66 protein-coding genes (1 of these 66 running past the window's edge) are annotated in these 55,016 nt (G+C 63.3%); 14 read left to right on the top strand and 52 right to left on the bottom strand.

The window, feature by feature from the left end:
* From FHP89_RS04065 to FHP89_RS04055, 3 genes are all read left to right on the top strand, one after another.
* Positions 1-50 carry the 3' portion of a NarK family nitrate/nitrite MFS transporter gene (locus FHP89_RS04065; RefSeq protein ID WP_144179172.1) on the top strand. The gene continues 1,420 nt to the left of window position 1, outside the view, so only the last 50 of its 1,470 coding nucleotides appear in the window; its start codon lies off the left edge, out of view; its stop codon occupies positions 48-50.
* 185 nt (positions 51-235) lie between these two features.
* A complete protein-coding gene (locus tag FHP89_RS04060; RefSeq protein WP_144179171.1) occupies positions 236-1,948 on the top strand; it encodes a bifunctional protein-serine/threonine kinase/phosphatase in 1,713 nt (570 codons plus the stop codon).
* A gap of 82 nt (positions 1,949-2,030) precedes the next feature.
* A complete protein-coding gene (locus FHP89_RS04055) occupies positions 2,031-2,315 on the top strand; it encodes a hypothetical protein (RefSeq protein WP_144179170.1) in 285 nt (94 codons plus the stop codon).
* Here FHP89_RS04055 and FHP89_RS04050 read toward each other — a convergent pair whose 3' ends face one another.
* The 11 genes from FHP89_RS04050 to FHP89_RS04000 all read right to left on the bottom strand — a co-directional run bounded on the left by FHP89_RS04050 (position 2,316) and on the right by FHP89_RS04000 (position 19,202).
* On the bottom strand, positions 2,316-2,618 hold the full coding sequence (locus tag FHP89_RS04050; protein WP_144179169.1) for a PilZ domain-containing protein: 303 nt from the start codon (positions 2,616-2,618) through the stop codon (positions 2,316-2,318).
* A gap of 180 nt (positions 2,619-2,798) precedes the next feature.
* Entirely contained in the window at positions 2,799-4,346 is a 1,548-nt protein-coding gene (locus FHP89_RS04045) for a SpoIIE family protein phosphatase (protein ID WP_186300366.1), read from the bottom strand.
* 151 nt (positions 4,347-4,497) lie between these two features.
* Positions 4,498-5,397 carry an ATP-binding response regulator gene (locus FHP89_RS04040; protein ID WP_144179167.1) on the bottom strand — a complete coding sequence of 300 codons (900 nt, stop codon included), beginning with the start codon at positions 5,395-5,397 and terminating at the stop codon, positions 4,498-4,500.
* On the bottom strand, positions 5,394-9,188 hold the full coding sequence (locus FHP89_RS04035; RefSeq protein ID WP_144179166.1) for a PAS domain S-box protein: 3,795 nt from the start codon (positions 9,186-9,188) through the stop codon (positions 5,394-5,396). Before FHP89_RS04035 ends, FHP89_RS04040 begins: the two co-directional genes overlap by 4 nt.
* A gap of 58 nt (positions 9,189-9,246) precedes the next feature.
* Complete coding sequence (locus tag FHP89_RS04030) at positions 9,247-9,471, bottom strand: YgaP family membrane protein (protein ID WP_186300365.1); 225 nt, start codon at positions 9,469-9,471, stop codon at positions 9,247-9,249.
* Positions 9,468-12,734: an efflux RND transporter permease subunit gene (locus tag FHP89_RS04025; protein ID WP_260851471.1), complete on the bottom strand. Its 3,267-nt coding sequence runs from the start codon at positions 12,732-12,734 to the stop codon at positions 9,468-9,470. Before FHP89_RS04025 ends, FHP89_RS04030 begins: the two co-directional genes overlap by 4 nt.
* A gap of 10 nt (positions 12,735-12,744) precedes the next feature.
* The gene (locus FHP89_RS04020; protein WP_144179165.1) at positions 12,745-14,019 is read right to left on the bottom strand and encodes an NAD(P)/FAD-dependent oxidoreductase; all 1,275 of its coding nucleotides are present in this window, start codon (positions 14,017-14,019) and stop codon (positions 12,745-12,747) included.
* A gap of 90 nt (positions 14,020-14,109) precedes the next feature.
* Positions 14,110-15,162: an efflux RND transporter periplasmic adaptor subunit gene (locus FHP89_RS04015; protein WP_144179164.1), complete on the bottom strand. Its 1,053-nt coding sequence runs from the start codon at positions 15,160-15,162 to the stop codon at positions 14,110-14,112.
* Positions 15,163-15,230: 68 nt separating this feature from the next.
* Positions 15,231-16,148 carry an ATP-binding response regulator gene (locus FHP89_RS04010; protein WP_144179163.1) on the bottom strand — a complete coding sequence of 306 codons (918 nt, stop codon included), beginning with the start codon at positions 16,146-16,148 and terminating at the stop codon, positions 15,231-15,233.
* Positions 16,145-18,787, bottom strand: coding sequence for a CHASE domain-containing protein (locus FHP89_RS04005; protein WP_186300364.1), 2,643 nt, complete (start codon positions 18,785-18,787; stop codon positions 16,145-16,147). The genes FHP89_RS04010 and FHP89_RS04005 overlap by 4 nt, the downstream gene beginning before the upstream one ends.
* Before the next feature lie 46 nt (positions 18,788-18,833).
* Complete coding sequence (locus FHP89_RS04000) at positions 18,834-19,202, bottom strand: sirohydrochlorin chelatase (protein ID WP_144179161.1); 369 nt, start codon at positions 19,200-19,202, stop codon at positions 18,834-18,836.
* Between the two features lie 84 nt (positions 19,203-19,286).
* Between FHP89_RS04000 and FHP89_RS03995 the strand changes: the two genes are divergently transcribed.
* Positions 19,287-20,117, top strand: a complete 831-nt coding sequence (locus tag FHP89_RS03995) for a M23 family metallopeptidase (RefSeq protein WP_144179160.1) — start codon at positions 19,287-19,289, stop codon at positions 20,115-20,117.
* On the opposite strand, the gene FHP89_RS03990 is transcribed toward FHP89_RS03995, so the two are convergent.
* Positions 20,103-20,900 carry a tRNA threonylcarbamoyladenosine dehydratase gene (locus FHP89_RS03990; protein WP_144179159.1) on the bottom strand — a complete coding sequence of 266 codons (798 nt, stop codon included), beginning with the start codon at positions 20,898-20,900 and terminating at the stop codon, positions 20,103-20,105. The genes FHP89_RS03995 and FHP89_RS03990 overlap by 15 nt on opposite strands.
* Positions 20,901-20,956: 56 nt before the next feature.
* On the opposite strand from FHP89_RS03990, the gene FHP89_RS03985 reads away from it, so the two are divergent.
* Entirely contained in the window at positions 20,957-21,622 is a 666-nt protein-coding gene (locus tag FHP89_RS03985) for a tetratricopeptide repeat protein (protein WP_144179158.1), read from the top strand.
* A 7-nt stretch (positions 21,623-21,629) separates the two neighbouring features.
* On the opposite strand, the gene FHP89_RS03980 is transcribed toward FHP89_RS03985, so the two are convergent.
* Positions 21,630-22,574, bottom strand: coding sequence for an MBL fold metallo-hydrolase (locus FHP89_RS03980; protein ID WP_144179157.1), 945 nt, complete (start codon positions 22,572-22,574; stop codon positions 21,630-21,632).
* 190 nt (positions 22,575-22,764) lie between these two features.
* On the opposite strand from FHP89_RS03980, the gene FHP89_RS03975 reads away from it, so the two are divergent.
* Entirely contained in the window at positions 22,765-23,028 is a 264-nt protein-coding gene (locus FHP89_RS03975; protein WP_144179156.1) for a hypothetical protein, read from the top strand.
* Between the two features lie 352 nt (positions 23,029-23,380).
* Entirely contained in the window at positions 23,381-24,529 is a 1,149-nt protein-coding gene (locus FHP89_RS03970; protein ID WP_144179155.1) for a MalY/PatB family protein, read from the top strand.
* 146 nt (positions 24,530-24,675) lie between these two features.
* Here FHP89_RS03970 and FHP89_RS03965 read toward each other — a convergent pair whose 3' ends face one another.
* The 3 genes from FHP89_RS03965 to FHP89_RS03955 form a co-directional block, all read right to left on the bottom strand.
* Positions 24,676-25,515 (bottom strand): DUF4393 domain-containing protein, encoded by an 840-nt coding sequence (locus FHP89_RS03965; protein WP_144179154.1) that lies wholly within the window; start codon positions 25,513-25,515, stop codon positions 24,676-24,678.
* Positions 25,516-25,725: 210 nt separating this feature from the next.
* Positions 25,726-26,241, bottom strand: a complete 516-nt coding sequence (gene ssb, locus FHP89_RS03960) for a single-stranded DNA-binding protein (protein WP_144179153.1) — start codon at positions 26,239-26,241, stop codon at positions 25,726-25,728.
* On the bottom strand, positions 26,242-27,579 hold the full coding sequence (locus tag FHP89_RS03955) for an MFS transporter (protein ID WP_144179152.1): 1,338 nt from the start codon (positions 27,577-27,579) through the stop codon (positions 26,242-26,244).
* Between the two features lie 170 nt (positions 27,580-27,749).
* On the opposite strand from FHP89_RS03955, the gene uvrA reads away from it, so the two are divergent.
* Both uvrA and FHP89_RS03945 read left to right on the top strand, forming a co-directional pair.
* On the top strand, positions 27,750-30,578 hold the full coding sequence (uvrA, locus tag FHP89_RS03950; protein WP_144179151.1) for an excinuclease ABC subunit UvrA: 2,829 nt from the start codon (positions 27,750-27,752) through the stop codon (positions 30,576-30,578).
* Positions 30,579-30,696: 118 nt separating this feature from the next.
* Positions 30,697-33,237 carry a putative bifunctional diguanylate cyclase/phosphodiesterase gene (locus FHP89_RS03945; RefSeq protein ID WP_144179150.1) on the top strand — a complete coding sequence of 847 codons (2,541 nt, stop codon included), beginning with the start codon at positions 30,697-30,699 and terminating at the stop codon, positions 33,235-33,237.
* Between the two features lie 7 nt (positions 33,238-33,244).
* Here the strand turns inward: FHP89_RS03945 and FHP89_RS03940 are convergent, their stop codons facing one another.
* Entirely contained in the window at positions 33,245-33,544 is a 300-nt protein-coding gene (locus FHP89_RS03940) for a ribbon-helix-helix domain-containing protein (RefSeq protein ID WP_144179149.1), read from the bottom strand.
* Positions 33,545-33,660: 116 nt separating this feature from the next.
* On the opposite strand from FHP89_RS03940, the gene FHP89_RS03935 reads away from it, so the two are divergent.
* A complete protein-coding gene (locus FHP89_RS03935) occupies positions 33,661-34,242 on the top strand; it encodes a DJ-1/PfpI family protein (protein ID WP_186300363.1) in 582 nt (193 codons plus the stop codon).
* 133 nt (positions 34,243-34,375) lie between these two features.
* The gene (locus tag FHP89_RS03930) at positions 34,376-34,687 is read left to right on the top strand and encodes a hypothetical protein (RefSeq protein ID WP_144179148.1); all 312 of its coding nucleotides are present in this window, start codon (positions 34,376-34,378) and stop codon (positions 34,685-34,687) included.
* Between the two features lie 12 nt (positions 34,688-34,699).
* On the opposite strand, the gene FHP89_RS03925 is transcribed toward FHP89_RS03930, so the two are convergent.
* From FHP89_RS03925 to FHP89_RS03905, 5 genes are all read right to left on the bottom strand, one after another.
* Entirely contained in the window at positions 34,700-35,002 is a 303-nt protein-coding gene (locus FHP89_RS03925) for a lipopolysaccharide assembly protein LapA domain-containing protein (RefSeq protein WP_186300362.1), read from the bottom strand.
* Entirely contained in the window at positions 34,995-36,284 is a 1,290-nt protein-coding gene (locus FHP89_RS03920; protein WP_144179146.1) for a cation:proton antiporter, read from the bottom strand. Before FHP89_RS03920 ends, FHP89_RS03925 begins: the two co-directional genes overlap by 8 nt.
* 24 nt (positions 36,285-36,308) lie before the next feature.
* A complete protein-coding gene (locus FHP89_RS03915) occupies positions 36,309-36,785 on the bottom strand; it encodes a MarR family winged helix-turn-helix transcriptional regulator (protein ID WP_144179145.1) in 477 nt (158 codons plus the stop codon).
* 78 nt (positions 36,786-36,863) lie between these two features.
* Positions 36,864-37,883 (bottom strand): UDP-glucose 4-epimerase GalE, encoded by a 1,020-nt coding sequence (gene galE, locus FHP89_RS03910; protein WP_144179144.1) that lies wholly within the window; start codon positions 37,881-37,883, stop codon positions 36,864-36,866.
* Between the two features lie 114 nt (positions 37,884-37,997).
* Entirely contained in the window at positions 37,998-38,468 is a 471-nt protein-coding gene (locus FHP89_RS03905; protein ID WP_144179143.1) for a copper chaperone PCu(A)C, read from the bottom strand.
* Between the two features lie 115 nt (positions 38,469-38,583).
* Between FHP89_RS03905 and FHP89_RS03900 the strand changes: the two genes are divergently transcribed.
* The 3 genes from FHP89_RS03900 to FHP89_RS03890 are packed head-to-tail and all read left to right on the top strand — an operon-like array spanning position 38,584 to position 40,786.
* Positions 38,584-39,864 (top strand): ATP-binding protein, encoded by a 1,281-nt coding sequence (locus FHP89_RS03900; protein WP_144179142.1) that lies wholly within the window; start codon positions 38,584-38,586, stop codon positions 39,862-39,864.
* Positions 39,861-40,403: a response regulator transcription factor gene (locus FHP89_RS03895; RefSeq protein WP_144179141.1), complete on the top strand. Its 543-nt coding sequence runs from the start codon at positions 39,861-39,863 to the stop codon at positions 40,401-40,403. The genes FHP89_RS03900 and FHP89_RS03895 overlap by 4 nt, the downstream gene beginning before the upstream one ends.
* Entirely contained in the window at positions 40,400-40,786 is a 387-nt protein-coding gene (locus tag FHP89_RS03890; protein ID WP_144179140.1) for an RNA-binding S4 domain-containing protein, read from the top strand. Before FHP89_RS03895 ends, FHP89_RS03890 begins: the two co-directional genes overlap by 4 nt.
* A gap of 132 nt (positions 40,787-40,918) precedes the next feature.
* Here FHP89_RS03890 and rplQ read toward each other — a convergent pair whose 3' ends face one another.
* The 30 genes from rplQ to FHP89_RS03740 all read right to left on the bottom strand — a co-directional run.
* Entirely contained in the window at positions 40,919-41,326 is a 408-nt protein-coding gene (gene rplQ, locus FHP89_RS03885) for a 50S ribosomal protein L17 (protein ID WP_144179139.1), read from the bottom strand.
* Between the two features lie 26 nt (positions 41,327-41,352).
* Complete coding sequence (locus FHP89_RS03880) at positions 41,353-42,333, bottom strand: DNA-directed RNA polymerase subunit alpha (RefSeq protein ID WP_144179138.1); 981 nt, start codon at positions 42,331-42,333, stop codon at positions 41,353-41,355.
* Between the two features lie 39 nt (positions 42,334-42,372).
* Positions 42,373-43,002 carry a 30S ribosomal protein S4 gene (gene rpsD, locus FHP89_RS03875; RefSeq protein WP_144179137.1) on the bottom strand — a complete coding sequence of 210 codons (630 nt, stop codon included), beginning with the start codon at positions 43,000-43,002 and terminating at the stop codon, positions 42,373-42,375.
* A gap of 13 nt (positions 43,003-43,015) precedes the next feature.
* On the bottom strand, positions 43,016-43,405 hold the full coding sequence (gene rpsK / locus FHP89_RS03870) for a 30S ribosomal protein S11 (protein ID WP_144179136.1): 390 nt from the start codon (positions 43,403-43,405) through the stop codon (positions 43,016-43,018).
* A 12-nt stretch (positions 43,406-43,417) separates the two neighbouring features.
* Positions 43,418-43,780 (bottom strand): 30S ribosomal protein S13, encoded by a 363-nt coding sequence (rpsM, locus tag FHP89_RS03865; RefSeq protein WP_144179135.1) that lies wholly within the window; start codon positions 43,778-43,780, stop codon positions 43,418-43,420.
* A gap of 53 nt (positions 43,781-43,833) precedes the next feature.
* Complete coding sequence (rpmJ, locus tag FHP89_RS03860) at positions 43,834-43,947, bottom strand: 50S ribosomal protein L36 (protein ID WP_004258276.1); 114 nt, start codon at positions 43,945-43,947, stop codon at positions 43,834-43,836.
* Between the two features lie 21 nt (positions 43,948-43,968).
* Entirely contained in the window at positions 43,969-44,187 is a 219-nt protein-coding gene (gene infA / locus FHP89_RS03855) for a translation initiation factor IF-1 (protein ID WP_144179134.1), read from the bottom strand.
* Between the two features lie 13 nt (positions 44,188-44,200).
* Entirely contained in the window at positions 44,201-45,526 is a 1,326-nt protein-coding gene (gene secY, locus FHP89_RS03850) for a preprotein translocase subunit SecY (RefSeq protein WP_144179133.1), read from the bottom strand.
* Between the two features lie 11 nt (positions 45,527-45,537).
* Positions 45,538-45,972, bottom strand: coding sequence for a 50S ribosomal protein L15 (gene rplO, locus FHP89_RS03845; protein ID WP_144179132.1), 435 nt, complete (start codon positions 45,970-45,972; stop codon positions 45,538-45,540).
* Positions 45,973-46,155 (bottom strand): 50S ribosomal protein L30, encoded by a 183-nt coding sequence (gene rpmD / locus FHP89_RS03840; RefSeq protein ID WP_144179131.1) that lies wholly within the window; start codon positions 46,153-46,155, stop codon positions 45,973-45,975.
* Positions 46,156-46,159: 4 nt separating this feature from the next.
* The gene (gene rpsE, locus FHP89_RS03835) at positions 46,160-46,684 is read right to left on the bottom strand and encodes a 30S ribosomal protein S5 (RefSeq protein ID WP_144179130.1); all 525 of its coding nucleotides are present in this window, start codon (positions 46,682-46,684) and stop codon (positions 46,160-46,162) included.
* A 12-nt stretch (positions 46,685-46,696) separates the two neighbouring features.
* The gene (rplR, locus tag FHP89_RS03830) at positions 46,697-47,050 is read right to left on the bottom strand and encodes a 50S ribosomal protein L18 (RefSeq protein WP_144179302.1); all 354 of its coding nucleotides are present in this window, start codon (positions 47,048-47,050) and stop codon (positions 46,697-46,699) included.
* A gap of 15 nt (positions 47,051-47,065) precedes the next feature.
* Positions 47,066-47,599, bottom strand: coding sequence for a 50S ribosomal protein L6 (rplF, locus tag FHP89_RS03825; protein WP_144179129.1), 534 nt, complete (start codon positions 47,597-47,599; stop codon positions 47,066-47,068).
* Positions 47,600-47,609: 10 nt separating this feature from the next.
* Complete coding sequence (rpsH, locus tag FHP89_RS03820; protein ID WP_144179128.1) at positions 47,610-48,005, bottom strand: 30S ribosomal protein S8; 396 nt, start codon at positions 48,003-48,005, stop codon at positions 47,610-47,612.
* Positions 48,006-48,017: 12 nt separating this feature from the next.
* A complete protein-coding gene (gene rpsN, locus FHP89_RS03815) occupies positions 48,018-48,323 on the bottom strand; it encodes a 30S ribosomal protein S14 (protein WP_144179127.1) in 306 nt (101 codons plus the stop codon).
* Between the two features lie 7 nt (positions 48,324-48,330).
* A complete protein-coding gene (gene rplE / locus FHP89_RS03810) occupies positions 48,331-48,870 on the bottom strand; it encodes a 50S ribosomal protein L5 (protein ID WP_144179126.1) in 540 nt (179 codons plus the stop codon).
* 9 nt (positions 48,871-48,879) lie between these two features.
* Positions 48,880-49,197 (bottom strand): 50S ribosomal protein L24, encoded by a 318-nt coding sequence (gene rplX, locus FHP89_RS03805; protein WP_144179125.1) that lies wholly within the window; start codon positions 49,195-49,197, stop codon positions 48,880-48,882.
* 9 nt (positions 49,198-49,206) lie between these two features.
* Positions 49,207-49,575: a 50S ribosomal protein L14 gene (gene rplN, locus FHP89_RS03800; RefSeq protein WP_144179124.1), complete on the bottom strand. Its 369-nt coding sequence runs from the start codon at positions 49,573-49,575 to the stop codon at positions 49,207-49,209.
* A gap of 131 nt (positions 49,576-49,706) precedes the next feature.
* Entirely contained in the window at positions 49,707-49,976 is a 270-nt protein-coding gene (gene rpsQ / locus FHP89_RS03795; RefSeq protein ID WP_144179123.1) for a 30S ribosomal protein S17, read from the bottom strand.
* Positions 49,976-50,167, bottom strand: coding sequence for a 50S ribosomal protein L29 (rpmC, locus tag FHP89_RS03790; RefSeq protein ID WP_144179122.1), 192 nt, complete (start codon positions 50,165-50,167; stop codon positions 49,976-49,978). Before rpmC ends, rpsQ begins: the two co-directional genes overlap by 1 nt.
* A 2-nt stretch (positions 50,168-50,169) precedes the next feature.
* On the bottom strand, positions 50,170-50,583 hold the full coding sequence (rplP, locus tag FHP89_RS03785; RefSeq protein WP_144179121.1) for a 50S ribosomal protein L16: 414 nt from the start codon (positions 50,581-50,583) through the stop codon (positions 50,170-50,172).
* A complete protein-coding gene (gene rpsC, locus FHP89_RS03780; RefSeq protein WP_144179120.1) occupies positions 50,583-51,362 on the bottom strand; it encodes a 30S ribosomal protein S3 in 780 nt (259 codons plus the stop codon). The genes rplP and rpsC overlap by 1 nt, the downstream gene beginning before the upstream one ends.
* A gap of 9 nt (positions 51,363-51,371) precedes the next feature.
* The gene (gene rplV, locus FHP89_RS03775; protein ID WP_144179119.1) at positions 51,372-51,701 is read right to left on the bottom strand and encodes a 50S ribosomal protein L22; all 330 of its coding nucleotides are present in this window, start codon (positions 51,699-51,701) and stop codon (positions 51,372-51,374) included.
* A gap of 12 nt (positions 51,702-51,713) precedes the next feature.
* Positions 51,714-51,989: a 30S ribosomal protein S19 gene (gene rpsS / locus FHP89_RS03770; protein WP_144179118.1), complete on the bottom strand. Its 276-nt coding sequence runs from the start codon at positions 51,987-51,989 to the stop codon at positions 51,714-51,716.
* A gap of 10 nt (positions 51,990-51,999) precedes the next feature.
* Positions 52,000-52,827 carry a 50S ribosomal protein L2 gene (rplB, locus tag FHP89_RS03765; RefSeq protein ID WP_144179117.1) on the bottom strand — a complete coding sequence of 276 codons (828 nt, stop codon included), beginning with the start codon at positions 52,825-52,827 and terminating at the stop codon, positions 52,000-52,002.
* Between the two features lie 7 nt (positions 52,828-52,834).
* Positions 52,835-53,140: a 50S ribosomal protein L23 gene (rplW, locus tag FHP89_RS03760; RefSeq protein ID WP_144179116.1), complete on the bottom strand. Its 306-nt coding sequence runs from the start codon at positions 53,138-53,140 to the stop codon at positions 52,835-52,837.
* A complete protein-coding gene (gene rplD, locus FHP89_RS03755; protein ID WP_144179115.1) occupies positions 53,137-53,760 on the bottom strand; it encodes a 50S ribosomal protein L4 in 624 nt (207 codons plus the stop codon). Before rplD ends, rplW begins: the two co-directional genes overlap by 4 nt.
* Complete coding sequence (rplC, locus tag FHP89_RS03750) at positions 53,760-54,401, bottom strand: 50S ribosomal protein L3 (protein WP_144179114.1); 642 nt, start codon at positions 54,399-54,401, stop codon at positions 53,760-53,762. Before rplC ends, rplD begins: the two co-directional genes overlap by 1 nt.
* 109 nt (positions 54,402-54,510) lie before the next feature.
* Positions 54,511-54,822: a 30S ribosomal protein S10 gene (gene rpsJ, locus FHP89_RS03745; protein ID WP_144179113.1), complete on the bottom strand. Its 312-nt coding sequence runs from the start codon at positions 54,820-54,822 to the stop codon at positions 54,511-54,513.
* Positions 54,823-54,877: 55 nt separating this feature from the next.
* Positions 54,878-55,016 (bottom strand): EF-Tu C-terminal domain-related protein (locus FHP89_RS03740; protein ID WP_449240216.1); only part of this gene is annotated, 139 nt, incomplete at its 5' end.

Here is a 55,016-nt window from a genome sequence, read left to right as displayed (position 1 = left end):
TGACCGAAGTGCGCGAAGATGGGTCGGTGGAGCTGATCAGCGTGAGCTGAGGCTGGGTAGAATCGACGGAAAATGCGTAGGTTGGGTTGAGCGCAGCGAAGCCCAACAATCAACATTGGAGGCTGGTACGGCTTTGCACGTTGGGCTTCGCTTCGCTCAACCCAACCTACGCCCGTAACCCACACCATGACAAAGGCCGGCCCCCGCCGGCCTTTCCCACAGGAGCTGACAGCCCATGAGCACGCGCCTTGAAGTGCGCTTCGGCGGCCACTCGATCGAAGGGGTCAAACCCGTCAATCAGGACGCCTTCGCGGCCCACCTGCCCGACGGGTCGGAGCGCGACCTCAAAGGCGCGGCGGCGGTGATGTGCGACGGGGTCAGCAGCGCGGCGGATTCCGAGATTGCCAGCCAGATGGCGGTCACCGGCTTCATCAACGACTATTTCAGCACCCCACCGACCTGGAGCGTGCGCAAGGCCGCCAGCCAGGTGCTCAACGGCCTGAACCAATGGGTGTATCGCCAGAACGCCGCGCGCCACGGCACGCGCGACAGCCTGCTCACCACCTTCTCGGCGGCGGTCATCAAGTCCAACACCTTGCATGTGTTCCATGCCGGCGACAGCCGGGTATGGCATATGCGCGGCAAGACGCTGGAGCAGCTCACCCGCGACCATGTGATGACCGAAGGCGGGCGCGAATTCCTCGCCCGCGCGCTCGGCGCCGACACCCGGCTGGAGGTCGACTACCTCACCCGCGAACTGCTCGAAGGCGACCGGGTGCTGCTCACCACCGATGGCGTGCACGGCGTGCTGCCGAGCACCCGCATCCGCGACATCGTCACCGCCGCCGACGGCGATCTCGAAACCCTCGCCCGTCAGCTGGTCGATGAGGCCCTCGCCGCCGGCTCGGACGACAACCTCTCGGCCCTGCTGGTGGCGGTCGACACCCTGCCACTCGAAACGCTCGAAGAAACCCACCGCCGCCTCACCCAGCGGCCGATCCCGCCGGTGCTCACCCCCGGCAACAAGATCGACGGCTACGAGGTACTGGACGTGATCTTCTCCGGCACGCGCAGCCACATGTATCTGGTCAAGGACATCGACACCGGCCAGCGCTATGTGCTCAAGGCGCCCTCGCAGAACTTTGCCGAAGATGCGCTGTATCTGGATGGTTTCATCCGCGAAGAATGGGTGGGGCAGCGCATTGACCACCCCAACGTGATGAAGACCTACCCGGGGCGGCCGACCAAGCAGTTCATGACTTATCTGGGCGAACACATCGAGGGCATGAACCTGCGCGAGTGGATGCAGGACAACCCCGAACCGCCGCTGGACGCGGTGCGCGACATCATCCGCCAGACCATCGCCGGCCTGCGCGCCTTTCAGCGCGCCGACATGGTGCATCAGGATCTGAAGCCCGAAAACATCATGATCAACCGTGACGGCCGGGTGAAGATTCTCGACTTCGGCACGGTGATGATCGCCGGCACCGACGAGATCGCCTCGCCGCTGGACAAATCCGTGCCGCAAGGCAGCGTCAATTACGTCGCGCCCGAATACCTGATGGGCGAGCGTGGCAGCTTCCGCTCCGACCTGTTCTCGCTGGCGGTGATTGCCTACGAGATGATCACCGGCGCCCTGCCTTTCGACGAACCGGCGGTCAAGCGTGTCAGCCTCAAGTCTTACACCGAGTTGGACTACATCCCCGCCCGCCACCGCCGCCACGATCTGCCGCTGTGGATTGAGGGCTGTCTCAAGAAAGCGCTGCAGCCCAATCCGGTCGACCGCTACCACGCCTTCTCGGAGTTTCTGCAGGACTTCACCGTGCCCAACCCGGCGCTGGTCGAGAACATCCGCCGTCAGCCGCTGATCCAGAAAAACCCGGTCGCCGTGTGGCAGGTGCTGTGCGTGATCCTGTTTCTGCTCAATCTCTGGCAACTGGCGCGCTGACTCGCCCTTTCGGCACGCGCATCCATTGGCCATACTGGGAGCAGTAGCTGGCCGCTCGGCTGGCCTTGTCTGGAGAACCATCATGCCCCGAATGCCCCGCCTGCTTGCGGCACTCGCCCTCGGTCTGCTGTGCCAGGGCGCGCTGGCCGCCTCGCCCAAGCCGCCAAGTGCGAGCACGACACCCGCCGAGCCAGCCGCGACAGGCAGCAAATACGTCGAGCCCTGCGCCTGCTCGGGCGGTCAGCGCCTGGTGATGACGCAGGCGCTGGTCTTCAATTGTGAATGTGGCGCCATGAAATGCGTGGTGACCGCGGTGGCCGCCAACAACGCCAAGGACAGCCCGGCGCCGACACTGGTGTGCCGCTAACTATTTGAGCACTTGTACGATCTGCGCGCCGAGCACGTATTTGCCCGACTCGGACTTGTGGCAACGCTTGACCTCCACCCGCACATGCAAGGGTGGGCGCTCCAGCCCGCCTTCGGGCTGGCGCACCAGCACGTCGAGCATTTCCGACAGACTCGGCACATAGTCGCTCTCCAGCGTCATGCCGCCGGGGCTCAGCTCAATGCAGTGCGCCGGCACGGCAGGCGCTTGGCCGGCGGGCTTGATCATGGCATTGCAGCCCAGGGGAATTCGCCGGGAAGCGCGTCGGTCGTCATATGGATTCATGGCTGATCGCTGGTACCGAGAGGTCAAAAAGGTCGCGGCGCGCAGGCACCACATCGAAGCACGCGGACATCTGAACAGACGCCGCCCAATCCTGAGAGATAACGGCGCACGGCCGGCAAACCGTAGGTTTTTTTGCGCCGGGCGAGCCTGCCCCTGGCGCGCCATGTCGCTCGCAAGCCCTCAGTGCGGATGCGGTGCGCAGTCGAGCATGAGCGCCGACATGTCGTCGTGAGCCGACGCGCCCGCCAGATGCTCGGCCAGCGCAATGCGCAACGCGTCGATGCGCATGTCCTTGGCATGCGCGCGCAACACTTCCTCCAGGCGCAAGCGCCCGAAGCCCTCGGCCTTGTCATTGGTCGCCTCAATGACGCCGTCGGAATACATCACCAACTGATCGCCCGGGAGCGTCCGGGCATGCGCAACTTCACAGCCTTCCGTGCCCGTTTCGATCACGCCAAGCGGCAGGTGATTGGATTCGAAGCGCTGGCGCACTCGTCCATCGGCCCCGACCAGCACCATCTCCGGCACCCCGCCCACCCAGATCTCGACATCGTCACCCTGACGATTCAGGCAGGCCAGCGCGGCGCCGACGAAACGGCCAATCGGCAAGGAGCGGTGCAAGACCGCATTCAGTTCGCCCACCAGCTGTGCCAGTGGCACGTCGCGCGCCACCAGCGCATAAAACACCGGCAACACCGGTTGAACGCTGATCGCCGCCGACAGGCCGTGCCCGGTCGCATCCGCCAGCATGGCGTAGAGCCGGCCGCCGGGCGAGCTGGCAGCGACCACGAGGTCGCCCGAAAACCGTCGCGCCGGCATCACCGTAAAGTGCACCCGCGCATCGCGCAGCCCGGCGGCGTCGACCTGGCTGGCCATGATCTGGCGGGCCAGTTCCTGCTCGCGTTGCTGCTCGTCGTGATAGCGCTGCAGGCGGGCGGCGTTTTCGGCCAGGGCGGCATGCTGAATGAGGCGCTCGCTGATATCGCGCATCACGCCGATATACAGGCGGTGATCATCGATCTGCAGCTCGGTCACGCCGACCTCTAGCGGAAACACCTCGCCATCGGCGCGCTCGCCTTGGAGTTCGCGGACGGTGCCAATCATACCGGCCGTCCCACCGGCCAGGTAGTTCGCCAGCTGACGGTCGCTCTGCCGGCCATCCGGCGGCGCGGCCAGCACGCTGACGCTCTTGCCGGCCAGCGCGTCGTTCTCGTAGCCGAACATCTTGCATGCGGCCGGGTTGGCGGACTGGATCACACCGGTCTCGTCGATGGTGATGATGCCGTCGATGACCGCATTCGATATGGCGTGCATCCGGTCCAGCAACTCGCGCTGCCGGCGCTCCATCTCGAGCAGGCGCTGGATGGTGCGCATCTTGGCCGCGAATACCGCGAAAGACACAGGCTTGACCAGGTAGTCGTCCGCGCCGGCGTCCAGGCCAGCGACGATATCGGCGTCGGAGTTGAGCGCCGACATGATGACGATGGGCGTCCAGATGGCGCCTTGCCGCTCGCGCACCAGCCGGGTGGCCTCAAAGCCGTCCATGCGTGGCATCATCAGATCCATCAGGATCATGTCGGGGCGACGCTGACCAAAGCGCTCAAGCGCTTCGACGCCGTCAACGGCGAACACGGCCTCATGCCCCAGTTTGGCAAGAAAGGCCGCCATCAGGTTTCGGTTGGCGGAGGTGTCATCCACCACGAGAACGCTCAGCGCTGCACTCGACATCGTATCGCTCGTTATTCTGCCGACGCGCGTCATGCCGCGGATTTCTCCGCCACGGCCGCGTCACCGACTATGTCTTTTTGCCTAGTGTGCCCGAATTCTGCGCCGGGCGAGGCCACAAATACCACACCGCGGCGGCGATGCATTGACCGCGTTAATGCCGCCGCTTGCGCACCGTTGCCCGCACGCAATTCCCGTTGCCCTGGTATTCGAGCTCATCGAAGGCCAGTTGGCGGGCCAGCGCGATGCCGCGTCCATTGGGAGCAAAGGCGCGCTCCGGCGCCAGTTCGAGAAAGTCCTGCCACACAAAGCCGCCGCCTTCGTCTTCGATCGAAAACACCCAGGCCAGGGGGTCGGAGGCCACCGTGAGCCGCACATACTTGCTCTGATTCTCGGGCAGCGCCAGGCGGCGCTTGACTTCAGCTTCCCACTCGCCTGCCTCGCGCAAACGCGATTTTTCGTCGAAGCAGATCGCGAGATTGCCGTGTTCGACGCCATTGACCAACAATTCGGACAAACCCAGCACAACCACGTCGGGCTCATCGCAGATCGAGGCGGCGAGGGCGGCCAGGCCGTGCGCCTCTTCCATGGTGCGAAACGCAAAGACGCCGTGCTGCAAGGTCTGCAATGCGTGACGCTGCGCGGCCAGCCGTTCGGCCAGAGCGCGACGCTGATGCAGGTCGTCGAGCGCTGCCCGCACGATGCTCTGCAGGCTCTCGGGCTCGAAGGGCTTGGTGAGGTAGTAATACGCCCCCGCGGCCAGCCCTTCGCGCACCTGCTCGGGGCTGGCCGCGGCGGTCTGCATGATGACGGGAATGTCGGCCAGACGGCGGTCCGCCTTGAGCCAGCGCAGCAGTTCCAGCCCATCGATGCCGGGCATCATGCGGTCGAGCACCACCAGGTCGAAGCGCGAATCGCCGCGACGCAGGTAGGTCCAGGCCTCCTCACCACTCTCGGCCATCTGCAGCAAATAGCCGGCGCCCTCGAGATATTCGCTGATGATGTCCAGATTGAAGGGCTCATCATCAACAACAAGAATACGGATCTGACTCATGGTTCCAGCTGCTCCTCCGCCAAGCGTCCGTCGGCCGGCGAGAACGCCGGCAGTATGATTTCGAAGCAGCCCCCCCCGCCTGCCATGTTTCGGGCGTGAATCCGGCCGCCATGCGCGAGCAGGATTTCGCGGCAAATTGCCAGACCCAGACCCGTCCCGCCTGCACCGGTTCGGGTCACACTACTTTGCACGAATTTGTCGAATACCGCTTCGAGTTCCGCATCGGGTATGCCGATGCCTTGATCAATCACGCGCAAGGCGACGGCGTCGCGGTCGCCGGCATCGTCGGTGCGCCGACCGCAAGGCAATGTGTCATGCCCCACTTGTACAAGAATCTCCCCGCCCGCGGGCGAGAATTTGATCGCATTGGACAACAGATTGCGTACCACCTGACCAATGCGCGGAGCATCTCCCGCAACGGCGGGCACGTCTTGAATCTGTGTCGCCAGTTGAATCCCTCGGGCCACCCGAAGCCCTTCGACCTCATCGAGCACCTCATCGAGCACCGCACTGAGCGCCAGGGGCTGAATATCGAGCACCATGCGCCCGGCTTCGAGCTTGGACAGATCGAGCAGGTTGTCGACCAGTTTCAACAGACGGTCGCCACTACTGCGGATGCGTTGAAAATAGTCCTGCAGTTTGTCTGCCGGCGCACTGAGCGCCTTGTTCTCGCCCAGGCGGGCATAACTGAGCACCGCATGCATCGGCGAGCGCAGCTCGTGCGACATGTTGGCCAGAAAGCGCGACTTGGCTTCGTTGGCCCGCTCGGCCACCTCCTTCGCCTCGATCAGCCCGGCCGTCTTCTCTGACACCAGTTCGGCCAGGTGATCGCGATGCTGGCGCAAGGCCTCGTTCGCCTTCTTTTCATTCGAAATATCCACACCGACACCGATAAAGCCCACGAGGCGGCCCTGATCGTCGACCCGCGGCTCGCCCTTGGCCATCAGCCAGGCATAGCGCCCGCCGGGCCGGCGCACCCGGAACTCAAGCTGATAGGCCTTTTGGGTTTGACGCGCCTCCCGGCCGACCTCTTTCACCGCGGCCAGATCATCCGGATGCACATAACGCAACCAGTCCGTGCCCTGAACATCCACCCTGGTCATACCGGTCAGCGTTCGCCAGCTTCGATTGACATAGGTGATGTTGAGCGTCGGGTCGGCCAGCCAGATCACCACGGGCGCAGCGTCGGCCAGCAGCCGGAAACGGGCCTCGCTCTCGCGCAACGCGCGCTCCCGGGCCTTGAGTTCCGACACATTGCGCAGCACCACCAGCAATCCGCCGGTGCCCACCGGGGCGACCCGGGCTTCATAGTCCTGAATCATGCCGTCGGGGTCCGGCGCCTGGTATTCCACACACTGCAACTGGCCGGTCATGTGCGCCCGGCGCAGGGTCGGCACCACTTGTGCAAACCGCTTCTGAGAAATGATTTCTTCCAGCGGCCGCCCAAGCGCACCGTCCATCCCCACGGTCAGCGGCGCACCTTGCCGCGTACGCACCGCAACCAGGCGCAGATCGGCGTCGAACTGCACCAGAATGTCGGGCATCGCCTCAATGATGGACGCATTGGTGGCGTGCGCTGCCGCCAGTTCCGCCTCGGCCGCCTTGCGTTCGGAAATATCTTCGACCACCGTCCAGATCGCGGTACCGCCCTCCTCTTCACGCATCACCGCGCCGCTCAGCAACACCGGCACTTCGGTGCCGTCGGGGCGAACGAAGGCGCGCTCATATGGCGTCACCACACCCTCATGCAAGGCATCAATCGTCTTCTCTCGATCCAGCGCATGCAGGCGCGGCGGCGTCAGTTCGGCGTAGCGCATCCCGGGCAGGGCATCCGCCGCCACGCCGACAATCTGCGAAAACGCCTCATTGACCCGCACGATGCTGCCGTCGACCCGCACCATCGCCATGCCCAAGGGGGAGTTACGGAACAATGCGTCGAGCTCGGACAGGGACGATTTGAGCGCTTGCTCCACGCGGCGCAACGCACTCACATCGGTGATCGTCACCAGCACCACCGGCTCGCCATCGAGGCCGGCAACGCCCGCCTTGCTGATGATCGCGTCGTGCTCGCTGCCGCTATCGAGCGTCAGATGAAACTCCTGCGTGCTGACCGCGCCGGCAAGCGCCCGCGCATCTTCGGCCAGATGCTTGGCCGACTGGCCCGGCAACACATCCTCGGTCCGCAGCCCCACAATGCTTTCGGATTCGCGTCCGAGAAACACCCCGGCGGCCTGATTGGCGAGCACATACCGATGATCGGCCGACTTGACCAACACCGGATGCGGGAGGAAATCGAGCACCCGCGCGTAAAACTCTCGCGCCCGCTCCAGCGCCACTTCGCGCTCATGCAGCAACGAGACATCGGAAATGGCGCCGGCCACGCGTGCCGCCCGGCCAACGGCGTCCCATGCCGCCCGCCCACGAACCAACAACTGACGGTCCTCGCCATCGCCGCCCGGGACGCGAATGGCAACTTCCAGCGGCTGTCGATGGCGCAAATGCCCGCGCAAGGCGAGCAACAACACCCGCCGCTCGTCAGGGGCCAGACAATGCAGAACATCACGCCAGCCAATGGGGCCCGACCTCGGAGCGCCAAACAGCATGTACTGGGCCCGCGCCGACAAATACATCTCGGGCCGGTCGGAGGCCCACTCCCAGATGCCGTCGCTGGTGGCTGTCGCGGCCAGGGAAAAACGTCGCTCCGACTCCGCCAGCGCACCACCGATACGCTCTGCCGACGCCAGGGCACGATGTCGGCCCGAGGCCAGATAGAAGGTCAGCAAAGCAAAGGCCAGGGTCAGCAAGGCACCCGCCGCCCGCACCGTGAGCCCGGCAACATTGTCACCCAGTTGCGCGACCGGATAGAAAACCAGGCGTAACTGACGCCCGCCAACCACCAGCCGCCGCGACACGCCAGGCCTGGCCGGCGACATGCCCAGCGACACGAGAGGAACGGCAAGCGCATCGGTTTCATCCAGCAGTTCAACCTGAACCTTGTCGATCCAGTCATTCGACACCGAGGCGATCCAGTCGCCATAGCGGACGCCGAGCACTACGACGCCGCGCACCAGATCACGGTCGGGCACGTCGTGCCGCAGCTCTTTGGCCGGATGGAACACCGGCAAGGCGAGGATGCCGGCGGGTGAAGCATCTCCCGCGTCCTTGAGCGTAATGGCCGCACTGAGCACGATGTCACCGCGCGTGATCGACGCTTCGATCGCCGCACGACGGACAGGATTGGAGGCCAGATCGAAACCCAGAATCACCTCCAGCGTGCTGACCCGCGGCGCCGCGAACTGGGCAGGAAACGCCGCGCCTTCGGCCGAGCCGCGAATCGCGATGACCCGGTCGTAGGCGTAGAACATGAAGTCTTCCCAGTCGGCCCGCCGGTCAGCGGCGACCCGCGGGGCGTACACCAGCCCGGCCGCGCCCATCTCGTTGAGGGGGCGCAACTCAGTGGTGGCGATGTAACGCTCCCACTCAAACAGACTCACTCGTTCCGAGGCGACAAACAGCCCGGCCGCGGCGCGCATATGGCCGATGTAGTAGTTCAGCCGCTCCTGCAGGGCGGCGGTCACCCGATTGACGGCGTGCTCGGTATCTTGCTGCGTCCGTGCGGACTCCAGACGGTCGACATAGTGTGCGCCGGCCCAGGTCAGTACCACGCCAAGCAGCAACACCATCAGCGCGAGGGGAAACGCCCGGCGCAAGGACGCGGCGCGGGCGGCGTGAGCCTCAGCGCCGGAAGATGTCTCAGGCAAAGTCAGCGAAGCGGAGTCGGGGGACGACATTCCTGCTTATCGGCCCAAACCCGCGCTGACTTGAGGGCAGAACGCCCCTGATTGAGGCTCAGCTGCAGCCGATGCTGTCCTTGACGCCGAGCTTGCGCAGGACGGTCTCCAGCGGGCACAGCCCGGTGAAGCCGCTCTGGAAAAGATTGGCGCCGACAAAGGCGGTAAACCACAGAAAGTTAGCGTTCACGAACAGCGGCGAGGCTTCCACCCCCAGCGCCAGCGAGATGAGCACAAAGGCGCCGGCGAAGATGCGAACGAATTGATTGACGGTCAGCGTCATGACGGATGTCCTTCTGATTGCAGTTCAGCCACGCGATGGCGCATGGCCGCGAAATACAGCACCGGGATCACCACCAGCGTCAGCACCGTGGACACCAGGATGCCGAAGATGAGGCTGATCGCCAGGCCGTTGAAGATCGGGTCGTCGAGAATGAAGGCGGCGCCAATCATGGCGGCCAGCGCGGTCAGGCCGATCGGCTTGGCGCGCACCGCGGCCGAGGTGATCACCGCCTCGGCAAAGGGCACGCCGGCGCGCACCTGGTGGTTGATGAAGTCCACCAGCAAGATGGAGTTGCGCACGATGATGCCGGCCAGCGCGATCATGCCGATCATCGAGGTGGCGGTGAATTGCGCGCCAAGCAAGGCGTGGCCGGGCATCACGCCGATGATGGTCAGCGGGATCGGCGCCATGATGATCAGCGGCACCAGATAGCGGCGGAACTGCGCCACCACCAGCAGGTAAATCAGGATCAGGCCGACCGCGTAGGCGGCGCCCATGTCGCGGAAGGTCTCGTAGGTCACTTGCCACTCGCCGTCCCATTTCACGCTGTAGCCGGCGTAGGGGTCGTGCGGCTGCTGGATGAACCACTCGTCCAGCACGCCAGCCAGGCGCTCGCCCACCAGCGGCATGTCCTTGATCTGGCTGCGGATGTCGAACATGCCGTAGAGCGGCGAGTCGAGCGCGCCGGCCATATCGGCGGTCACATACACCACCGGCAGCAAGTCCTTGTGATAGATGACCTGGTCGCGCTCGGTGGGGTGTACGCTGACCAGCTCGGACACCGGTATCAGCGTGCCGTCCTGCGCGCGCAGCTTGAGTTGCAGCAGATGCGCCACCGTTGACTGCTGCGTGGGCGGCAACTGGATGCGCACCGGGATCTCGTACTTGTTGTCGCCGCCATGCAGCGGCGTCACGCTCTCACCGGCGAGACCGAGGCGCATCACTTCAACGATCTGCGCCTGCGCCACGCCCATCAGCGCCGCCTTGGCCTGATTGACCCGCAGCACCAGCTTGGGCGCGGTCTCGTCGATGCTGTCGTCGGCGCCGACGATGTCGGGCGTGGTGTCGAAGACCTCGCGCACCTGCTGCGCCACCGCCAGCTGGCCGGTGTAGTCCGGGCCATAGACTTCGGCGACGATGGGCGAGAGCACCGGCGGGCCGGGCGGCACTTCGACCACCTTGGCGTTGCCGCCGTGCGCTCGCGCGATGGCGGTGACCGCCGCACGCACCGCACCGGCCACCTCATGGCTGCTGCGATCACGGTGCGCCTTGTCGACCAGATTGATCTGCAAGTCGCCCTGCTCCGGCGCGCTGCGCAGGTAGTACTGGCGCACCAGGCCGTTGAAGTTGATCGGGCTGGCGGTGCCGGCGTAGGCTTGCCAGTCGGTCACTTCGGGCGTCTTGCCCACCGCCTCGCCGATCTCCAGCAGCACCTGCGCAGTGCGCTCCAGCGGCGTGCCCACCGGCATGTCGAGCACCACCTGGAATTCCGACTTGTTGTCCAGCGGCAGCATCTTGAGCACCACCAGCTTGACCGCCGCCAGCGCCACCGAGCCGGCGATCAGCGCGATCACCAGCAGCCACAGCAGGCTGCGGTTGCGCCGGCCGCGCTTGGCATCGATCAAGGGGCCGATGACTGCGCGGAAGAAGGCGGTGAGCCGCCGCGTCATGCGGTCTTCGCCGGCATGGGCGTGGCCACTGGTCGACTTGAGCATCTTCTGCGCCAGCCACGGGGTGACGATAAAGGCCACCAGCAGCGAGATGAACATGCCCATCGAGGCATTGATCGGGATCGGGCTCATGTAGGGGCCCATCAGGCCCGACACAAAGGCCATCGGCAGCAGCGCCGCGATCACCGTGAAGGTGGCGAGAATGGTCGGCCCGCCGACCTCGTCGACGGCCTTGGGAATCAGCTGCCACAGCGGTTTGTCCGGTTCGAGCAAATGCCAGCGATGGATGTTCTCGACCACCACGATGGCATCGTCCACCAGAATGCCGATCGAGAAAATGAGCGCGAACAGGCTCACCCGGTTGAGCGTGAAGCCCCAGGCCCAGGACGCGAACAGCGTCGCCGCCAGGGTCAGCGTGACCGCCAGACCGACGATGACCGCCTCGCGCCAGCCCAGCGTGAGCAGCACCAGCAAGACCACCGCGCTGGTGGCGAACACCAGCTTGCCGATCAGCTTGTTGGCCTTGTCGTTGGCGGTTTCGCCGTAGTTGCGGGTGACGGTGACGTTGACGCCCTCGGGGATCACCGTGCCCCGCAAGGTCTCGACGCGGGCGAGCAGCGCGTTGGCCACGTCCGAGGCATTGGCGCCGGGCTTTTTCGACACCGACAGCGTCACCGCGGGCGATACCCCAGCGGTGTCGATGCCGCGCTCGGCCGCCGCCGCACCCGCGCCGAACCACACATAGCGCGAGGGCTGGTCCGGCCCGTTGGCTACCTCGGCCACGTCCGACAGATACACCGGCTTGCCGTCGGCCACGCCCACCACCAACGCGCGCACATCCTGCGCCGAGCTGATGTAGGTGCCGGTCTGCACCAGCACCTCCTGATTGTCGGCCACCAGCCGGCCGGCGGATTGCGAGGCATTCGACACCTGCAGCGCGGCTTTGAGGTCCGCCGCCGTCACGCCATGCGCGTTCATCCGCGCCGGGTCCATCAGCACGCGCAGCACATGGCCGGGGCCGCCGATGGTCACCACGTCACGCGTGCCGGGGATGCGCTTGAGGTCGATCTCGATCGCGCGGGCCACCTGCTGCATGTCGAAGCCGGCGCGATCGGGGTCCTCGGTCCACAGCGTGAGGCCGACAATCGGCACATCGTCGATGCCCTTCGGCTTGACGATGGGTTCGAGCACGCCCAGTTCGGGGCGCAGCCAGTCGCGGTGCGACTCCAGCGTGTCGTAGAGCCGCACCAGCGCGTCCTGATTGGGCACACCGACCTCGAACTGCACGGTGAGCACCGACATGTCCGGCTGCGACACCGAATACACATGCTCAACCCCGGCCATGCGCGAGAGCACCTGCTCGGCCGGACGCGACACCAGCGACTCCACCTCCCGCGCCGAGGCACCCGGAAAAGGCACGAAGACGTTGGCCATGGTGACGTCGATCTGGGGCTCTTCCTCCTTGGGGGTGATCAAGGTGGCGAACACCCCCATCAGGAACAGCACCAGCGCCAGCAGCGGCGTCAGCGCATTGCGCTGAAAGCCGCTGGCGATTTGTCCGGACAGGCCGAGGGAGGGGGTGTCATTGCTCACGTGGTGCGATCTACCGATTCTTGAGTTTCATGATGCCGAGCGCGTCGAGCACGATCTTTTCGTAGATCGGCTCGGTGGTGCCCTTCTTCATCTTGCGCAGGAAGTACTTCTCGAAGCCGACCTTGGCCAGATGCACCCAGCGGCCCTCCGAGTACCAGTTCACATTGCGTGGCGGAATCTGCGGCAGCGCCACGAAGGCCGCGCCGGTGTCGCCGAAGTCGGCCAGGCACACCGCGTTCCAGGTGGCACGCTCGACCGGCTGCTCGCCATCGAGCACGGCGCGGATGTTCTTGGCGGTGGCGGTGACCATCGATTCGATCATGTAGCCGGTCTTGGGCACGCCGGTCGGCACCGGTGTGGCCTCCACCGGCGGAATCGCCACACACACGCCGATGCCGTAGATGTTCGGATAGCGCGGGTTGCGCTGGAATTCGTCGATCAGCACGAAGCCGCGCGGATTGACCAGCCCCTCGACCCCGCGCACCGCATCGATGCCGCGGAAGGCCGGCAGCATCATCGAGTACTTGAAGGGCAACTCGTGCTGGCGCTTCGGCTTGCCTTCGTCGTCATGCTCGGTCACGAACATGGTGCCGTCCTCGACCTTGTCGACCTTGGCATTGCAGATCCATTTGATGTGGCGGTCGCGGAACATCGACTCGATCATGCCCTTCGAGTCGCCCACGCCGCCCAGGCCGAGGTGACCGATGTAGGGTTCGGAGGTGACGAAGGTCATCGGCACCCGGTCGCGCAGCTTGCGCTTGCGCAGGTCCGTTTCCATGATGCGCGCGAACTCGTAGGCCGGCCCGAAGCACGAGGCGCCCTGCACCGCACCGACCACGATCGGGCCAGGATCGTTCACGAAGGCCTGCCAGTTCGCCTCGGCCGTCACCGCGTGATCCACATGGCAGATCGACTGGGTGAAGCCCTCGGGCCCGAGGCCGGGGATTTCGTCAAAAGCCAGCTGCGGGCCGGTCGCGATGACCAGAATGTCGTACTCGAGACTGCTGCCGTCGGCCAGCGTCAGGCTGTTGTCCGAGGCGTGCACCTGAGTCACCGCCTGCTGAACGAACTCGATCTTCTTCTTCGCCAGCAGCGGCGCGATCTCGAGTTCGATGTCATCGCGCTTGCGCCAGTTCACCGCCACCCAGGGATTCGATGGCGTGAAGTGGAAGCGGCCATTGTTGGCCACCACCGTGATCCGGTCTTCCGCGCGCGCCAGCGCCTTCATTTCGTAGGCCATCGGCAGTCCGCCGAGCCCCGCTCCAACAATCACTATGTGCGCCATCGTCTCTCCTCCAAGCCATGAGCACTGGTGCATCCGGTCCGGGCGCCGGCGCAGCCGAAGTCCCGTCCAGACACGTTGTGCGAGTCCGCGCTATTGTTGTGAAGCGTTTTGTTGGCGCAACAGGCTCGCTTTAATGGGATCCAGGGCGACCCTGTCTCCCTCATTCAGGCCGGCCAGAATCTCGATCCGGCCATCCGGCAAGACCTCGCCGGGACGTATCTGACGCAGGCGGAAACCGGCGTCGGTCTGGACATACACCGCCGTCACTTCGCCACGGCGAAGCACGGCCGCGGCCGGCATGGTCAAACGCGGCGCGGTACCGACCTGCAGCATCAAACGCGCAAACTGACCCGGCACGACGCCGGCCACCGTCGCCGGCAGCACCGCGCGCACTTCCATGGTGTGGGTTTTCGGATCGGCCGACGGCACCAGCATCACGGCCGTCGCAGCCACCGGGCCAGCCTGCCCGATCAGCACGATGTCGGCCGCCAAGGGCATGCCCGACACACCTTGCGCTACCGACTGCGGCAACTGCGCCACGACACGCAACTGGCGCGGGTCGTAAAGTGTCAGCAGCGGCCGGCCGGGCTGAGCCATTTCGCCGACCTCGGCATGGCGCTCGGCAACCACGCCACTGATCGGCGCCGAAATACGGGTGAAATCGCGCACGGTCGCGGCCTGCCCACGCCCGGCTTTGGCTGCGGTCAGCCCCGCGGCCGCCACATTCATTGCCGCCACGGCCTGATCGACCACCGCCTGGCTGACAAAGCCCTTTTCCTTCAGCGACACATTGCGCCGCCATTCAGCCTGCGCGTTCACATAGGTGGCTTGCGCCTGAGCGACCGATGCCGCGGCGCCAGCGACGGCCTGATTGGCCTCGCTGGCATCGATGCGCATCAGCACCTGCCCGGCACTGACGCGGTCGCCGGCGTCGGCCGCCACCTCGGTGATGCGTCCTTGCACCTGGGCGGCAATCGTGGCGCTATTGACCGCCTCGACAACGGCTTCGGCCACATGGCGCACACCGGTGGCGGCGCGCTCGACCAGCGCCGTTTCAAGCTCGGTGGCAAAAACGGCAGGCGCGGCCGACAGAGCGAACGCACACAGCGCGACAACGGAGAGGGAGTGGGTCGGGGATTTCACGCATATTAGTTTATGCTGATATTCCTGAGTGTCAAGACATCCGCGCCTTCAGGTGCGTCACTCGACGCTCAGTTCGGGCGGCCAACCGCCGGCGCGCAACTCACCATTACCTCGCGCCCGCCATCGCGATACGCAACCGACAAAAAACCAAGCCGGCAGGCGAGCGAGATCCCGCGGCCATTGACCTGCGTCGCCCGCTCGGCCGACAGCGCCATGAACGGCCGCCAGTCGAAGCCCTCGCCCTCATCGCGAATGGTGATGCTGACCGACTCGACGGCGCGCCGCACCTCGACCCACACCCGCCGATCACGGTAGGCCGGCAGGCGCATCCGGCGATCGATCTCGTCACGCCAGCGACCACTTTGCACCAGCTCGGCCTTGGTCTCGTAGCCGATCGCCAGGTTGCCGTGCTCGACCGCATTGCGCAGCAACTCGGACAAACCGATGGCGGCCAGATCCGGCGTGGCGCACAAAACCGCCAGCCCATGGGCGAGTGCGCTGGCCTCGTCCACACTGCGCAGACGAAACTGCGCCGCGTCCAGCAAGCCCACCGTGCGCCGCAGCTCACGCACCTCCAGCGACAGCTGGGTACGCTCGACATGATTCGCCAGTGCCGCGCGCACCAGGGTCAGCAGCGAATTCGCACGATACGGCTTGGTAAGGTAGTAGTAAGCGCCGGCGGCAATGCCCTCGGCCACGGTATCCGGATCGGCCACGGCGGTCTGGATGATCACCGGCGTCAGCGCCTGTTGCGGCAGGCTCCGCATCTGTCGCAACACGTCCAGCCCGTCGGGCGGCGCCATGCGCTGATCGAGCACCACCAGATCGAAACCCGAGGTGCTGGCCGCCATCTGTGCCAGCGCGCTGCGCCCACTATCGGCCGTACTCACGTCATACGCCTGGCTGGACAGGGCATGGGCCATGAGTTCGAGGTTGAAACCCTCGTCATCGACCAGCAAGATCTGCGGGCGCGCCGCCGCACTCACGCCTTGACCCCCGTCACCACGCCAACCTGGGCGCACGGCAGCTGCACCCGGAACACCGCGCCGCCACCGTCGCGATTCGCCGCGGCAATGCGCCCGCCAAAGGCTTCAACAAACTGCCGGCAGATCGACAGTCCGAGCCCGCTGCCCGGCGGCGAGTCGGGCAGCTCCGGGTGACCACGAACAAAGGCCTCGAAGAGCCGCTCGGCCGCGTCCTCGGGCAGACCGATGCCCTGATCAATCACTTCCAGCTCCATGACTTCACCATGCATCGGATCAGCCGGCAACGAGACGCCTTCGCGCACCCCCAGGCGCAACACAACCGGTGTGCCGACCGGTGAAAACTTGATCGCGTTGGTCACCAGATTCATCACCACCTGCTGCAACCGCAAGCCATCTGCCCGCACCGGACACCGATGCTCGGCCAGTTCGAGGTGCAGCCGCATGCCCTTGGCCTGCGCGAGCGCCTCGCACTCATCCACCACGTCGCGGCACACCATGGCCCAGTCCACGGGCGCGAGCGCAAGCTTTCCGTGCGCCGATTCGGTGCGCGCCACGTCAAGCAGATCAGACACCATGCCGAGCAAGCGCTGCCCGCTGAGCTCGATTCGCTGCAAACAGTGGGTGCGTCGCGCTTCGCTCAGGTCCCGGTTCAGCCCCATTTCGGCAAAGCCGAGAATTGCATGCAGCGGGGTGCGCAACTCGTGCGAGAGCGTGGCCAGAAACTCGCTCTTGCCGCGGCTGGCCCGATCGGCCGCATCCTTGGCCAACAACAGATCTATGGTCTGCTCCGCCACCAGATCGGCGAGGTTGTCGCGATGGCGCGTCAGTTCCTGCTCGACACGCCTGAATTCACTCAGATTGCGCACGATACACAGAAAGCCGCCGGTCTCCACCCGCACCACCCGCCCCTCGAAACTTTGCGCCTCGCCGCTCAAGGTATTGAGCGTGTATTCCACGTGCTCCACGCCGCCATTCGCGGCGACCTTGCGGCAGGCTTCATCCAGCGCGGCCGCCACCGCCGGCGGCAGAACGTCTGCGCTGCGCTTGCCCATGAAGTCTGCCGGCGCCATGGCCAGGTCACCCTCATCGCTGGCGTGATAGCCCACATAACGGCAGTCTTCATCAAACTCGAAGAGCAGGTCCGGCAGCGCGGCCAAGGCGCTGGCATGGCGCGCGGCCAGCCGCGTCTGCGCCTCGGCCGCCAGCTGCTCGGCGGTGATGTCGGCGACGAAGCCGGCCACCCCCAGCACCGCACCGGTGGCATCCCGCCGGGCCTTGCCGCGGGTGCGCAACCACCGGGTGAGGCCATCGGGCAGCACGATGCGGTAGCGCATGTCGAGCGAGGCGTCGAAATCGAGATGCTGCGCAATCGCCGCATCGACCGCGGCGCGATCCTGCGGATGCAGCCGGCTGCGCCACACGGCCAGCAACTGGCTGGCGGGGTGGCGCTCGACCACGCCAAGAATTTTCAGGGCGCGATCCGAGGCCAGCATGCCGCCGCGCGCCGGATCCCAATCCCACCAGCCCTCTTGCGCCCCCTCCAGCGCCAGGCGCAATCGCTGATCCTTCTCACGCAGGGCCGCCGTCATGCGCTTGGCGAGGCGGTCAGCCCTGCGCCGCGTGGCGCCGAGCATGCCAACGAGCACCACCACCAGCGCGCCCAGCGCGGCAACGCCAGCGGCGACCACATACGCCTGCCACCACGGAATCAAGGCCTCGTAGGCCGGCGTCGAGCTCAAGCGGAAAAACCACGCGTGGCCACCAAAATGGAGTTGCCGCTCAGCACCGAAGCGCGCCGACGGTTCATCGACCCCGCGCACCGCCAGGCGCTCGGCAAGTTCGGTGTCGCGCGAGTCATAGAGCTGAACGGCGAGCAGCCGACCGCGACCGGTCAGCACCGATTCGAGAAACTCGGCAGCGAAAAAGTCGGCGCTGATCACGCCCATGGCCGCCGCCTCTCGCTGCGCCTCGTCGAGCGGTGGTGCGGCCGTGGCATACACCGGCATCACCAGTGAAAACACCGGCGCGCCCTCGCCCGTGTCGCCGCGCACGGCGGTGTGCGCCGACAAGGCCACATCGCCGGAGCGCCAGGCATGCTCGGCAGCCACCCGACGGGCCGGGTCCGACAAAAGATCAAAGCCCAGCACCCGTGACAAGTCCATGGGCGCCGGAGCCACCCGCACCACGGGCAAATACACGGGCCGCTCGCCAGCCGGCCGGATATCGAAATACTCGCCGACCGCGCCGCTCACCCAAGGATCGAGCTGATCATGCCGACCTTGGGGAATCCGCCAGCCCAGCGACACACTGGAGAAGCCCGGAAAGGCCCGCGTCAGCCTGAGCGCGTCGACATAGGCCTCCCAGTCGCTGGTGGGCACGGTGGCCGCCACGCGAACCAGGCCTGCCGCACCACGCTGCACCTCGGCAAACCGCGCCAGGCGCGCCTCGGCCGTGGCCACCACCGCATCGGCATCCAGCGCAAATTGCTGCCGGGCGCTCTCGAGCACCCGCGCCCGCATCCCACCCCAGCTCGCCAGCGCGAGCGCGACCACCGCCACGGCCACCAACGCCGTCATCCGCCCACCCTTGCGCGGTGCGGCGGAAGCAATCTCGGACGGGATATCGGCGGGCGTATTCACATGAACCTGTCGGGCAAGGGGTTGGATGCAAGAGCTTACGACGCCATCATGCAACCCCCAAGGCATAATCTGCAAGCGCTTCAACCACACCGTCGGACTCTCCGGCGGCGAGCACCTGCGTGACCGTCAGCGCCGGATGTCGCGCCGCCGCCTCAGCCACCAGCAGCGGCACGTCGCGCTTCAGGTGCCCGCCCTGCGCCAGAAAGACCGGCACCACGGTGATGTGCTCGACTCCGGCCGCCGCGAGCGCGTCGACAGCCTCGTTCAGCGTCGGCGTCAGAAACTCCATGAAGGCCACACCCACCGGCGTGTCCGGCGAGCGCGCCGCAATGCGTGCGGCCACGCGCTTCATGGGGCCGGCCCATTCCGGGTCGCGCGCGCCGTGTCCAAAAAGTACGATGCCCTTTGCCGCCATCTGCTTCTCCTTGTGGGTTGTGCCACCGTCGCGGGACGCATCGCCGCGCTGCCGGTTGTCGGCACAAGTCGTTATCATGCGCCCATGATGACATCCCTGCCCCCATGGCGTCGCGCCCTGCTGGCCGCCGCGCTCTGCCTTGTCAGCCCCTGGGCGCTCGGCGCCCCGACGCCCGCACTGGTGCCCGGCGGCATCGCCCGACTCAGCATCGCGCCAGCCAGCGAGGCGCGGCCAACGGTGCGTTTTGGCGACGCCCCGGTGCTGGTGCTGCGCGACGACGCGCAGTGGACGGCCTGGATCGGTCTGCCACTGGATCTCGCCCCCGGCAAGCACAGCGTTACCGTGAGCCGCCAGGGCAAGACCTCGGCGCTGAGCCTGACGCTCAAGGACAAAGCCTATCCCGTACAGCACCTGCGCCTCAAGAACCAGCGCATGGTCGAGCCTGACCCGGCCGACCTGCGGCGTATCAAGGCCGAGGCGGCGACGCAAAATGAAGTCAAGACCCTGTTCCGCGACACCGACGCGGTGCAGCTCGACTTTGTCACGCCCGTGCCCGGCCGCCGCTCCAGCGCTTTTGGTCTGCGCCGCACCTTCAATGGCCAGCCGCGCGCCCCCCACCGCGGGCTCGACATCGCGGCCGGCAAAGGCACGCCGATCGTGGCGCCGGCCGCCGGCGTGGTCACCCATGTGGGCGATTTTTTCTTCAACGGAAACACGGTGTTCATCGACCACGGCCAAGGCCTGATCTCGATGTTCTGCCACCTGGACAGCGTCGCCATCGCCGCCGGCACCCCGGTCGCGCAGGGCAAGACGGTTGGCACCGTGGGTCAGACCGGCCGGGCCACCGGGCCGCACCTGCACTGGAGCGTGTTCTTGAATGGCACGCCGGTCGACCCGGCTTTATTCCTGCGCTGAGTCGGGGGCGGGCGCGGCGACCAGCAGCCGATCGATCGCCCGACTGGCCGCCGCCAGGCCAAAGCTGGCGGTCACCGCGATGCTGGAGCCAAAGCCGGCGCAGTTGAGCCCGGCCGGCCCGACCACCGCGTCGCAGCTGCCCTCGGGGTAGCGCAGCGGCTCGGTCGAGTACACCGCATCAATGCCAAAGCGGCGCCCCGAATTACGCGAAAATCCGTGCTTCTGCCGCAAGCGCTTGCGCAGCCGGGCCAGCAGCGGGTCTTGCTCGGTGCGCGACAAGTCACCAATCACGATCCGCGTCGGATCGGTCTGGCCGCCGGCCGCGCCCAACGTGATCAGGCGGATGCCGTGGCGCCGGCAATGCAGCACGATCGCGGCCTTGGCCGACAGATCATCGATCGCATCAACCACCAGATCAACCGGCCCGGCGAGCGTGGTGGCCACGTTGGCCTCGGTCACGAAATCATCAATGCATTCAACGACGATGCCCGGGTCGATCAGCCGGATGCGCGCCGCCATGGCCTCGATCTTGGCCTGGCCGAGCGTGTCGTCGAGCGCGTGGATCTGGCGGTTGATGTTCGACTCGGCCACATGGTCAAGATCGATCAGGCGCAGATGCCCCACGCCACTGCGTGCCAGCGCCTCGACTACCCACGAGCCCACGCCGCCAATACCGGCCACCACCACGCGCGCCTGCTGCAAACGCGCCAGCGCGGCCTCGCCATACAAGCGCGCCACGCCCCCAAAGCGCCGCGCGCGATCCACTGACTGCGAATTGCTCATTTCACTGAACTCCAAGAGCGCATGAAGCTCCAACGAAAAACCCGCCGGAGCCCCACATGCCTTTTCGACCCCTTGCCCTGGCGCTTGCGCTTGCGTTGTCGTTTTCCACGGGCGCGGCCACCACGCAAGCACAAGCCCAAACCCTTGAGACCATGCGCCTGGCACAAAGCGGCACCGAAGCCTACGAAGGCGGCGATCATGCCACGGCCGCGCAGTATTTCGAAGTGGCCGGGCGCCGCGGCAACCGTCTCGCCCAGTTCAACCTGGCCATGATGCTCTACCGCGGCGAAGCACATACCGACAACCCCAACGCGATGTGGCAATGGCTGCGCCGCGCGGCGCAAGCCGGCCTACCGCAGGCGCAGTTCAATTTTGCCCTGCTCTACGACCACGGCGACCATGTCACCCGGTCATTCTCGACCGCGGCCGAGTGGTATCGCCGCGCCGCCGAGCAAGGCCACATGGAAGCGCAGATTTCGCTGGCCACGCTGTATTTTCTCGGTCAGGGCGTGGCGCAGGACTACGCCCAAGCCGCCCACTGGTATCGCGCCGCGGCCAACGGCGGTGACCCCGGCGCGCAATACCTGATCGGCCACATGTACGAAGAAGGCTATGGCGTTGCGCAAGACACCCGCCTCGCCCGCCACTGGTACCTGCAAGCCGCGCTGCAGGGCGACCGCGGCGCCCAGGCCAAATTTCAGGCGCTGGACAAAAAACCCTAGCGCCGGATCACGCCGCGCTATCGAGCCACACCTCCAGGCCCTGCGCGTTCAGCTCGAGGTCCACCTCGAACAGATCGAACAACGCCGTCTCGTCCAGCGTCCACTGCTGACGACGGGCCTCTTCACGCAACAGCGCCGACAGCCCGGAGCGGATAATCTGGTGACGATGATCGATCGCGCCCGCGCCGGCCTTGGCGATGGCCACATGCGCATCGATCAGGCGATGCAGATCGGCCGCCAGCCGCGGCAGATCGGTGACCCGGCTGAAATGGGTGAGATACATCGCGCTCGGCTCGGCCGCCATCAGCCGGTCGATGGATTCATGCAGCGCCGGCGGGTCGAACTGCACCGGCGTGGTGCTCGGAAACACGAAGGCCTTGCCATCGCGGTCCAGCTCGCGATACGAGAGTCCGAACACATCGCCGGTAAACCATGCCCGGCTGCGCTCATCGAAATAGCACACATGGTGCCGCGCATGCCCCGGCGTATCGGCCACCCGCAGCGGCCGCCCGTTCAGGTCGATCATCAGATTGTCGGTCGCCTCGACGATGCGCTCGGCCGCAATCGGCAGAATCTCGCCGTAGCGCGCCGTCGCGTCAGCCTCGCCATACACCGCCACCGTGCCCGCCCACAGCCTGGACGGATCGGCCATATGCCGCGCGCCGCGCGGATGCACCACCAGCGTCGCGTTCGGACAGGCCGCCATGAAGGCGCCCGCGCCACCCGCGTGGTCAAGATGGATGTGTGTGAGCAGCACATGACTGACCGCCTCGGCACCCAACCCAAGCTCGGCCAGCGCCGCCATCACATGCGGCACCGACGCGTTGTTACCGGTATCGACAATCGCCACCCGGTCGCCCGAGCGGATCAGATGAATTGCCGCCAGTTGCGGCCGCATGTAACACGCATCGACCGCATAAATATCGTCCGGCCAGGGGATCAGCACCGACATTCCACTCTCCATTGAATCAGCATGGCGCTCATTTTAGCGGGCATCCGCCAAGCGATTGCCACGGATCAATCTTTCGAATGTGTATCAGTGATTTACTGTAACCAAAACGTCATGACGCCGAGCGGTATCGCCGGCGCAGCCTGAATCCGGTGATACCACCCCTCGCGCGTCCAATAAGGAGGGAGCCATCATGCTAACGATTCAGGACTGTATTGAACTTTCCGAACTCACCGAAGAAGAAATCCTCGCCATCGCGGAGCATGAACACCTGCCCGAAATGGTCGCCGTCGAGCTCGGCAACTACCTCACCCACACCGCCAGCGGCGAAAAGCGCATCAAACGCATGATCTGCGACGACATCGAAGCCGCGCGCGCCAAAGGCGACAAGCACCGCCTGAGCATGCTCAAGATGGTGCTCAAGCATTTTGTCGAACATCACGGCGGCGGGGTGTAGAGGAAGGCCCCCACGCTCGCTTTGCTCGCTGCCCCCCGAGGGGGCTGCGCTCATCCTTGGGGCGGCCCGGCGGATGACCGGGCCCCCAAGCTCGCTTTGCTCGCTGCCCGCGATCTGGCGAAGGCCTCGCGGTCGTGGTCGTAGGGTGGGCGGCTTGCCGCCCACCAGCGATGCCCCATACACAACCGATGCATGGTGGGCGGCAAGCCGCCCACCCTACGGCACGACCTCGCATCAAACGCCAACCGCCGCGCAAGCTGACGGTTTTTCACACACGACCTGCCATGTGCGCGTGACACCGACGGCCCCAACTCCCTACACTCGAGACATCCCGTCCAACCCTGTCCCGCCCATGACCACCCCGACCTTCGACTTCGACACCGTCATCGACCGCCGCGCCATCCCCGACGAAAAATGGGCGCGCTACGCCGGCCGCGACATCCTGCCCATGTGGGTGGCCGACATGGATTTCGCCACGGCGCAACCCATCCTCGACGCCCTGCATGCGCGCATCGACCAAAAGGTGTTCGGCTACGCCGGCCCCTGGCAATCGCTGATCGACACCGTTGTACACAGCATCGAACGCGACCACGACTGGCGCATCGACCCCGACTGGCTGGTCTGGCTGCCCGGCGTGGTCACCGGCTTCAATGTCGCCTGCGCCATCGCTGGCGAGGCGGGTGACGGCGTGCTCACCGCCACGCCGGTCTATCCGCCCTTTCTGCACGCCCCCGCCAACACCGGGCGCACCCTGCAAACCGTCGCGCTGGTTGAAGACGAAAACCATTGGGCTTGGGACTGGGACGCCGTGGACGCCGCCATCGACGCGCGCACCCGCATGCTCCTGCTATGCAACCCGCACAACCCGGTCGGCCGCGTGTTCACCCGCGACGAACTCACCGCCCTAGCCGAGCGCGCCGAGGCGCACAACCTCATCGTCTGCTCCGACGATATCCACTGCGGCCTCGTGCTCGACGGCACCCACACCCCCATCGCCGCGCTCGACGAGGCCATCGCCCGGCGCAGCATCACCCTCATGGCGCCCAGCAAAACCTGGAACATCGCCCCGCTCTACGCCAGCTTCGCCATCATCCCCGACGCCGCGCTGCGCAAACGCTACCAACGCGCCATGCGCGGCCTCATCCCGCACCCGAATGTGCTCGGTCTGGTCGCCACCGAGGCCGCCTACCGCGACGGCGACCCCTGGCGCCGCGCCCTCATCGACTACCTGCGCAGCAACCGCGACCGCCTCGTCGACGCCATCGCCACCATCCCCGGCCTGCGCACCACCCGCCCCGAAGCCACCTACCTCGCCTGGATCGACTGCCGCGACACCGGCCTCACCGACCCCGCCGCCTTCTTCGAAGACCACGGCGTGGGCCTCTCCGACGGCCGCCATTTCAGCGCCCCGCCGGGCTTCGTTCGACTCAATTTTGGCTGCCCGCGCCAGACGCTGGATGAAGGCTTGCGGCGGATGGGCGCAGCGTTAGCGAGTCGCTAAAACCAAACGAGAGCCCGGGCGATCACCCGCCTTTCGTCGCTTGTTGGCGGCGTATTGGCGATGTTCTATCCACCAGATACCAAACTTCGATCACTTCATACGACGACGAACGCCTTCACCTTATCCGCTCCACCCGGTTGCGCTTGTTAGTCACTATACGGCGACAACAGACCGACAGCTCTTGCAAATCTCTCGCCCAGATCGGTCCGACAAAGAAGGCCCCGCTTTTTTTCTACCCTCACTCCTTCGGCCTGCGACTCGTGTACCAAGCGTTGGAACTCCGGTCTTTTTTCCACCCAAGAGTAACTGTCTGGATCCGCGAGGTATTTATCGTATGTGACTTCAACTAGTCCAAGTCGGATCCAGTTGTCGATCATTGCTGGCACCCCAAGATCCTCAACAGCCTCCCCAGTATTCGTATCCAGAAGATTCAGAAAATGCCTCGCGAGAATGCTGTGCCCACCAGCGTTATCCAGTGTTTTGACAATCTGAACGATAGGAATTGAATCGGAAGTTTGAAGCGTATCGCGGACCAATCTCGCATCTTCACTATCCATCTGCTTAATGATCTCAACAAACGCAGGATGAGCTACCGACGCCGACCGACCGTCCATGGCCGTTGCAAGAAGATTCAAGTACATTTCTTTGAGGTTTTTTTCCTCATGCGTAAAGGCAAGCCCCTGCAAGGTCGGCCCCGCAATAGACGCTTTAGGCTCGACAATACACTCAGCCGGAATAGCTTCAGCTTTCGCTGCAATGTCCTGCCTAAATTTGTCAGAAAAATAGGCTCTTGCTTTGTCAAACGCAAAATTGATTGCCGCCAAAGGGACCAGAACATTGTTGATCGTCTGCGTCAGCGTGACGGCCGTCTGTCCAAGGTTATTGGCCGCTTCTCTGACCTGTGGACTATCTCCAGCTACCTTGACCACCTCCGCAACGAGCGACACGCTGCCCTTCGCCACCTCCAGTGGATCGTTTGCCGTCATAGCCTCCCCCTCAATAGGATTCTTAGAAAACCACCTGGCCACTAAACGGAGCTACTTGCCCGCGCGCTTGGCACAACGAAATAGTACGAAGCAAACATCCGTTATGTCCATTGGGTTTATCTCTCTTTTTCATTAGACATTACGTGATGTCGACAAAAAAAGAGCCCTCAAAGGGCTCCTTTTATTTGTTCATTCCTACCAGACAACCTCTCAGAACGGAATGTCGTCGTCAAAATCCCCAAACCCACCACCCGACCCACTGGCCGGCGCGGGCTTGTTGCCGCCGCCGCCTTGCTGCGGGCGCTGCTGTTGCGGCGCGGGACGGCTGGCCGGGCGCTGGTCGTAGCCGCCGTCGTCCATGGGGGCGTCGCCGCCGCTACCGCCGCCACCTTCACGACCGCCGAGCATCTGCATCTCGCTGGCGCGGATTTCGGTGGTGTAGCGGTCCTGGCCGTTCTGGTCTTGCCACTTGCGGGTCTGCAGGCGGCCTTCCACATAGATGGCGCGGCCTTTCTTGAGGTATTGACCGACGATTTCGGCGAGCTTGCCGAAGAACACCACGCGGTGCCATTCGGTGGACTCTTTCTTCTCGCCGGTTTGCTTGTCTTTCCAGGTATCCGTGGTGGCGATGCTGACGTTGCAGATCGCGTCGCCGGACGGGGCGTAGCGGATCTCCGGGTCGCGGCCCAGGTTACCCACCAGAATCACTTTATTGACCGATGCCATTCAGACTTCTCCTCCTATCAGTTGGCGCAGGCGGGCTTCGTCCCACCGGTCCAGATTAACTTTGAGATGCGCCATGCGCGCATCGTGTTCAATGACGGCTTCGCGCACGCCGGGCAAATCGAGAATTTGCCGGCGTACGGCCTCGATGTCTACCGTTGCGGCGATCGGGTAGCTGCGCGAGGCCACTTTGGGCGGCGGCAACATGGTCATGGCCACGCCCAGCCACAGCAGCGCCATGAGCGCGGTAACGACAAAAACACTGTCGGGCCCGACGTGCTGGCTCAGCCAGCCGCCCAGCGTGGCACCCAGAAACAGGCCAAGTGCCTGGCTGGTGTTATACACGCCCAAAGCGGCGCCTTTCGAGGCCGGCGGCGCGACACGCGACACCAACGAAGGCAGCGTCGCTTCCAGAATATTGAAGGCGACAAAAAACGCGACCAGCAACACCGCCATCTGCCACACCTGCTCACGCCCGAACAGCAGGCCGATCTGGGTGAGCGTCAGCAGCGCGATGGCCGCCATGAAGATAGGTTTGAGCAGGTTTTTGCGCTCGGCCACGATGATCGCGGGAATCATGAGCGCGAAGCTGACCAGCACGGCCGGCAGATAGATTTTCCAGTGCTCGGCGATCGGCAGGTTACCCCGGGCAATCAGCGCCGCCGGCACCACCACGAACATGGCCATCTGCACCGTGTGCAGGGTAAAGATGCCGAGATTGAGGCGCAGCAGCTGGGTGTCGCGCAGCACGCCGGCAAAGCGCACCGGCTTGGCTTCGACCTTGGGCGGATTGGGCACCACGCGGCGCAGCACCACGATGGCCAGCAGCGCGAGCCCGGCGGTCATCCAGAAGATGCCGGACATGCCGATGGCGGCATACAGCAGCGGCGCGGCGACCAGCGAGATGGCAAACACCAGCCCGATGCTGGAGCCGATCATGGCCATCACCTTGGTGCGATGCTGTTCGCGGGTGAGGTCGGCCGCCAGTGCGGTGACGGCGGCCGAGATGGCGCCGGCGCCCTGCAGGGCGCGGCCGGCGATGATCCAGTTGAGGCTCTCGGCCATGGCCGCCATCACCGAACCGGCAGCAAACAGCAGCAGGCCAAAAACGATGACCGGCTTGCGGCCGAGGCGGTCGGACGCGATGCCGAAGGGAATCTGGAAACAGGCCTGGGTCAGGCCGTAAATGCCCAGCGCCAGCCCCACCAGGGTGAGGTTGTCGCCGCCGGGCACGCCGCGCGCGTAAACCGCGAACACGGGCAGGATCAGGAACAGGCCGAGCATGCGCAGGCCAAAGATGCCTGCCAGCGACGCGCCGGTGCGCCTTTCGGCGGATGTCATGGTGTCGGTATCGGCCATGGGGGTCGAAACTTGGTCCGGGCGAAGTGAATTGCGTATATTAGCAGGTTGCGCCCGGCGGGCTGCAGTGCACGATTGACTGACAGGCTGGCCGGCGAGATCTCAATGGGCCCGCTCTGGCGCGGTCCAAACTCGGTAACAAAAAGCCCGGCATGGACAACATTCGCATTCGCGGTGCACGCACCCACAATCTCAAGAACATCGACCTCGATCTGCCGCGCAATCGCCTGACGGTGATCACCGGCCTGTCGGGCTCGGGCAAGTCCTCGCTGGCCTTCGACACGCTCTATGCCGAGGGGCAGCGCCGCTATGTCGAGTCGCTGTCGGCCTATGCGCGGCAGTTTTTGCAGTTGATGGAAAAGCCCGATGTCGACCTGATCGAAGGCCTCAGCCCGGCGATCTCCATCGAGCAGAAGGCCACCAGCCACAACCCGCGCTCGACGGTGGGCACGGTCACCGAGATTCATGATTACCTGCGCCTGCTGTTCGCCCGCGCTGGCACGCCCTACTGCCCCGACCACCCGGACCACCCGCTCGAAGCGCAGAGCGTGAGCCAGATGGTCGACCATGTGCTGGCGCTGCCCGAAGACACCAAGCTGATGATCCTCGCGCCCGTCGTGGCCAGCCGCAAGGGCGAACAGCTCGACCTGCTCTCCGAGCTGCGCGCGCAGGGCTTTGTGCGGGTGCGTATCGACGGCGAGGTCGTCGACCTCGACGCCGCGCCCAAGCTGGACAAGAACAAGCGCCACAGCATCGATGTGGTGGTCGACCGGCTCAAGGTGCGAGGCGACGCCCGCCAGCGCCTGGCCGAATCCTTCGAGACCGCACTCACCCATGCCGAGGGCCGCGCCATTGCGCTGGAGATGGACTCTGGCGCCGAGCACATGTTCTCGTCGCGATTCGCCTGCCCGGTGTGCAGCTTTGCGCTGGCTGAACTCGAGCCGCGACTGTTTTCCTTCAACAACCCGGCCGGCGCCTGCCCCAAGTGCGACGGTCTGGGCGCCATGGAATTCTTCGACGCGCAGCGCGTGGTGGCGCACCGCGAGTTGTCGCTGGCCGGCGGCGCGATCCGCGGCTGGGATCGGCGCAACCAGTTTTACTATCAGATGCTCACCTCGCTGGCCAAGCACTACAAATTCGACATCGAGGCGCCCTTCGAAGAGCTGACCGACGAGGTGCGCGAGGTGGTGCTGCACGGCAGCGGCAAAACCGCCATCGCCTTCCGCTACCTGTCGGACAGCGGCCGCTCGGTGCTTAAGGAACACCCCTTCGAAGGCATCATCCCCAACTTGGAGCGCCGTTACCGCGAGACCGACTCGATGGCCGTGCGCGAAGAACTCGCCAAGCTGCGCGGCACCCAGGCCTGCCCGGTGTGCGCCGGCGCCCGCCTGCGCGCCGAGGCCCGCAATGTGCGCATCGGCACCCGCACCCTGCCCGAACTGAGCCATCTGCCGCTGGGCGACTGCGCCCACTATTTCGAGAACCTGCAGCTCACCGGTCACCGCGCCCAGATTGCCGACAAGATCGTGCGCGAAGTCACCAACCGCCTGCACTTCCTGATCAATGTCGGCCTCGACTACCTCACCCTGCAACGCTCGGCCGACACGCTGTCGGGCGGCGAAGCGCAGCGCATCCGCCTGGCCAGCCAGATCGGCTCGGGCCTGACCGGCGTGATGTACGTGCTCGACGAGCCCTCCATCGGCCTGCACCAACGCGACAACGACCGCCTGCTCGGCACGCTCAAGCGCCTGCGCGACATGGGCAACACGGTGATCGTGGTCGAGCATGACGAAGACGCCATCCGCGCCGCCGACCATGTGGTCGACATGGGCCCCGGCGCCGGCGTGCACGGCGGCCAGGTGGTGGCCGAGGGGCTGCCCGAAGACATCCTCCTGCACCCCGACTCGCTCACCGGCGCCTACCTGTCGGGTCGCCGCGCGATTGCCATTCCGGCGCAGCGCATTGCCCCGCGCGAAGACCGCGAACTGGTACTGCGCGGCTGCACCGGCAACAACCTGAAAGGCACCGACCTGCATCTGCCGGTGGGCCTGTTCACCTGCGTGACCGGCGTGTCCGGCTCAGGCAAATCCACGCTCATCAACGACACCCTGTACGCCGTCGCGGCGCGCCATCTGTATGGCTCGAACGCCGAACCGGCACCGTACGAGCATGTCGACGGCCTGGCCTTTTTCGACAAGGTCATCAATGTCGATCAGTCGCCCATCGGCCGCACGCCGCGCTCCAATCCGGCCACCTACACCGGCCTGCTGACCCCGATCCGCGAGCTGTTCGCCGGCGTACCCGAGGCGCGCACCCGCGGCTACGGACCGGGCCGCTTCTCGTTCAACGTCAAGGGCGGGCGCTGCGAAGCCTGCCAGGGCGACGGCCTGATCAAGGTCGAGATGCACTTTTTGCCCGACATGTACGTGCCGTGCGATGTCTGCCACGGCAAGCGCTACAACCGCGAGACGCTGGATGTGCGCTACAAGGGCAAAACCATCCACGACGTGCTGGCCATGACCGTGGCGCAGGCGCTGGAATTTTTTGCGCCGGTGCCCACCGTGGCGCGCAAACTGCAAACCCTGGACGACGTCGGCCTCGGCTACATCGGCCTCGGCCAGAGCGCGACGACGCTGTCGGGCGGCGAGGCACAGCGGGTCAAGCTGGCGCTGGAGCTGTCGAAACGCGACACCGGCCGCACGCTCTACATCCTCGACGAGCCGACCACCGGCCTGCACTTTCAGGACATCGAGATGCTGCTGGCGGTGCTCCACCGTCTGCGTGACCACGGCAACACCGTGGTGGTGATCGAGCACAACCTCGACGTGATCAAGACCGCCGACTGGCTGATCGACCTCGGCCCCGAGGGCGGCAACGGCGGCGGCACCATTCTGGCCGCCGGCACGCCCGAAACCATCGCGGCCACACGTGGCAGCCATACCGGAAAATACCTCGCGCCCATACTTACTCGTATCGAGTAGAAACCGCACCAGGCGGTGATCTCCGGGCAGATACTGCCTCGCAAAATTGATTCAAAGCAAACGACGTTGACGGTAAGCAGCGTAGCGTCTGGCACTCTGCATCGTCACGGCCACGCCCATGAGCATCCGCCTCTTCATCCTGCTGACATCCGCCATTGTTGGCTTGGTCTTTGTCGGCGGCAGCTGGTTTGCCGTCACCAGTGGATTTGAAGACACGCTGACCCGACATGCGCGCACGCAAGCCACCGAAAACGCCCGACTGACCCAGGCCGCGCTCTACGAAGTGATGAGCACAGGCTGGAACGCCGACCAGGCACGCGCCTTCGAAGCTGCGCTGCGCGCCAGCAATCCGGACCAATCCATTCGCATCTACAGTGCGGCACCGGCGCCCGACACCGGCCGCACGAACGACGCCATGGTGCAAACGGCCCTCAGCACCGGACACCCCCAGGAACAAAGCACCAAGGGCGTGCTGCGCACGGTTTTCCCGCTCAAGGCCGAAGCGCGCTGCCTGAGTTGTCACGAGCAGATTCAAGAAGGTGAGGTGCTGGGCGCCATCGAGGTGCGCGCCCCGATCACCCAGGTGGTGTCCGAAGCCTTGTGGGCCTTCTTTTTCAGCGCCATGCCCAGTTTGCTGCTGGGCATCGGCATTGCCACCGGCGCCGTCTGGTGGGTCGGCCGCCGAATCGGCCGCAGCGTCGAGAGCGTCGAGGCGCAGGTCAACGCCATCAACACCGTCGCCGACCTCAAGCAGCTGGGCAACCCCCGTCCGCATCAAGGCTTCGAGGAAATCGAACGCATCCAGCACGCCCTGGGCACCTTGGCCCTGCGGCTGCGCTCGATTGCGGTGGACAAGGACATCCTGCTGTTCGAAATCGGCTTGCTCGAGAAATTCGTCATCACCTCCGAGGTGATCCGCGACTGGCGCGAGTATGTCACCCAGCTGCTACGCGACATCAACGCGATGATCGAAGTGCATGTGCTGTTTTCGGTGTTCCAGATCGACGACGAGGCCTTTGACGTCGAGGTGTTCTGGCACGGTCAGCCCAGCGAGCGTCTGCGCGCAAAAATTGAGGCGCAAATTTCGGCCGCCGTCCAGACGCACCCGCGTCTGTCGGGCCCCGCGGAGGTGACCCTGCGCCATCACCACGACAGCACGCAGCCGCTCACCGACGAGGTCGACACCGCCGAGCTGGCGCTCAAGGTGAAGTCCTTGTTTGTGGCGCAACCCAAGATTGGCGGCATCGTCGGCATCGGCGTGCATACCGAAACCCTGAGCGACCAGACCCACATGCTGGTGCTGGAGAGCATTCTGTCGACGCTGCTCAATGTGGTCGGCTCGATCAAGGCGATCCACAAATACACCCGCGACCTGGAGTACTACGCCACCCGCGACCCGCTCACCAGCCTCTACAACCAGCGGGTGTTCTGGGAGCTGCTCGGTTACGAAATCGGTCGCAGCCAGCGCCATTCGGTGCCCTTCACCCTGCTGCTGCTCGACCTGGACAACTTCAAGCTCATCAACGATCACTACGGCCATGCCAGCGGCGACCAGTTCTTGCAGCAGTTCGCCAGCAGCGTCGGCGCAGCCCTGCGACCGGGCGACATCTTCGCGCGCTACGGCGGCGACGAATTCGTGATGGTGCTGCCGGAGGCCGACATGGAGCAGGGCTACACCGTGGCCCAGCGTGTGCTCGAGGTGGCGCGCAATGTCTCGATTCAAGTTAAAAGCGGCGACAAGGTGCATGCCTCAGCATCCATCGGCGTGGCCGTCTTCCCCGATCACGCGGCGGATGCCAAGGACTTGTTCCTGTTTGCCGACACCATGATGTATCGCGCCAAGGCCGAGGGCAAAGAGCGGGTCCGCCTGCCCACCAACGCCGACGTGATGGCGGTATTCCGCGATCTGTCCGAGATGGGCGTGGCGGTACTGGCGGCGGTGGACGAAAAGCGCATCACACCCTACTTCCAACCGATCATGGGCGTGGCCAGCAAGCGGGTCGCAGCGGTTGAAGTGCTCTCGCGCATCGAGATCAATGGCGAGATCGTCCGCGCCGACCAGTTCATCGAGATCGCCGAGAAGGTCGGCGTCATCCACCGGCTCGACGCCATCGTGATCGAAGCAGCGCTGGCCAAGGTGGCAGAGACCGACTATGACGGCTACCTGTTCTTCAACCTCTCACCGCGCGCGCTGGTGCTGTCGGAATTCACCACCACCTTGCGCAACATAGTGGCCGCATCCGGTTTCCCGCCGGCACGCATCGTGTTCGAAATCACCGAGCGCGACACGGTCAAGAATCTGGCGCTGATGCAGCGCTTCCTCGCCGAGTTGCGCGCCGAAGGCTTCAAGCTGGCGATCGACGACTTCGGCTCCGGTTTTTCGTCCTTCCACTATTTGCGCAACTTCAGCTTCGACTTCCTCAAGATCGAGGGCGATTTCGTCGCCAACATGCTCAACAACGATCGCGATCAGGTCTTCGTGCGCAGCATCACGGCGCTGGCGCGGGAACTGGACATTGAGGTCATTGCCGAATTCGTGGAGAGCGCCGAGATCCTCGCCTTGCTCGAAGAAATCGGCATCGAGTACGCGCAGGGCTACCTCATTGGCCGACCGTCGGCCGAGGCACCGGGCACTCCGCGCCCCGCTCGCGCAGCCTGAACGCCGCTCAGGCGGCCGCGGCCGTCGAGGTCTCGTCCGACGGCAGCTCGCCCCGGCTCAGATAAATCGTGCAGGCCACCCGCAGCAGCGATGAGAAATTGCCGACATCGCCCTGCTTCTGCAGCAATTCATCGTACAAACGCGCCAGAAACTGCGGCAGGCTGAAGCCCTCGGTCGCCGCGAGGCGTTCGAGAATGTCCCAGAACTGACGCTCCAGCGCCACGCTGGTGACATGGCCGTTCAAGCGCACCGAGCGCTTCACCGTCTCGTAGTTAGCCGGGTCCTGCCCCGAATACAGATTACACATCACGCCTCCTTGTAGCACCTCGCTACTACCCCGACCGCCGGCCGGCTCTCTACAGTGTAGTTGCCTTCGCTGCGATGTCATTCCTGCGCGAAGCCCACCCCCTGAAGGAGACAATCATGAGTCGAAAAATTCTGCTGCTGGCCGGCGACTTCGTCGAAGACTATGAGCTGATGGTGCCGTTCCAGGCCTTGCTGGCCATCGGCTACACCGTACACGCCGTGTGCCCGGACAAACAGGCCGGCGACCAGATCGCCACCGCCATTCACGATTTCGAAGGCGACCAGACCTACACCGAGAAGCGGGGTCACAACTTCACGCTTAACGCGAGCTTTGACGCGATCGACCCGGCGGACTACGACGGGCTGTGCATTCCCGGCGGGCGAGCACCGGAGTACATCCGCCTTAACCCGCGCGTGCTCGAGATCGTGCGGCACTTCGATCAGGCCAACAAGCCGATCGCCGCCGTCTGCCACGGTTTGCAGGTGCTGGCCGCCGCCGACGTGCTGCGCGGCAAGCACTGCACTGCCTACCCGGCCTGCGGCCCCGATGTGCGCGCGGCCGGCGGTCACTTCGAGAGCATCGCGGTGGATGCGGCCATGACCGACGGCAACCTGGTCTCGGCGCCCGCCTGGCCGGCGCACCCGCAATGGATTGCGCAGTTTATCGCGCTGCTGGGCACCACGATCCATCACGCTTGAGCCTGCGCGATCCGGTCAGCGCCCGCGATCGGCCGGGTAGCGCCTGAGCGCCGCGACGACGTTAAGCTTGTGCTAATTTGGGGTGTGCTGGCAGGGTCTGCCAGCACACCCCATTACCGCCAAGGAGGTCGCCATGCCGGACCCGACACCCAGCACCGCCCAGGATCCGCAAAGCCGCTATCTGCGCCGCGTCGAGCGCCGCCTGAAAGTGCTCGAAACGCTTGATCAGGCCGGCCTGGGCGTTTTTCTGTCGTCCGATAGCCAGCAACGCAAGCATCACATTGAACTGTTCGCGCGGCTGATCGCGCGGCAAAGCGAGTTGCCGCAGCTGAATCGAAGCACGTTTGAGCAAGCCGCCAAACTGCTGGAGCAACGCCTCGAAGCCATGCAGAAGCATCTGCCCAGCGATGTGCAACACCGCAACCGGATTCGCCGCAACTGGTAGCGTGGCACGCGCTTATCGAGGCTGATCCTGGATCGGCAATTTAGGGGGCGCGGACGGCGGCCGCGGTGACGTGGGGTGCGCTGCGGCATCGGCCAGCTGGTGACGGACCTGGCGAACCTCTTTGCGCGTGCGCAAGGTCCAGGGCAGCATCGCCAGCGCGCCGATCAGCACGCCAAGCACCAAGGCCAGCAGCAGCGCGACCGAGAGCGTGGTCTCGAAGCGCCAGATGACAAAGCTCAGCTCCACCGAGTGAAAGTTCTGCAGCGCGAACACCGCCGCCAACACCACCGACACCGCCAGAAGCACGTTACGCATCTTTGCTCTCCATGACTGCCGAGCCGTCGGGCTCGTCGCTCGGTGGCTGGCGTTCATTCACCGATGATGCCCGGGCGCCGCCGGCGAGGATGCCTGGAACCTCACCACTTTGCTTGAGCGCATACTCGGTCAGCACCGGCCCAATGGTTTCGAGAATCACGATGGCGCCGAGCACAATCGCCGACAAGGTTGCCGCAAACTCAGGATAGCGCGCGGCGGTCATCTGCGTCAGGCCGATCGCCATGCCCGCCATGGGCACCAGCGTCAGCCCGGTCAGGGCAGACTGGCGGAAATCCAGTCCCGCGCGGGTCAGCAGCATCACGCCAGCACTCTTGCCGACGAAGCGCGCCAAGACAAAGGCCACCGCCGCGAAACCGGCGGAGCTCAGATCCGCCAGATGCAAGCGCGCCCCCGCCACAACGAACAGGATCACAAAGAAGATTTCACCACCGCTGCCGAAGTCGACCGGCAAGACATGTGAATGACGATCGAGGTTGCGCGTCATGACGCCGAGCGCGAGCAGGCTCAGCAGCATCGAGCCATTAGCCAGCTGGGCCACGCCAACCGTGCCCACCACCATGCCGATCAGCAGCGCGAACTGCGTGGTTTCGTCTTTGGGCAGCATGCGGGCGAGGCGCAGCAGCAGCCACGCAAACACCCCGGCGATCCCCAGCGACACGCCAAGCACATACAGCGGCTCAAGAACGGCGATCTCCCAGCCCGAGTTGTGCGCGTAGTGAATAAAGGGCAGCAACGCGGTATAGGCCAGGAAGGAGAGGATGTTGTTCATCGCCACCAACATCAGGCTGCGATCGGTCAGCGGCCCCTCGGCGCCGAGTTCCTTGACCACCAGCAGCACCACCGCGGGGGAGGACGAAATGCCGATCGCAGCGGCCACCGCGGCCTGCATCGGGGCGATATCAAACAGTGTCAGCACCGCGAACACGCCCGCAAAGGCGAGTCCGGCCTCGGCAATGGCGGCCGCAAACAGCGATCGCTCCCGCCGGGCGAGCGACAGATCAAGGAGGCGCCCCAACTGGAACAGGATCAAGCCGAGCGCGACATCGACAAACACCTGCGCGCCATCGAGCATTTCAGGCGTGAGCACCCCTGTCAGACTCGGCCCGAGAACAAAACCAATCGCAATGAAGCCGGTGATGCGCGGCACAAAACCACTGCGGTGCGCGAGTTCGCCACCGAGCAGTCCGGCCAGCATGAGCAGACCGAACAGAATGAAGCCATTGATATCAGGCGGCCACGGGGGCAGAAACGGCCAGTTCATCGTTGGTGTCGCTCGATGGGTCGTTCAGAGTTCAGAGAAGGGCCGGCCGGCGGCGTCTTCCTGCACGGACATGCGGGTCGCCAGCAATTGCAGGTCGGCGCTGAGACGGAGCAGCACATCATGCGGCAATCGGGCGAGCGCATCGGGTAGCAGGCCGGCGACTGGCTCGGGCGCTTTGGCCAGGGTGTCAGCGCCCAACTCGGTCAGATACAGCTTGACCACGCGCTGATCCGCATGCGAGCGCTCACGCCGCAGCAAACCGCCCTTCTCGGCCTTGGCCAGCAGATTGCTGGCGGTCGAGGGGTGAATTGCCATCGCATCGGCCAGTTCGGTCACCCGGACGCCGGGTTGGCGCGACACCAAGGCCAGCGCCCACACTTGCGCGCCGCTGGCCCCGCAACGCCGCTCGATGTTCTGCAGATGGTGGCGCACTTCGGCGTAGATCGCGCGGAAAAGGCGCAGGGCTTCGTGTGTGGCGTTATCGGAGACGGACCCGGTCATAATTTACTTTTGTGCAAAAACAAACCGCATCATAGGCGGGCCGTCATGCCACGTCCAGCACCACGACCAAGGACCGCCTCAGGCGCCGTAGCCATCTGGATTGCCGGACTGCCAGCGCCAGGCGTCTGCGCACATGTCGGCCAGATCGTGCTCGGCGCGCCAGCCCAGCTCGGCCAATGCCAAGGCGGGGTCCGCGTAGCATTGCGCGATGTCACCGGGGCGCCGCGGCGCAATCCGGTAGGGCACGGGGCGACCCGAGGCGCGCTCGAAGGCTTTGACCACCTCGAGCACGCTGTAACCACGCCCCGTACCGAGGTTCAGCGTCAGCACCCCGGCGCCGGCCATCAGTCGCTCAACCGCGCGGACATGGCCGATCGCAAGATCGACCACATGGATATAGTCACGCACGCCCGTGCCGTCAGCTGTCGGGTAGTCATCGCCAAACACGCCCAGTTCGGCCAGTTTGCCCACCGCGACCTGACTGACATAGGGCATGAGATTGTTCGGAATCCCGTTGGGGTCCTCACCGATCAGCCCCGAGGGATGCGCGCCCACCGGATTGAAGTAGCGCAGCAAGGCCATTTGCCAATCGGCGTCGGCGGCAGCCACGTCCTGCAGGATAAACTCCAGCATCCATTTGGTCCGCCCGTAGGGATTGGTCGGCGCCGTCGGGAAGTCCTCGCGGATCGGCACACTGGCCGGGTCCCCATACACCGTCGCCGATGAGCTGAAGACCATGCGCTTGACCCCACGCGCCGCCATCACCTCCAGCAGCACCAGCGTGCCAGCCACATTGTTGTCGTAGTAGGCATGCGGCTTCTGAACCGACTCCCCCACTGCCTTCAGCCCGGCAAAGTGAATCACCGCATCCACGGGCTGTGCGGCAAACACGGCATCCAGCCCGGCGCGATCTCGGATATCGACCTCATGAATGGCCGCCACAGGCCGACCGGCGATCTGGCCGACCCGCGCCAGCGCCTCGGGGTTGCTGTTGCTGAAGTTATCGACCACGACAACCTCGTGCCCCGCCGCCAGCAGCGCAACGCAGGTATGCGATCCGATATACCCCGCGCCGCCGGTCACAAGAATGCATGCCATGCCGAACCTCCTGATTATGCGTTCGGCCGGATCATACCCCGTCTGGCTGACAGGCGATGCCGACCCAATAAAAAAGCCGCCCGCAGGCGGCTTGGACGCACGCGACGCGACGGGTCAGTGCGCGCCGTGCTTCATCTTCATCGCTGGTGCAGCCAGTTCCCGCACGGGGGCCTCGACCTGGACATCTTCGCGCTGGCCGTCTGCCGCCTCAAAGCTGAGCGTCAACGGCACCACGGCACCTGCATTCAGGGGCGCAGTCAGCCCCATCAACATGATGTGATAACCACCGGGCTTGAGTGCGACCGTCTGACCCGCGGGCAGGTCGATCGCCGCGACCGGACGCATCTTCATCACATCGTTTTCCATGCTCATCTCGTGCACCTCGACCACCGGCGCGGCCGGGCTGCTCGCCCCGACCAGTCGCATCGGCTTGGCCGCAGTCAGCCCCATGAACGCGCCCGTGGCTTTCTGGGCGGCCACCGTGCCGCGCACCCACGGCTCGCTCACCGTCACATCACCTGCAAAAGCAGCCGCCGCAGAACAGGACAGCACCAGCGCCGCCATCAGGGTTCGAGTATTCGTCATCACATTCACTCCCTACGTTTATCGCGCAAGAGCCTACTCCAAAGTCGCATTCCGGCGCTGCGGCAGTTCGTCGCACCGAGCCGCCAGCGAAGCACTTCCGCCATAATGAGCGGCAATGCCAACCCCCAACTCCGCCCCGCCTGACGCTGCGCCCCCCCGTGCCGACGGGCGTCCGCTCGCGCGGCTTGTGTCGCTGCGCTGGTATTCCATCACAGCTATGGTGGCGCTGGCCTTCGGCGCCGCACCCGCGCTCAATATCGACATTCCGGCCGTTCCCATCTTGCTGGTCGCCAGCGCGCTCGGCGCGTGGAATGCGCTCGCACGCTTCGTTTTTCTCGCCCGCGACGAGCCCGGCCCCTGGAGTCTGTTGCTGGAACTGATTGTCGATCTGGCGGCGTGGAGCGGCGTGCTCTACCTTACCGGTGGCGCAACGAATCCGCTCATTTCGCTTTTCCTGCCGCTGATCGCCGTCGGCGCCGCGGTACTTCCGGCAGTGCAAACATGGCTGCTCGCGGCGCTGTCAATCTCGGTGTACTCATGGCTGTGGGTGCACCATCGCCCCCTCGGTCTGGCAGACCCGACCCGCGCCATCGACTGGCATTTGGCCGGCATGTGGGGCACTTTCGCGGTGTCGGCGCTGGTCATCACGTGGTACGTGTCACGCATGACCGCCACCGTGCGCGCACGTGATCTCGCGCTGGCGCAAGCCCGCGAGCGCCGCCTGCGCAACGAACGAATCGTCGCCATGGCCAATCTCGCCGCTGGGGCAGCCCACGAGATGGGGACGCCGCTGGGCACCATGCGCCTCATTCTCGACAACCTGCAGGCACAGTGCTGCGACGACCCCGAAACACGGGAGGATCTCAACATCATGGGGCAACAGATCGGCCACTGCCGGCACATCCTGTCGCGCCTCACCGCCTCGGGTGGCCAAGCCCGGGTAGAAGCCGGCGGCGCGCTGGATATCGCGCGCTGGCTGGACGATCTGGTGATGACCATCGAGTCGCAGCGCCCCGACGCCAGCATCAACTGGGCCGACACGGACCACCTCGCTGGACTGCGCATGGTCGCCGACCAGTCGGTGACACAAGCCCTTCACAACCTGATCAACAACGCGATCACGGCAGACCCCAGCCGGCAGGCCACCCTCACCGCCGAGCGCCAAGGCAGCCGGGTGTCCATCCATATTGCCGACAGCGGCCCCGGCATTCCATCCGACGTGCTCAATGCCCTGCATGAAGCCCCGAACCGCCCGTCGCAAACCAAGGACGGGCTCGGCATTGGGCTACTCCTCAGCCTCAGCGCCATCGAAGCCTTTGGCGGCACCCTGCATTACGCCCCCCGCGACGGAGGCGGTACCATAAGCACTGTCACTCTCCCCCTCTTGAGCACATGACGACACTTGGCATTCAGACCGTTCTGGTGATCGACGACGATCCGGCGTTCAATCGCATCCTCTGCCGCACCTTGTCGAACCGGGGGCTCAGCTGCGTCGGTGCGCTCGACAGCGCCGCCGCCCTCCAGGAAATGCGGCGCGTTCGCCCGGACGCCGTCATCCTCGACCTGAACCTGGACGGCAGCTCCGGCCTGCCGCTGATCGCCCCCCTGCGTGAGCTGCGTCCCGACACACGTATTCTGGTTCTCACCGGCTACGCGAGCATTACCACGGCGGTGGACGCGATCAAGCTAGGGGCACACCAATACCTCGCCAAACCGGCGGATGCGGAAAGCATTCTTCGTGCACTGGTCGATGCCGTACCCGAGGCCAAAGATGCGGCGCCGCTCGAACCGATGTCGGTTGACCGGCTCGAATGGGAGCACATTCAGCGCGTTCTAGGCGAAAATCAGGGCAACATTTCGGCCACCGCAAGAGCACTCAAAATGCACCGGCGCACACTACAACGAAAACTCGCGAAACGCCCCGTCCGCGAATGACCCAAGAAACCGGCCCGCGAATCGACAAATGGCTATGGGCGGCGCGATTTTTCAAAACGCGCGGCCTGGCCAAGACCGCGATCGACGGCGGCCATATCCACCTTAACGGGGTTCGCGCAAAACCCGCCCGCACGCTTCACTGCGGCGATCGCCTCGACATTACCAGCGGCACACGGCACGTCTCCGTCATCGTCGACGCGCTCTCCGAAACGCGTGGTCCTGCGGCAATCGCCCAGCAACTCTACACAGAAACCGCGGAGAGTCTGGTCCGAGCCGAAGCCGCGCGGGCGCAGCGCGCTACGCAAGCCGAACCCCGCCAAGGCGGGCGCCCCACCAAGCGCGACCGAAGAGCCATCCACCGCTTCAACGAGGGTGTGGGCTGACCGCTTGCGGTCCGCGCACCACACCAAGGCCAGCCTCGGCATGGTCGGACCAATACAAAAAACAAAACGCCCCGAACATGTCGGGGCGTTTTGTCTGTCAAACCCAGCGGGCCTGAACCCACTTGTTTGACCTTATGCAGCCTGCTCTTCAGCGGGTGTTTCCACCGGCGCAGCGGCTTCTTCCGGACGATCCATCAGCTCAACGATCGCCATCGGCGCATTGTCGCCGTCACGGAAACCGAACTTCAGGATACGCAGGTAGCCACCGTTACGGGTCGCGTAACGCGGGCCCAGCTCGTTGAAGAGCTTGACCACCATGTCGCGATCGCGCAGGCGGTCAAACGCCAGACGGCGATTGGCCACAGTTGCTTTCTTGCTCAGCGTGATGAGGGGCTCAACCACCCGGCGCAATTCCTTCGCCTTCGGGAGAGTCGTCTTGATGACTTCGTGCTGCAGCAGTGAGTTTGCCATGTTGCGGAACATTGCCTGGCGGTGTGCACTGGTGCGGTTCAGCTTGCGAAGACCGTTACGGTGACGCATGATCTCGTTCCTTTATCCCTGCCGATTCAACCGAGCTTTTCGAGCCCGGCCGGCGGCCAATTTTCCAACTTCATGCCGAGCGTCAGGCCGCGCGAGGCGAGCACTTCCTTGATCTCGTTCAGCGACTTGCGTCCGAGATTCGGCGTCTTGAGCAGTTCGGTTTCCGTCCGTTGGATCAGGTCACCGATGTAATAGATGTTCTCTGCCTTGAGGCAGTTCGCCGACCGAACCGTCAGCTCCAGATCATCCACCGGGCGCAGCAGCACCGGATCGATCGTCGGGGCTTGTGCGGCCTCGACTTCAACCGGCGTACCTTCCAGATCAGCAAACACCGACAGTTGATCCACCAGCACACGTGCAGCAAAGCGAATCGCTTCTTCCGGATCGACCGCACCATTGGTTTCGATGTCGATCACCAGGCGATCCAGGTCGGTACGCTGCTCAACACGAGCACTCTCGACCTTGTAGCTGACACGACGAACCGGGCTGAACGAAGCGTCCAGCACCACGTGGCCGATCGACTTGGATTCACCATTCGTCGGACGCTGGTTCGCCGGCTGATAGCCACGACCTTCCTCGACCTTGATTTCCATGTCGAGCTTGCCGCCCGGCGCCAGATGTGCGATCACGAAGTCGGGGTTGATCACCTCAACGTCGTGCGTCGTCTCGATGTCCGCCGCCGTCACGATACCTTCGCCTGATTTGGCCAGACGCAGCGTCGCATCCGTGCGATTGTGCATTTTCAGCACAACGCCCTTCAGGTTCAGCAGCAGATCAACGACGTCCTCACGAACGCCATCCAGCGTGGAGTACTCGTGCAGCACCCCCTGGATGCTGACTTCAGTCGGCGCACATCCGGGAAGCGACGAGAGCAAAATCCGACGCAGGGCGTTACCGAGCGTGTGTCCGAATCCGCGCTCGAACGGCTCCATCGTGACCCGTGCATGCACGGTCGACAGGCTTTGTACGTCAATGATGCGCGGTTTCAGCAGTACATTGCTTTGCATCAGCAGTCCTTGTTTCGCAAATTACGTCAGAAGCCGCAATTAGCGGGAGTAAAGTTCGACGACCAGACCTTCGTTCAGCGTTGCGGGCAGTTCGCTGCGCTGCGGGTAGGCTTTGAAAACGCCTTTGCCGGCCTTCACGTCCACTTCGATCCACTCGGGGAAGCCGCGGGATTCAGCCGCTTCCAGAGCAGCTTTGACGCGCAGCGTGCCACGAACGGCTTCAGTCACTTCAATAACGTCGCCAGGGCGCACGTTGTACGAAGGAATGTTCACTCGCTGACCGTTGACCAGAACGCCATTGTGACGAACGATCTGACGCGATTCAGCGCGAGACACACCAAAGCCCATACGATAGGCAACGGCGTCCAGACGACCTTCCAGCAGTTGCAGCAGATTCTCACCGGTCTGACCGCGACGGCGATCTGCCTCGGCGTAAACTTTGCGGAACTGACGCTCAAGCACACCGTACAGACGACGGATTTTCTGCTTTTCGCGCAGCTGCACGCCATAGCCAGACATCCGCTGACCAGAACGCTGACCGTGCTGACCGGGCGCGTAAGCGCGGCGCTCGATGGCGCACTTGTCGGTAAAGCACTTCTCGCCTTTCAGGAACAGCTTCTCGCCTTCACGGCGACACTGGCGGCACTTGGGATCAAGATTGCGGGCCACGTTTTACTCCTTGTTAGATACGGCGCTTTTTGGGCGGCCGGCAACCGTTGTGCGGGATCGGCGTGATATCGGTGATGCTGGTCACCTTGATACCCAGCGCGTTCAGCGCACGCACCGACGACTCACGCCCCGGACCCGGGCCCTTGATGCGCACTTCGACGTTCTTCACACCACATTCCTGAGCCGCTTTACCAGCAGCTTCTGCGGCCACCTGGGCTGCGAACGGAGTGCTCTTACGCGAGCCCTTGAATCCGGCACCACCGGAAGTCGCCCACGACAACGCGTTGCCCTGGCGATCGGTAATGGTGATGATCGTGTTGTTGAAGCTCGCATGAACATGAACGATGCCTTCGGCGACGTTCTTCTTTACCTTCTTGCGAACTTTGGTTGCAGTCTTAGCCATATCTCGTCTCTATCACTTCTTGCCGGCAATTGCCTTGCGCGGTCCCTTACGGGTGCGGGCGTTAGTGCGGGTACGCTGACCACGACACGGCAGACCGCGACGATGGCGCAGCCCACGATAGCAACTCAGGTCCATCAGGCGCTTGATGCTCATCGTGATTTCACGACGCAAATCGCCTTCAACCGAGAACTTGCCCACCTCGTCGCGCAGACGCTCCATATCCGACTCAGTCAAGTCCTTCATCTTCGTCGAACGTGCAACACCGGCTGCGTCGCAAATTTTTTGCGCGCGAGTCCGGCCAACCCCGAAAATCGCCGTCAAAGCGATTTCCGCGTGTTTGTGATTGGGAATGTTTACCCCAGCAATACGGGCCATCCGATCACCCCAGAAAGTTAAACCTTAAATTATAGTTCTGATAGCTTGCGCTATCAACCCTGACGCTGCTTGTGACGCGGATCGGTGCAAATGACACGAACCACGCCCTTGCGGCGAATGATCTTGCAATTTCGGCAGAGGCGCTTCACGGAAGCTTGAACTCTCATTTCTTTCTCCTGAACATCTTGTTACTTGGTGCGGAAAGTTATCCGCCCCTTGGTCAGATCGTATGGCGTCAATTGCACCGTGACGCGGTCCCCTGGCAGGATCCGAATATAGTGCTTGCGCATTTTTCCGGAAATGTGGCCAAGAATCGTATGGCCATTTTCCAGGCGAACCTTAAACATCGCATTGGGAAGCGTCTCAATCACTTCCCCCTGCATCTCGATGCCATCTTCCTTCGTCATGGTGCTCTTACTCTTACCGCATCGGCATTCCCGCACCTTTGAAGTTCGCCTTCTTGAGAAGGCTCTCGTATTGGTGCGACATGATGTAAGCCTGAACCTGCGCCATAAAGTCCATCGTCACAACAACGATGATCAGGAGCGAGGTCCCCCCGAAATAAAACGGTACGTTCCACTTCAGAATCAAGAACTCAGGAAGCAGACACACCAGTGTGATATACACCGCACCCGCCATCGTCAGTCGCATCAAGATGCGATCGATGTAGCGCGCAGTCTGCTCACCTGGACGAATACCCGGCACAAACGCGCCACTCTTCTTCAGGTTATCCGCCGTTTCACGTGCGTTAAACACCAGCGCCGTGTAGAAAAAGCAGAAAAACACGATTGCAGCCGCATACAACATGACGTAGATCGGCTGACCAGGAGCCAAGGTTGCAGAGATATCCCGCATCCATGCCATCCCCTCCGAAGCGCCGAACCACTGCCCCAGCGTCGCCGGGAACAAGATGATGCTCGACGCGAAGATCGGGGGAATAACACCCGCCATGTTCAGTTTCAGCGGCAAATGAGAACTCTGCCCGCCGTATACCTTGTTGCCGACCTGACGCTTCGCGTAATTGACCAGGATCTTTCGCTGACCGCGCTCAACAAACACCACCAGCGCCGTGACCAGCACCACCAGGATGCAGATGAACAAAGCGATGAAGGGGTGCATTGCGCCCGTTCTGACCAGCTCGAACAATCCGCCAATTGCACTTGGCAAACCGGACGCGATACCCGCAAAGATAATCAGCGAAATACCGTTACCCAGACCACGCTCGGTGATCTGCTCGCCCAGCCACATCAAAAACATCGTCCCGGTCACCAGCGTTGCAACCGCCACAAACCGGAACATCACACCAGGATCCAGCACCAAGCCGGGCTGACTTTCAAGTGCGACCGAAATACCGATCGCCTGAAACAGCGCCAAGCCCAAGGTGCCATAACGGGTGTATTGGGTAATCTTGCGACGCCCCGCTTCACCCTCTTTCTTCAACGCCTCAAGCTGAGGCGAGGCAACGCTCATCAGTTGCATGATGATCGAAGCCGAGATATACGGCATGATCCCGAGCGCGAAGATGGTGAATCTCGACAACGCACCGCCGGAAAACAGGTTGAAGACCCCGAGGATTCCGCCCTGCTGCGTCTGGAACAGCTCCGCCAAACGCTGCGGATCAATTCCTGGCACAGGGATGTGCGCACCGATGCGATACACCACCAGCGCCCCCAACAGGAACACAAGCCGGCGACGCAAATCGCCGAACTTGCCCTGGCTACCGAGGGTCGCGGGTTGTTTTGCCACGATCTACCGCCTTACGCCGCGACGCTGCCGCCGGCAGCCTCAATCGCTGCAAGCGCACCTTTGGTCGCACCGACACCCGACAGGGCGACTTTGCGGGTAATGGCACCCGACAGAATCACTTTTGCCGACAGCGCATCGGCAGGAATCACTCCAGCCTGTTTCAGCACCAGCAGGTCAATCTGATCGACCGGCAGCTGATCCAGTTCGGACAAGCGGACTTCAACGTTGCGGCCACGCACCAGCGACACAAAGCCACGCTTCGGCAGACGGCGTTGAATCGGCATCTGACCGCCTTCAAAACCGACTTTGTGGAAACCGCCGGAACGGGATTTCTGACCTTTGTGGCCACGACCTGCGGTCTTGCCGAGGCCGCTGCCAATGCCGCGCCCGACGCGCTTACGTGCGTGCTTGGCGCCTTCGGCCGATTTGATGGTATTGAGTTGCATTTAGCCCTCGCACTTCACCAGGTAGGCGACTTTATTAACCATGCCGCGCACCTCGGGGGTGTCCTGAAGCTCAACCGTATGGTTAAGACGGCGCAAGCCCAGACCACGCACGGTGGCACGATGGGACTGCTTGGTTCCGATGACGCTCTTGATGAGCGTAACTTTTACTTTTTTGTCAGCCATGAGTTCACCCCATCACTTCTTCGACCGTCTTGCCGCGCTTGGCAGCAATCTGGGCCGGAGTGCGAACTGCGAAGAGGCCATTCAACGTAGCGCGAACCACGTTGTACGGGTTCGACGAACCCTGGCTCTTGCAAATGATGTCGGTCACGCCCATCACCTCGAAGACGGCACGCATCGGGCCGCCCGCGATGATTCCGGTACCCGTAGGTGCCGGCTGCATCAGTACCGTCGCGGCACCGTGCTTGCCAATCACCGCGTGATGCAGGGTTCCGTTCTTCAGGGAGACTTTCGCCATCTTGCGACGCGCTTCGTCCATCGCCTTCTGAACGGCAACAGGCACTTCGCGGGACTTGCCCTTGCCCATGCCGACCGTGCCATCACCGTCACCGACAACCGTCAGCGCTGCGAAGCCCAGAATACGGCCACCCTTGACAACCTTGGTGACCCGATTAATGGCCACCATTTTTTCGCGAAAGGAATCATCGCGTTCTTCGGCTGCCGGGGCGCGTTTGGTTTGCTGTTTCGCCATTGCTAACCTCGCTTAGAACTTGAGGCCGGCTTCGCGAGCCGCCTCTGCCAGCGCCTTGACGCGGCCGTGATAGTGGAATCCAGCACGATCAAAGGCGACCGTTTCGATGCCGGCGGCCTTGGCGCGCTCGGCAATGGTCTTGCCAACCGACACCGCGGCGGCAACAGTGCCACCCTTGCCCGCTTCGCCACGAACTCCCTGCTCTACCGTCGAAGCCGCCGCCAGAACGCGGGAGCCACAACCAGAAATGATCTGGGCGTAGATGTGCAAATTCGAACGGAACACCGTCAGTCGGACCGCTTTCAGCTCGGAGATTTTGGCTCGGGTTTTGCGAGCCCGACGCACGCGCGTCGCTTTTTTGTTCATCATGACAAACGGCCCTTACTTCTTCTTGGTTTCGCGGATGACCACAACCTCGTCCGCGTAACGAACGCCCTTGCCCTTATAGGGCTCCGGGCTCCGGTAGGCGCGCACTTCGGCGGCAACTTGACCGACTTGCTGCTTGTCGACACCCTTGATCAGAACTTCCGTCTGGGTCGGCGTTTCCACCGTCACGCCAGCAGGCATCTGGTGCGACACCGGGTGCGAGAAACCAAGACTGAGGTTCAGCTTGTCGCCCTGAGCCTGAGCACGGTATCCGACGCCAACCAGGGTCAGCTTGCGCTGAAAACCCTGCGTTACACCGGTCACCATGTTGGCCACCAGCGAACGCATCGTTCCGGACATCGCACGCCCTGCGACCTGACCAGCCACGGCTGCGCACTGAACTTCGTCACCATTCAGAACAATCGAAACCGCCGGATGGAGCGCACGAGTCAAGGAGCCCAGCGGCCCTTTGACAGTAATGTTTGCTGCATCGATCTTGACATCCACACCCTTGGGGACGGAGACCGGATTTTTTGCTACACGCGACATGTCCGCCTCCTTACGCCACGATGCAGATGACTTCGCCACCGACACGACCAGCACGTGCGGCACGATCGGTCATCACACCCTTGGGGGTCGACACAATCGCAACGCCCAGGCCGTTCATGACGCGGGGCAAATCCTGGCTGCCCTTGTACACACGCAGGCCAGGCTTGGAAATACGCTCGATACGCTCGATCACCGGCGCACCAGCATAATACTTGAGCACCACATCAAGCTCGGGCTTACCACCAGCTTCCCGTACCGAGAAACCGTCGATATAACCTTCTTCTTGCAGCACTTTGGCAATCGCCACCTTCAGCTTCGAAGAGGGCATTGCAACAGTCGACTTTTGCGCCTGCTGACCGTTACGGATGCGGGTCAACATATCGGCGATCGGATCAGACATACTCATCTTCGTCTCTCCTTACCAGCTCGCCTTGGTCATACCCGGCACCTCACCACGGAAAGCGACTTCCCGGAGCTTGTTGCGACACAGACCGAATTTACGGAACACACCCCGCGGACGACCCGTCAGGCTGCAACGATTACGACCACGCGTCGGGCTTGCGTTACGGGGCAGTTGCTGAATCTTCAGCCGTGCCGCCATACGCTCCTCGTCCGACAGACTGGAGTCGTTAATTTGCGCTACCAGCGCGGCCCGCTTGGCGGCATATTTCGCCACCAGCTTGCGACGCTTCTCTTCGCGATTGATCAGAGCCAGTTTCGCCATATCGCCCTCAATTCTTGAACGGAAACTTGAACGCGGTCAGGAGCGCTCGCGCCTCTGCGTCAGTCTTCGCGGTGGTCGTAATACTGATGTTCATGCCACGCAGGGCATCAACCTTGTCGTATTCGATTTCCGGAAAAATAATTTGCTCTTTGACGCCGACGTTGTAGTTACCCCGACCATCAAAACCCTTCGCAGCAATACCGCGAAAGTCGCGAACGCGCGGCAGAGCCACCGTCACGAAGCGGTCCAGGAACTCGAACATGCGAGGACCACGGAGCGTCACCATGCACCCGATCGGGTAACCATCGCGAATCTTGAAGCCAGCAATCGACTTACGCGCCCGAGTCACCACCGGCTTCTGACCGGCCACCTTGGCCATGTCACCCACCGCGAACTCGAGAATCTTCTTGTCGCCAACCGCCTCACCGACACCCATATTCAAGGTGATCTTCGTGATTCGCGGAACCTCCATTACTGACTTGTAGCCAAACTGCTTGACCAAGCCAGGAACGACGGTTTCCTTATAGAAATCTTGCAAGCGTGCCATCGCGTTTCCTTAAGCGTCGACCAGTTCGCCGTTCGACTTGAACACGCGCGCTTTGCGACCGTCTTCAAGCACTTTAATCCCAACACGATCGCCCTTCTGGGCCGCAGGATTGAACAGCGCAACATTGGAAACATGGATCGGCATGTCTTTTTCAACAATGCCACCCACCTCACCCTTCATGGGGTTCGGGCGCACGTGCTTCTTGACACGATTAACACCCTCAACAACCACCAGCTCAGCATCCACACGACGCAGTACAACACCGCGACGACCACGATCTTTGCCAGCCAGAACGACGACTTCGTCGCCCGTACGAATCTTCTTCATGACCGCTCCTTACAGAACTTCAGGTGCGAGCGAAACGATCTTCATGAAGCGCTCGGTACGCAACTCGCGCGTCACCGGCCCGAAGATACGCGTCCCGATCGGCTCCATCTTGGAGTTCAGCAAGACCGCCGCATTGCCATCGAATTTAATGAGCGCGCCATCCGAACGGCGAACGCCCTTCGCTGTACGCACCACCACCGCGCTATACACATCGCCCTTCTTGACACGACCACGAGGCACAGCCTCCTTGATCGCGACCTTGATGATGTCGCCCACCCCGGCGTAGCGGCGCTTGGAGCCGCCCAACACCTTGATGCACATCACGGAACGCGCGCCAGAGTTATCGGCGACGTTCAGCACCGTTTGCATTTGAATCATGAGTTTTACACTCCAACTTGGCCCGCTAAGCGGTCAGTCTTGGAACCCGTTCGGGTTTTATGCTCGAAAGAGCAAAGAAGCGGAATTGTAGTGGCTTACTAAACTTTTAGCAAGCCACTACAGCCATTTATTTAAATGACTCGCGCCTTCTCAAGCACTTTGGAGACCTTCCAGTTCTTTGAGCGCGAGATCGGACGGCATTCCTCGATTTCCACCAGGTCGCCAGCCGCTGCCACACCCTCTTCGTCATGCGCATGATACTTCGCTGAACGCATGATGATCTTGCTATACAACGGATGCTTGACGCGGCGCTCAACCAGCACCGTCACCGTCTTCTGCATCTTGTCGCTCACCACTTTACCCACCAGCGTGCGGGAAGATTTCACCGTTTCCTGAGTCATTACTGAGCCGCCTTTTCACGCAGAAGGGTCCGAATGCGTGCGATGTCGCGACGCACCTTGCCAAGCTGGCTGGTATTGGTCAGTTGCTGGGTCGCCAACTGCATGCGCATACTAAATTGCGCCTTCAGCAATTCCAGCATTTCCTTATTGAGTTCTTCGACGCTCTTCGCGCGGAGTTCACTTGCTTTCATGACTACCCCACATGACGTGTCACGAACGTGGTCGCAAACGGCAGCTTCGCCGCCGCGAGGCGGAAGGCCTCGCGCGCCAGGGATTCGTCAACACCATCCATTTCGTACAACACTTTGCCCGGCTGAATCTCGGCTACGTAGTATTCCGGATTACCTTTACCCGAGCCCATCCGCACTTCGGCGGGCTTGCGGCTGATCGGCTTGTCCGGAAACACACGAATCCAGATGCGGCCGCCCCGCTTGATGTGACGCGTCATGGCACGACGCGCCGATTCGATCTGACGCGCAGTCAGGCGGCCACGGCCGGTGGCCTTGAGACCGTACTCACCAAAGCTAACTTTGGCGCCGCGCGTTGCCAGGCCGGTGTTACGGCCCTTCTGTTCTTTGCGGTACTTTCTTCTTTTCGGCTGAAGCATTATTCACTCCTGCTCTCAGTGGCCGCATCGCCACCGGTTTCGGCGCGACGGGGCGCGCGACGCTGACCGCGATTGTCGCCGTCATTACGGCCACCACGGCGTGCGCGACGCGGTTCGTTTTCCGGCTCGGTTGCTGCGGGCTGCTCATTGCGACCCAGCATCTCGCCCTTGTAAACCCAGACCTTGATGCCCGAGATACCGTAAGTCGTCTTGGCTTCCGAGACGCCGTAATCGATATTGGCGCGCAGGGTGTGCAAAGGCACGCGGCCTTCGCGATACCACTCGGTCCGAGCGATTTCAGCACCGTTCAAACGACCGGAGCTCATGATCTTGATACCCTGAACGCCCAGACGCATGGCGTTCTGGATGGCGCGTTTCATGGCACGGCGGAACATGATCCGGCGCTCGAGCTGCTGAGCGATCGAATCGGCGATCAATTGCGCGTCGGTTTCCGGCTTGCGGACTTCTTCGATATTGACGTGCACCGGCACACCAATCATCTTCTGAAGATCGGCCTTCAGGCGCTCGATATCTTCGCCTTTCTTGCCAATCACCACGCCAGGACGTGCGCTGAACAACGTGATACGCGCATTCTTGGCGGGACGCTCGATCAGCACACGACCCACAGAGGCGTGAGCCAGGCGCTTTTTCAGGAAAGCACGCACCGCGAGGTCGTCAGCCAAAGTCTTGGCGAAGTCCTTCTTCGATGCATACCAACGGGCGGTCCAGTCCCGAGTTACCGCAAGGCGGAAACCGGTAGGATGAATTTTCTGACCCATGAGTTCCCCTCAGTTCCCGACGGTCACGTACACGTGACACGTCGGCTTCAGAATACGATTGCCTCGACCTTTGGCGCGCGCGGTAAAACGCTTCAGCGTCATACCTTCTTCAACGTGAATCGTCTTCACCTTGAGCTCGTCAATATCGGCGCCGTCGTTATGCTCGGCGTTTGCAATCGCGGACTCGACCACCTTCTTGATGATCTGTGCGCCTTTCTTCGGGGAAAACGCCAAAATGCTCAGCGCCTGCTCCACCGGTTTTCCGCGGACCTGGTCTGCCACCAGACGCCCTTTTTGAGCGCTGAGGCGGACGCCGCGGAGGATGGCTTTAGTTTCCATTACCAAGACTCCTTAACGTTTCGCCTTTTTGCTGGCGAGATGCCCCTTGAACGTACGCGTCAGGGCGAATTCACCAAGCTTGTGGCCTACCATGTTTTCCGACACATAAACCGGGACGTGCTGGCGACCGTTATGCACGGCAATCGTCAAACCGACGAAATCCGGCAGTACCGTCGAGCGACGTGACCAGGTCTTGATCGGGCGCTTGTCGTTGCTACCCCGCGCCGCGTCCACCTTATTCAACAGGTGAGCGTCGACAAACGGGCCTTTTTTCAGAGAGCGAGTCATCCGTTACCCCTTAACGCTTCTTGCGGCGCTGAACAATCATCGAATCGGTGCGCTTGTTATTACGCGTCCGATAGCCTTTGGCGGGCGTACCCCACGGGCTGACCGGGACGCGGCCCTCACCCGTACGGCCTTCACCACCACCGTGGGGGTGATCGACCGGGTTCATCACCACACCGCGAACGGTCGGGCGAATACCGCGCCAACGATTGGCACCAGCTTTACCGATCTTGCGCAGCGCATGCTCACCGTTGCCGACTTCACCAACGGTCGCACGGCACTCAACGTGCACCCGGCGAATTTCGCCTGAGCGCAAGCGAAGCTGCGCGTAAGAGCCTTCACGTGCCAGCAACTGGACCGATGCCCCCGCCGAACGCGCCAGCTGAGCGCCTTTGCCGGGCTGCATTTCGATGCAGTGAATCACGGTACCCACCGGAATATTCCGGATCGGCAGCGCGTTACCAACCTTGATCGGCGCCTCGGAGCCACTCACGACCTGTTGTCCCACTTCGATGTTGCGCGGGGCAATGATGTAGCGACGCTCGCCATCGGCGTAGCACAGCAGCGCAATGTTTGCGGAGCGGTTGGGGTCGTACTCGACGCGCTCAACCTTCGCCACGATACCGTCCTTGTTGCGACGGAAATCGATCATGCGGTAATGCTGCTTGTGGCCACCGCCCTGATGACGCACCGTAATGCGGCCTGCATTGTTGCGGCCAGCATTTTTCGACTGCTTCTCGATCAGCGCTGCGTGCGGACGACCCTTGTACAGATCTTTATTTACAACCTTAACAACCGCGCGACGACCAGCGGATGTCGGCTTTACTTTTACCAACGCCATAGCTCAGTCACTCCCCAGCCGCGAAGTTGATTTCTTGGCCCGGCTGCAAGCAGACAAACGCCTTCTTCCAACCCTTGCGCTGACCGGTGATTTTACCGAAGCGCTTGACCTTACCCTTGACGTTCGTGGTCTGAACCGACTTCACCTTCACGTTGAAGAGCGACTCAACTGCCGCCTTCACTTCGGGCTTGGTCGCGTCCGAAACGACGCGGAACACCACTTGCTCATTCTTGTCGGCGATATAGGTCGCCTTCTCGGAGATCTGCGGTGCGAGCAGCACCTTCAGCAGACGCTCTTGCTTGAGCTGACTCATTGCCACACCTCCTGCATCTTCGCCAGCGCACCCTTGGTCACAACAACCTGCGGGAAGCGCACCAGCGACACCGGATCCGCCTCGGTCACCTCAAGCACCAGCACATCGCGCAGATTGCGCGACGCCAGGAAGAGGTTCTCGCTCAGTTCTTCGGTAATCACAAGAACCGAATCCACAAAACCCATGCCCTTCAGCTTTTCGGCCACCAGGCGCGTCTTCGGTGCGTCGAGGGCAAAATCCTCAACCACGGAGATACGACCTTCGCGAGCCAACTGGGACAGAATCGACGCCAGGCCGGCGCGATACATCTTGCGGTTGACCTTGTGCGAGAAGTTCTCGTCGGGCGAGTTCGGGAAAATCCGACCACCTCCGCGCCACAGCGGGCTCGACGCCATACCGGCACGAGCGCGGCCCGTCCCTTTCTGACGCCACGGTTTCCGGGTCGACTTGGCGATCTCGGAGCGCCCTTTCTGCGCACGGTTACCCGAACGGGCATTGGCCATGTAAGCCACGACGACCTGATGAATCAGCGCCTCGTTGTACTCACGACCAAACAGCACGTCGGACACCTGAACTGTTTCGGCAGACTGACCCTGCTCATTAAGAAGCTTAAGTTCCATTACGCCCCCTTGACTGCCGGCCGAACAACCACATCACCACCCCGAGCACCCGGAACAGCACCTTTCACCAGCAGCAGCTGACGCTCGGCATCCACACGAATCACTTCCAGATTCTGCATGGTGCGCTGAACGGCACCCATGTGACCCGCCATGCGCTTACCCGGCAGCACGCGGCCCGGATCCTGCGCCTGACCAATCGAACCGGCCGAGTTGTGGGACAGCGAGTTACCGTGAGAAGCACGGTTGGAAGAGAAGTTGTGACGCTTGATCGCGCCAGCAAAACCCTTACCGATGGACGTGCCGACGATATCAACCTTTTGGCCGACACCGAAGATATCCACGCTCAGCGCATCACCCGGCTTGACGCCATCGAGCGCCGACGCATCGACACGGAATTCCTGAAGCAGCCAGCTGGCTTCAACACCAGCCTTGGCAAGGTGACCCGCGAGCGGCTTACCCACCCGGCTAGCGCGACGCTTGCCGAAGGCAACCTGGACGGCCGTATAGCCGTCGGTCTCAGCGGTCTTGATCTGGCTAACGCGGTTGTCGGACATGTCAAGCACAGTCACCGGGATGGTTTGACCATCTTCGGTAAATATGCGAGTCATCCCGACCTTGCGACCTACAAGGCCTAGACTCATTTTATTCTCCCAAATCCCGGTTGCGATTGACCGGGGCCGTAAAGATTTTGCGCGAAAAACGCAAGGGCCGGATTATACCGGCCCAGGCGCACAGAACACAAGCCAAGAATTACTGCAACTTGATTTCCACATCGACGCCAGCCGGCAGATCGAGTTTCATCAGGGCGTCAACCGTCTTTTCCGTCGGATCAACGATATCCATCAGGCGCTGATGCGTACGAATTTCGAACTGATCACGCGATGCCTTGTTGACGTGCGGCGAGCGCAGCACGTCGTAACGCTCGATACGCGTCGGCAGCGGAACCGGGCCACGAACCACGGCACCGGTGCGCTTCGCCGTTTCGACGATTTCAAGCGCGGATTGGTCGATCAGACGATAGTCGAAAGCTTTCAGGCGGATACGGATTTTTTGGCTTTGCATAATAGATTCCAAAGAGCGAGGGCGGCACGTCATGTGCCGCCCGGGACGTTATTGATTACTCGATGACCTTGGCAACCACGCCGGCGCCGACGGTACGACCGCCTTCACGGATGGCGAAGCGCAGACCTTCTTCCATGGCGATCGGGGCGATCAGCTTGACGGTGATCGACACGTTGTCGCCCGGCATGACCATC

It is taken from the genome of Denitromonas ohlonensis, from assembly GCF_007625205.1.
GTDB classification, from domain to species: domain Bacteria; phylum Pseudomonadota; class Gammaproteobacteria; order Burkholderiales; family Rhodocyclaceae; genus Nitrogeniibacter; species Nitrogeniibacter ohlonensis.
The sequence above is the reverse complement of the archived record's forward strand: the minus strand, read 5'-3'. Positions and strand labels throughout refer to the sequence as shown.

Bases quoted from the DNA above. Each gene is read 5' to 3' on its own strand.
- FHP89_RS03880 (WP_144179138.1), bottom strand. From the start codon at position 42,333: ATGCAAAGCAATGTACTGCTGAAACCGCGCATCATTGACGTACAAAGC.
- rpsM (WP_144179135.1), bottom strand. From the start codon at position 43,780: ATGGCCCGTATTGCTGGGGTAAACATTCCCAATCACAAACACGCGGAA.
- FHP89_RS04045 (WP_186300366.1), bottom strand. From the start codon at position 4,346: ATGTCGAGTGCAGCGCTGAGCGTTCTCGTGGTGGATGACACCTCCGCC.
- FHP89_RS04035 (WP_144179166.1), bottom strand. From the start codon at position 9,188: ATGTCGTCCCCCGACTCCGCTTCGCTGACTTTGCCTGAGACATCTTCC.
- rplR (WP_144179302.1), bottom strand. From the start codon at position 47,050: ATGAACAAAAAAGCGACGCGCGTGCGTCGGGCTCGCAAAACCCGAGCC.
- FHP89_RS03970 (WP_144179155.1), top strand. From the start codon at position 23,381: ATGACCACCCCGACCTTCGACTTCGACACCGTCATCGACCGCCGCGCC.
- FHP89_RS03890 (WP_144179140.1), top strand. From the start codon at position 40,400: ATGACCCAAGAAACCGGCCCGCGAATCGACAAATGGCTATGGGCGGCG.
- rplX (WP_144179125.1), bottom strand. From the start codon at position 49,197: ATGAAGAAGATTCGTACGGGCGACGAAGTCGTCGTTCTGGCTGGCAAA.
- rplB (WP_144179117.1), bottom strand. From the start codon at position 52,827: ATGGCGTTGGTAAAAGTAAAGCCGACATCCGCTGGTCGTCGCGCGGTT.
- FHP89_RS03945 (WP_144179150.1), top strand. From the start codon at position 30,697: ATGAGCATCCGCCTCTTCATCCTGCTGACATCCGCCATTGTTGGCTTG.
- rpmD (WP_144179131.1), bottom strand. From the start codon at position 46,155: ATGGCTGACAAAAAAGTAAAAGTTACGCTCATCAAGAGCGTCATCGGA.
- FHP89_RS03900 (WP_144179142.1), top strand. From the start codon at position 38,584: ATGCCAACCCCCAACTCCGCCCCGCCTGACGCTGCGCCCCCCCGTGCC.
- uvrA (WP_144179151.1), top strand. From the start codon at position 27,750: ATGGACAACATTCGCATTCGCGGTGCACGCACCCACAATCTCAAGAAC.
- rpsS (WP_144179118.1), bottom strand. From the start codon at position 51,989: ATGACTCGCTCTCTGAAAAAAGGCCCGTTTGTCGACGCTCACCTGTTG.
- rpmC (WP_144179122.1), bottom strand. From the start codon at position 50,167: ATGAAAGCAAGTGAACTCCGCGCGAAGAGCGTCGAAGAACTCAATAAG.
- FHP89_RS03995 (WP_144179160.1), top strand. From the start codon at position 19,287: ATGATGACATCCCTGCCCCCATGGCGTCGCGCCCTGCTGGCCGCCGCG.
- ssb (WP_144179153.1), bottom strand. From the start codon at position 26,241: ATGGCATCGGTCAATAAAGTGATTCTGGTGGGTAACCTGGGCCGCGAC.
- FHP89_RS03920 (WP_144179146.1), bottom strand. From the start codon at position 36,284: ATGAACTGGCCGTTTCTGCCCCCGTGGCCGCCTGATATCAATGGCTTC.
- FHP89_RS03895 (WP_144179141.1), top strand. From the start codon at position 39,861: ATGACGACACTTGGCATTCAGACCGTTCTGGTGATCGACGACGATCCG.
- rplW (WP_144179116.1), bottom strand. From the start codon at position 53,140: ATGAGTCAGCTCAAGCAAGAGCGTCTGCTGAAGGTGCTGCTCGCACCG.
- galE (WP_144179144.1), bottom strand. From the start codon at position 37,883: ATGGCATGCATTCTTGTGACCGGCGGCGCGGGGTATATCGGATCGCAT.
- FHP89_RS04000 (WP_144179161.1), bottom strand. From the start codon at position 19,202: ATGGCGGCAAAGGGCATCGTACTTTTTGGACACGGCGCGCGCGACCCG.
- rpsC (WP_144179120.1), bottom strand. From the start codon at position 51,362: ATGGGTCAGAAAATTCATCCTACCGGTTTCCGCCTTGCGGTAACTCGG.
- FHP89_RS04050 (WP_144179169.1), bottom strand. From the start codon at position 2,618: ATGAATCCATATGACGACCGACGCGCTTCCCGGCGAATTCCCCTGGGC.
- rplN (WP_144179124.1), bottom strand. From the start codon at position 49,575: ATGATTCAAATGCAAACGGTGCTGAACGTCGCCGATAACTCTGGCGCG.
- rplV (WP_144179119.1), bottom strand. From the start codon at position 51,701: ATGGAAACTAAAGCCATCCTCCGCGGCGTCCGCCTCAGCGCTCAAAAA.
- infA (WP_144179134.1), bottom strand. From the start codon at position 44,187: ATGACGAAGGAAGATGGCATCGAGATGCAGGGGGAAGTGATTGAGACG.
- FHP89_RS03980 (WP_144179157.1), bottom strand. From the start codon at position 22,574: ATGTCGGTGCTGATCCCCTGGCCGGACGATATTTATGCGGTCGATGCG.
- rpsH (WP_144179128.1), bottom strand. From the start codon at position 48,005: ATGAGTATGTCTGATCCGATCGCCGATATGTTGACCCGCATCCGTAAC.
- rplC (WP_144179114.1), bottom strand. From the start codon at position 54,401: ATGAGTCTAGGCCTTGTAGGTCGCAAGGTCGGGATGACTCGCATATTT.
- rplQ (WP_144179139.1), bottom strand. From the start codon at position 41,326: ATGCGTCACCGTAACGGTCTTCGCAAGCTGAACCGCACCAGTGCACAC.
- FHP89_RS04055 (WP_144179170.1), top strand. From the start codon at position 2,031: ATGCCCCGAATGCCCCGCCTGCTTGCGGCACTCGCCCTCGGTCTGCTG.
- rpsJ (WP_144179113.1), bottom strand. From the start codon at position 54,822: ATGCAAAGCCAAAAAATCCGTATCCGCCTGAAAGCTTTCGACTATCGT.
- rplE (WP_144179126.1), bottom strand. From the start codon at position 48,870: ATGGCACGCTTGCAAGATTTCTATAAGGAAACCGTCGTTCCTGGCTTG.
- FHP89_RS04020 (WP_144179165.1), bottom strand. From the start codon at position 14,019: ATGGCGCACATAGTGATTGTTGGAGCGGGGCTCGGCGGACTGCCGATG.
- rplF (WP_144179129.1), bottom strand. From the start codon at position 47,599: ATGTCGCGTGTAGCAAAAAATCCGGTCTCCGTCCCCAAGGGTGTGGAT.
- FHP89_RS03925 (WP_186300362.1), bottom strand. From the start codon at position 35,002: ATGCGTAACGTGCTTCTGGCGGTGTCGGTGGTGTTGGCGGCGGTGTTC.
- FHP89_RS03990 (WP_144179159.1), bottom strand. From the start codon at position 20,900: ATGAGCAATTCGCAGTCAGTGGATCGCGCGCGGCGCTTTGGGGGCGTG.
- FHP89_RS04060 (WP_144179171.1), top strand. From the start codon at position 236: ATGAGCACGCGCCTTGAAGTGCGCTTCGGCGGCCACTCGATCGAAGGG.
- FHP89_RS03975 (WP_144179156.1), top strand. From the start codon at position 22,765: ATGCTAACGATTCAGGACTGTATTGAACTTTCCGAACTCACCGAAGAA.
- FHP89_RS04030 (WP_186300365.1), bottom strand. From the start codon at position 9,471: ATGACGCTGACCGTCAATCAATTCGTTCGCATCTTCGCCGGCGCCTTT.
- rpmJ (WP_004258276.1), bottom strand. From the start codon at position 43,947: ATGAGAGTTCAAGCTTCCGTGAAGCGCCTCTGCCGAAATTGCAAGATC.
- rpsK (WP_144179136.1), bottom strand. From the start codon at position 43,405: ATGGCTAAGACTGCAACCAAAGTTCGCAAGAAGGTAAAGAAGAACGTC.
- FHP89_RS03915 (WP_144179145.1), bottom strand. From the start codon at position 36,785: ATGACCGGGTCCGTCTCCGATAACGCCACACACGAAGCCCTGCGCCTT.
- rplO (WP_144179132.1), bottom strand. From the start codon at position 45,972: ATGCAACTCAATACCATCAAATCGGCCGAAGGCGCCAAGCACGCACGT.
- rplD (WP_144179115.1), bottom strand. From the start codon at position 53,760: ATGGAACTTAAGCTTCTTAATGAGCAGGGTCAGTCTGCCGAAACAGTT.
- FHP89_RS03935 (WP_186300363.1), top strand. From the start codon at position 33,661: ATGAGTCGAAAAATTCTGCTGCTGGCCGGCGACTTCGTCGAAGACTAT.
- FHP89_RS03985 (WP_144179158.1), top strand. From the start codon at position 20,957: ATGCCTTTTCGACCCCTTGCCCTGGCGCTTGCGCTTGCGTTGTCGTTT.
- FHP89_RS03905 (WP_144179143.1), bottom strand. From the start codon at position 38,468: ATGACGAATACTCGAACCCTGATGGCGGCGCTGGTGCTGTCCTGTTCT.
- rplP (WP_144179121.1), bottom strand. From the start codon at position 50,583: ATGCTTCAGCCGAAAAGAAGAAAGTACCGCAAAGAACAGAAGGGCCGT.
- rpsN (WP_144179127.1), bottom strand. From the start codon at position 48,323: ATGGCGAAACTGGCTCTGATCAATCGCGAAGAGAAGCGTCGCAAGCTG.
- FHP89_RS03955 (WP_144179152.1), bottom strand. From the start codon at position 27,579: ATGACATCCGCCGAAAGGCGCACCGGCGCGTCGCTGGCAGGCATCTTT.
- FHP89_RS03940 (WP_144179149.1), bottom strand. From the start codon at position 33,544: ATGTGTAATCTGTATTCGGGGCAGGACCCGGCTAACTACGAGACGGTG.
- rpsE (WP_144179130.1), bottom strand. From the start codon at position 46,684: ATGGCGAAACAGCAAACCAAACGCGCCCCGGCAGCCGAAGAACGCGAT.
- FHP89_RS04040 (WP_144179167.1), bottom strand. From the start codon at position 5,397: ATGAGTCAGATCCGTATTCTTGTTGTTGATGATGAGCCCTTCAATCTG.
- rpsQ (WP_144179123.1), bottom strand. From the start codon at position 49,976: ATGACTCAGGAAACGGTGAAATCTTCCCGCACGCTGGTGGGTAAAGTG.
- FHP89_RS03965 (WP_144179154.1), bottom strand. From the start codon at position 25,515: ATGACGGCAAACGATCCACTGGAGGTGGCGAAGGGCAGCGTGTCGCTC.
- FHP89_RS03930 (WP_144179148.1), top strand. From the start codon at position 34,376: ATGCCGGACCCGACACCCAGCACCGCCCAGGATCCGCAAAGCCGCTAT.